Source organism: Sphingomonas sp. UBA978 (assembly GCF_002292295.1).
Classification (GTDB): domain Bacteria; phylum Pseudomonadota; class Alphaproteobacteria; order Sphingomonadales; family Sphingomonadaceae; genus Sphingomonas.
Genome location: NZ_DBBS01000007.1, coordinates 1 through 55,323 on the forward strand (window position 1 = coordinate 1; position 55,323 = coordinate 55,323).

The 55,323-nt window shown below is 69.1% G+C and carries 55 protein-coding genes and 1 pseudogene; 18 read left to right on the top strand and 38 right to left on the bottom strand.

The window, feature by feature from the left end; all coding sequences use genetic code 11:
- Positions 1-121 precede the first annotated feature (121 nt).
- Positions 122-1,408, bottom strand: coding sequence for a spinster family MFS transporter (locus B2515_RS03230; protein ID WP_293873628.1), 1,287 nt, complete (start codon positions 1,406-1,408; stop codon positions 122-124).
- A 54-nt stretch (positions 1,409-1,462) separates the two neighbouring features.
- Entirely contained in the window at positions 1,463-3,856 is a 2,394-nt protein-coding gene (locus tag B2515_RS03235; protein WP_293873631.1) for a TonB-dependent receptor, read from the bottom strand.
- Between the two features lie 119 nt (positions 3,857-3,975).
- Here B2515_RS03235 and B2515_RS03240 point away from each other — a divergent pair, with 119 nt between their 5' ends.
- Entirely contained in the window at positions 3,976-4,617 is a 642-nt protein-coding gene (locus B2515_RS03240; protein ID WP_293873634.1) for a TetR/AcrR family transcriptional regulator, read from the top strand.
- Positions 4,618-4,854: 237 nt separating this feature from the next.
- On the opposite strand, the gene B2515_RS03245 is transcribed toward B2515_RS03240, so the two are convergent.
- The 6 genes from B2515_RS03245 to B2515_RS03270 form a co-directional block, all read right to left on the bottom strand.
- Positions 4,855-5,202 carry a MerR family transcriptional regulator gene (locus B2515_RS03245; protein WP_293873637.1) on the bottom strand — a complete coding sequence of 116 codons (348 nt, stop codon included), beginning with the start codon at positions 5,200-5,202 and terminating at the stop codon, positions 4,855-4,857.
- Positions 5,203-5,207: 5 nt separating this feature from the next.
- A complete protein-coding gene (locus B2515_RS03250) occupies positions 5,208-5,507 on the bottom strand; it encodes an integration host factor subunit alpha (protein ID WP_293873795.1) in 300 nt (99 codons plus the stop codon).
- Between the two features lie 123 nt (positions 5,508-5,630).
- Positions 5,631-6,599, bottom strand: coding sequence for a beta-ketoacyl-ACP synthase III (locus tag B2515_RS03255; protein ID WP_293873640.1), 969 nt, complete (start codon positions 6,597-6,599; stop codon positions 5,631-5,633).
- A complete protein-coding gene (plsX, locus tag B2515_RS03260) occupies positions 6,596-7,627 on the bottom strand; it encodes a phosphate acyltransferase PlsX (protein ID WP_293873643.1) in 1,032 nt (343 codons plus the stop codon). The genes B2515_RS03255 and plsX overlap by 4 nt, the downstream gene beginning before the upstream one ends.
- Before the next feature lie 33 nt (positions 7,628-7,660).
- Positions 7,661-7,840 carry a 50S ribosomal protein L32 gene (gene rpmF / locus B2515_RS03265; RefSeq protein ID WP_254289098.1) on the bottom strand — a complete coding sequence of 60 codons (180 nt, stop codon included), beginning with the start codon at positions 7,838-7,840 and terminating at the stop codon, positions 7,661-7,663.
- 222 nt (positions 7,841-8,062) lie between these two features.
- Positions 8,063-8,722: an MBL fold metallo-hydrolase gene (locus B2515_RS03270; protein ID WP_293873651.1), complete on the bottom strand. Its 660-nt coding sequence runs from the start codon at positions 8,720-8,722 to the stop codon at positions 8,063-8,065.
- 56 nt (positions 8,723-8,778) lie between these two features.
- On the opposite strand from B2515_RS03270, the gene pabB reads away from it, so the two are divergent.
- The 4 genes from pabB (at position 8,779) to msrA (ending at position 12,922) form a co-directional block, all read left to right on the top strand.
- Complete coding sequence (gene pabB / locus B2515_RS03275) at positions 8,779-10,581, top strand: aminodeoxychorismate synthase component I (protein WP_293873654.1); 1,803 nt, start codon at positions 8,779-8,781, stop codon at positions 10,579-10,581.
- Between the two features lie 35 nt (positions 10,582-10,616).
- Positions 10,617-11,816, top strand: coding sequence for a pyridoxal phosphate-dependent aminotransferase (locus B2515_RS03280; RefSeq protein WP_293873657.1), 1,200 nt, complete (start codon positions 10,617-10,619; stop codon positions 11,814-11,816).
- Positions 11,817-12,084: 268 nt separating this feature from the next.
- A complete protein-coding gene (locus tag B2515_RS03285; protein WP_293873660.1) occupies positions 12,085-12,231 on the top strand; it encodes a hypothetical protein in 147 nt (48 codons plus the stop codon).
- A 37-nt stretch (positions 12,232-12,268) separates the two neighbouring features.
- Positions 12,269-12,922 (top strand): peptide-methionine (S)-S-oxide reductase MsrA, encoded by a 654-nt coding sequence (gene msrA, locus B2515_RS03290; RefSeq protein ID WP_293873663.1) that lies wholly within the window; start codon positions 12,269-12,271, stop codon positions 12,920-12,922.
- A 91-nt stretch (positions 12,923-13,013) separates the two neighbouring features.
- On the opposite strand, the gene pdeM is transcribed toward msrA, so the two are convergent.
- Entirely contained in the window at positions 13,014-13,676 is a 663-nt protein-coding gene (gene pdeM, locus B2515_RS03295; RefSeq protein WP_293873666.1) for a ligase-associated DNA damage response endonuclease PdeM, read from the bottom strand.
- Between the two features lie 138 nt (positions 13,677-13,814).
- Here pdeM and B2515_RS03300 point away from each other — a divergent pair, with 138 nt between their 5' ends.
- Positions 13,815-15,749 (top strand): potassium transporter Kup, encoded by a 1,935-nt coding sequence (locus tag B2515_RS03300; RefSeq protein ID WP_293873669.1) that lies wholly within the window; start codon positions 13,815-13,817, stop codon positions 15,747-15,749.
- A 540-nt stretch (positions 15,750-16,289) separates the two neighbouring features.
- On the opposite strand, the gene B2515_RS03305 is transcribed toward B2515_RS03300, so the two are convergent.
- A complete protein-coding gene (locus B2515_RS03305) occupies positions 16,290-18,698 on the bottom strand; it encodes a ligase-associated DNA damage response DEXH box helicase (protein WP_293873672.1) in 2,409 nt (802 codons plus the stop codon).
- A 131-nt stretch (positions 18,699-18,829) separates the two neighbouring features.
- Here B2515_RS03305 and B2515_RS03310 point away from each other — a divergent pair, with 131 nt between their 5' ends.
- Positions 18,830-19,828, top strand: coding sequence for a ligase-associated DNA damage response exonuclease (locus tag B2515_RS03310; protein ID WP_293873674.1), 999 nt, complete (start codon positions 18,830-18,832; stop codon positions 19,826-19,828).
- Between the two features lie 216 nt (positions 19,829-20,044).
- On the opposite strand, the gene B2515_RS03315 is transcribed toward B2515_RS03310, so the two are convergent.
- The 6 genes from B2515_RS03315 to B2515_RS03340 form a co-directional block, all read right to left on the bottom strand.
- A complete protein-coding gene (locus B2515_RS03315; protein WP_293873676.1) occupies positions 20,045-20,881 on the bottom strand; it encodes an endonuclease/exonuclease/phosphatase family protein in 837 nt (278 codons plus the stop codon).
- On the bottom strand, positions 20,878-22,356 hold the full coding sequence (rpoN, locus tag B2515_RS03320) for an RNA polymerase factor sigma-54 (RefSeq protein ID WP_293873678.1): 1,479 nt from the start codon (positions 22,354-22,356) through the stop codon (positions 20,878-20,880). The genes B2515_RS03315 and rpoN overlap by 4 nt, the downstream gene beginning before the upstream one ends.
- Before the next feature lie 162 nt (positions 22,357-22,518).
- Complete coding sequence (gene lptB / locus B2515_RS03325; RefSeq protein ID WP_293873681.1) at positions 22,519-23,298, bottom strand: LPS export ABC transporter ATP-binding protein; 780 nt, start codon at positions 23,296-23,298, stop codon at positions 22,519-22,521.
- A 189-nt stretch (positions 23,299-23,487) separates the two neighbouring features.
- Positions 23,488-24,033, bottom strand: coding sequence for an LptA/OstA family protein (locus B2515_RS03330; protein WP_293873683.1), 546 nt, complete (start codon positions 24,031-24,033; stop codon positions 23,488-23,490).
- A gap of 6 nt (positions 24,034-24,039) precedes the next feature.
- The gene (lptC, locus tag B2515_RS03335) at positions 24,040-24,681 is read right to left on the bottom strand and encodes an LPS export ABC transporter periplasmic protein LptC (protein ID WP_293873685.1); all 642 of its coding nucleotides are present in this window, start codon (positions 24,679-24,681) and stop codon (positions 24,040-24,042) included.
- A gap of 9 nt (positions 24,682-24,690) precedes the next feature.
- The gene (locus tag B2515_RS03340; RefSeq protein WP_293873688.1) at positions 24,691-25,311 is read right to left on the bottom strand and encodes a ribonuclease D; all 621 of its coding nucleotides are present in this window, start codon (positions 25,309-25,311) and stop codon (positions 24,691-24,693) included.
- A gap of 270 nt (positions 25,312-25,581) precedes the next feature.
- On the opposite strand from B2515_RS03340, the gene B2515_RS03345 reads away from it, so the two are divergent.
- Both B2515_RS03345 and B2515_RS03350 read left to right on the top strand, forming a co-directional pair.
- Positions 25,582-26,424 carry a cold-shock protein gene (locus tag B2515_RS03345; protein ID WP_293873690.1) on the top strand — a complete coding sequence of 281 codons (843 nt, stop codon included), beginning with the start codon at positions 25,582-25,584 and terminating at the stop codon, positions 26,422-26,424.
- A gap of 395 nt (positions 26,425-26,819) precedes the next feature.
- The gene (locus B2515_RS03350; protein WP_293873692.1) at positions 26,820-27,713 is read left to right on the top strand and encodes a glutaminyl-peptide cyclotransferase; all 894 of its coding nucleotides are present in this window, start codon (positions 26,820-26,822) and stop codon (positions 27,711-27,713) included.
- Between the two features lie 4 nt (positions 27,714-27,717).
- Here the strand turns inward: B2515_RS03350 and B2515_RS03355 are convergent, their stop codons facing one another.
- Positions 27,718-28,110: a hypothetical protein gene (locus B2515_RS03355; protein WP_293873694.1), complete on the bottom strand. Its 393-nt coding sequence runs from the start codon at positions 28,108-28,110 to the stop codon at positions 27,718-27,720.
- 114 nt (positions 28,111-28,224) lie between these two features.
- Positions 28,225-29,841, bottom strand: a complete 1,617-nt coding sequence (locus B2515_RS03360; RefSeq protein ID WP_293873696.1) for a cisplatin damage response ATP-dependent DNA ligase — start codon at positions 29,839-29,841, stop codon at positions 28,225-28,227.
- 50 nt (positions 29,842-29,891) lie between these two features.
- Here B2515_RS03360 and B2515_RS03365 point away from each other — a divergent pair, with 50 nt between their 5' ends.
- A complete protein-coding gene (locus tag B2515_RS03365; RefSeq protein WP_293873698.1) occupies positions 29,892-30,710 on the top strand; it encodes a metallophosphoesterase in 819 nt (272 codons plus the stop codon).
- Positions 30,711-30,728: 18 nt separating this feature from the next.
- Here B2515_RS03365 and B2515_RS03370 read toward each other — a convergent pair whose 3' ends face one another.
- The 4 genes from B2515_RS03370 to B2515_RS03385 form a co-directional block, all read right to left on the bottom strand.
- Positions 30,729-30,914, bottom strand: coding sequence for a DUF1328 family protein (locus B2515_RS03370; protein WP_293873700.1), 186 nt, complete (start codon positions 30,912-30,914; stop codon positions 30,729-30,731).
- 59 nt (positions 30,915-30,973) lie between these two features.
- A complete protein-coding gene (locus B2515_RS03375; RefSeq protein ID WP_293873702.1) occupies positions 30,974-31,465 on the bottom strand; it encodes a Dps family protein in 492 nt (163 codons plus the stop codon).
- Between the two features lie 110 nt (positions 31,466-31,575).
- Complete coding sequence (locus B2515_RS03380; RefSeq protein ID WP_293873704.1) at positions 31,576-32,142, bottom strand: TMEM165/GDT1 family protein; 567 nt, start codon at positions 32,140-32,142, stop codon at positions 31,576-31,578.
- Position 32,143: 1 nt separating this feature from the next.
- Positions 32,144-32,479: a hypothetical protein gene (locus tag B2515_RS03385; protein WP_293873706.1), complete on the bottom strand. Its 336-nt coding sequence runs from the start codon at positions 32,477-32,479 to the stop codon at positions 32,144-32,146.
- Between the two features lie 176 nt (positions 32,480-32,655).
- On the opposite strand from B2515_RS03385, the gene rpmG reads away from it, so the two are divergent.
- Positions 32,656-32,823: a 50S ribosomal protein L33 gene (gene rpmG, locus B2515_RS03390; RefSeq protein ID WP_254289072.1), complete on the top strand. Its 168-nt coding sequence runs from the start codon at positions 32,656-32,658 to the stop codon at positions 32,821-32,823.
- Between the two features lie 292 nt (positions 32,824-33,115).
- Here the strand turns inward: rpmG and B2515_RS03395 are convergent, their stop codons facing one another.
- Complete coding sequence (locus tag B2515_RS03395; RefSeq protein WP_293873708.1) at positions 33,116-33,478, bottom strand: response regulator; 363 nt, start codon at positions 33,476-33,478, stop codon at positions 33,116-33,118.
- 36 nt (positions 33,479-33,514) lie between these two features.
- Here B2515_RS03395 and B2515_RS03400 point away from each other — a divergent pair, with 36 nt between their 5' ends.
- The 4 genes from B2515_RS03400 (at position 33,515) to B2515_RS03415 (ending at position 36,151) form a co-directional block, all read left to right on the top strand.
- On the top strand, positions 33,515-33,790 hold the full coding sequence (locus B2515_RS03400; protein WP_293873710.1) for a DUF3572 domain-containing protein: 276 nt from the start codon (positions 33,515-33,517) through the stop codon (positions 33,788-33,790).
- On the top strand, positions 33,787-34,410 hold the full coding sequence (locus B2515_RS03405) for an HAD family hydrolase (RefSeq protein ID WP_293873712.1): 624 nt from the start codon (positions 33,787-33,789) through the stop codon (positions 34,408-34,410). Before B2515_RS03400 ends, B2515_RS03405 begins: the two co-directional genes overlap by 4 nt.
- Before the next feature lie 67 nt (positions 34,411-34,477).
- A complete protein-coding gene (locus B2515_RS03410; protein WP_293873713.1) occupies positions 34,478-34,942 on the top strand; it encodes a RidA family protein in 465 nt (154 codons plus the stop codon).
- Between the two features lie 66 nt (positions 34,943-35,008).
- Positions 35,009-36,151, top strand: coding sequence for a GNAT family N-acetyltransferase (locus B2515_RS03415; RefSeq protein WP_293873714.1), 1,143 nt, complete (start codon positions 35,009-35,011; stop codon positions 36,149-36,151).
- Here B2515_RS03415 and B2515_RS03420 read toward each other — a convergent pair.
- From B2515_RS03420 to B2515_RS03440, 4 genes and pseudogenes are all read right to left on the bottom strand, one after another.
- Positions 36,132-37,763, bottom strand: a complete 1,632-nt coding sequence (locus tag B2515_RS03420; RefSeq protein WP_293873715.1) for a hypothetical protein — start codon at positions 37,761-37,763, stop codon at positions 36,132-36,134. The genes B2515_RS03415 and B2515_RS03420 overlap by 20 nt on opposite strands.
- Before the next feature lie 9 nt (positions 37,764-37,772).
- Positions 37,773-39,491: a hypothetical protein gene (locus tag B2515_RS03425; protein ID WP_293873716.1), complete on the bottom strand. Its 1,719-nt coding sequence runs from the start codon at positions 39,489-39,491 to the stop codon at positions 37,773-37,775.
- A 176-nt stretch (positions 39,492-39,667) separates the two neighbouring features.
- Positions 39,668-39,817: pseudogene (locus tag B2515_RS03430) on the bottom strand (argininosuccinate synthase); the annotation flags it as partial.
- Positions 39,818-40,110: 293 nt separating this feature from the next.
- Positions 40,111-41,328 carry an argininosuccinate synthase gene (locus B2515_RS03440; RefSeq protein WP_293873717.1) on the bottom strand — a complete coding sequence of 406 codons (1,218 nt, stop codon included), beginning with the start codon at positions 41,326-41,328 and terminating at the stop codon, positions 40,111-40,113.
- A 134-nt stretch (positions 41,329-41,462) separates the two neighbouring features.
- Here B2515_RS03440 and B2515_RS03445 point away from each other — a divergent pair, with 134 nt between their 5' ends.
- Positions 41,463-41,873, top strand: a complete 411-nt coding sequence (locus B2515_RS03445) for an EF-hand domain-containing protein (RefSeq protein WP_293873719.1) — start codon at positions 41,463-41,465, stop codon at positions 41,871-41,873.
- 331 nt (positions 41,874-42,204) lie between these two features.
- Here B2515_RS03445 and B2515_RS03450 read toward each other — a convergent pair whose 3' ends face one another.
- The 9 genes from B2515_RS03450 to B2515_RS03490 all read right to left on the bottom strand — a co-directional run bounded on the left by B2515_RS03450 (position 42,205) and on the right by B2515_RS03490 (position 51,082).
- Positions 42,205-45,042, bottom strand: a complete 2,838-nt coding sequence (locus B2515_RS03450; RefSeq protein WP_293873720.1) for a M16 family metallopeptidase — start codon at positions 45,040-45,042, stop codon at positions 42,205-42,207.
- Between the two features lie 637 nt (positions 45,043-45,679).
- Positions 45,680-45,868, bottom strand: coding sequence for a hypothetical protein (locus tag B2515_RS03455; protein ID WP_293873721.1), 189 nt, complete (start codon positions 45,866-45,868; stop codon positions 45,680-45,682).
- A gap of 2 nt (positions 45,869-45,870) precedes the next feature.
- Positions 45,871-47,007: a tRNA guanosine(34) transglycosylase Tgt gene (gene tgt / locus B2515_RS03460; protein ID WP_293873722.1), complete on the bottom strand. Its 1,137-nt coding sequence runs from the start codon at positions 47,005-47,007 to the stop codon at positions 45,871-45,873.
- A gap of 61 nt (positions 47,008-47,068) precedes the next feature.
- A complete protein-coding gene (locus B2515_RS03465; protein WP_293873723.1) occupies positions 47,069-47,524 on the bottom strand; it encodes an EF-hand domain-containing protein in 456 nt (151 codons plus the stop codon).
- A gap of 2 nt (positions 47,525-47,526) precedes the next feature.
- On the bottom strand, positions 47,527-48,558 hold the full coding sequence (gene queA / locus B2515_RS03470; RefSeq protein ID WP_293873724.1) for a tRNA preQ1(34) S-adenosylmethionine ribosyltransferase-isomerase QueA: 1,032 nt from the start codon (positions 48,556-48,558) through the stop codon (positions 47,527-47,529).
- On the bottom strand, positions 48,555-49,280 hold the full coding sequence (locus tag B2515_RS03475) for a peptidylprolyl isomerase (protein WP_293873726.1): 726 nt from the start codon (positions 49,278-49,280) through the stop codon (positions 48,555-48,557). Before B2515_RS03475 ends, queA begins: the two co-directional genes overlap by 4 nt.
- Positions 49,281-49,418: 138 nt before the next feature.
- Positions 49,419-49,925 carry a pantetheine-phosphate adenylyltransferase gene (gene coaD / locus B2515_RS03480; RefSeq protein ID WP_293873727.1) on the bottom strand — a complete coding sequence of 169 codons (507 nt, stop codon included), beginning with the start codon at positions 49,923-49,925 and terminating at the stop codon, positions 49,419-49,421.
- Between the two features lie 10 nt (positions 49,926-49,935).
- Positions 49,936-50,838: a polyprenyl synthetase family protein gene (locus tag B2515_RS03485; RefSeq protein WP_293873729.1), complete on the bottom strand. Its 903-nt coding sequence runs from the start codon at positions 50,836-50,838 to the stop codon at positions 49,936-49,938.
- 4 nt (positions 50,839-50,842) lie between these two features.
- Entirely contained in the window at positions 50,843-51,082 is a 240-nt protein-coding gene (locus tag B2515_RS03490) for an exodeoxyribonuclease VII small subunit (protein WP_293873731.1), read from the bottom strand.
- Positions 51,083-51,158: 76 nt separating this feature from the next.
- Between B2515_RS03490 and B2515_RS03495 the strand changes: the two genes are divergently transcribed.
- On the top strand, positions 51,159-52,517 hold the full coding sequence (locus tag B2515_RS03495; protein WP_293873797.1) for an NAD-dependent succinate-semialdehyde dehydrogenase: 1,359 nt from the start codon (positions 51,159-51,161) through the stop codon (positions 52,515-52,517).
- A gap of 250 nt (positions 52,518-52,767) precedes the next feature.
- On the opposite strand, the gene B2515_RS03500 is transcribed toward B2515_RS03495, so the two are convergent.
- Positions 52,768-52,962 (bottom strand): hypothetical protein, encoded by a 195-nt coding sequence (locus tag B2515_RS03500; RefSeq protein ID WP_293873733.1) that lies wholly within the window; start codon positions 52,960-52,962, stop codon positions 52,768-52,770.
- A 64-nt stretch (positions 52,963-53,026) separates the two neighbouring features.
- Entirely contained in the window at positions 53,027-54,697 is a 1,671-nt protein-coding gene (locus B2515_RS03505) for a GGDEF domain-containing protein (RefSeq protein ID WP_293873734.1), read from the bottom strand.
- Between the two features lie 68 nt (positions 54,698-54,765).
- Here B2515_RS03505 and B2515_RS03510 point away from each other — a divergent pair, with 68 nt between their 5' ends.
- A complete protein-coding gene (locus B2515_RS03510; protein ID WP_293873735.1) occupies positions 54,766-55,176 on the top strand; it encodes an NUDIX domain-containing protein in 411 nt (136 codons plus the stop codon).
- Positions 55,177-55,323 lie beyond the last annotated feature (147 nt).

Sequence of the window (55,323 nt, forward strand, 5' to 3'; positions counted from 1 at the left end):
GGTGGTGCACTTCTTTCGTGAGTCAGGGGGATCCATAGACGCTGGCGTTTCGGCCCTGTCGGCAAGGCCGGCGTGCGGGGATTCCCGCCCTCCACGGAAAGGACGCGCGTCCCGTGTCGCGTCACCCCACCCAGTCCCGCCGCAACGGCCTGACCGCGAGCAGCATCAGCGCCGCGGCGACCAGATAGAAGCCGAGCGCATAGGTCGTCGCCCAGCGCAATGCGTCGACACCGTGCACCGCGGTCATCGCATCTGACAGCCGCCCCATGATGAGCGAGCCCAATCCCAGCCCGATCAGATTGTTGATGAACAGAAAGCTCGCCGATGCGGTGGCGCGCATCGGTGGCGGCACGAGATGCTGGACCGCGGTGGTCACCGGTCCCAGCCACAGGATGTTGAGGCCGTGCGGGATCAGGAACAGAAACCACGACAGCGTCGGCGAGCCGCTGGTCAGGCCCGCTGCGAACAGCGGCACGGTTATCAGCCAGGCGATCGCGGGCAGCTTCGCGTAGATGCCGCGATCCGTCGCCCCCAGCCGGTCGGCGAGCCAGCCGCCGCCGAACACGCCGATCGTCCCGCCGATCAGCAGCAGCGACCCGATATATTGCGACGCGGTCAGCAGCGAAAAGCCGAACGAGCGGATCAGCACCGACGGCACCCAGAAGGCGAGGCCATAGCCGCACAGCGAGCTGAACGACGCGGCGAACGCCATCAGCCAGAAGCTCGGCTTGGCGGCGAGGATGCGGAACACCGCGCCCACCGACACCCGATCGCGGCTGACCGCGGCGGGATCGAACATCCCGCGCGGCGGCTCCTTCACCACCATCCGGAAGAGTGGCGCGATCACCATGCCGGTGAGGCCGATCAGGATGAACGCCCAGCGCCAGTTGACCGCGCTTGCCAGCATGCCGCCGAGCAGCGCCCCCGCCGCCAGCCCGACCGGGATGCCGAGCGAATAGATCGACAGCGCCCGCGCCCGCTGCGCCGGCGGGAAATAGTCGCTTATCATCGCATAGCTCGGCGCGACCCCGCCCGCCTCGCCGACGCCGACGCCGAGCCGGAAGGCGAAGAACTGCCAGAAGCCGGTGGCGAGGCCGCACAGCGCGGTGAACGCGCTCCACACCGTCAGGCTGATCGTGATGACCCAGCTGCGGCTGGTCCGGTCCGCGACCAGCGCCAGCGGGATGGCGAGCGTCGAATAGAGCAGCGCGAAGGCGATGCCGCCCAGCGCCCCCAATTGCGTGTCGGACAGCCGCAGCTCCGCCTTGATCGGCGCCACCAGGATGCCGAGGATCTGCCGGTCGAGGAAGTTGAAGGTGTAGACCAGCAGCAGCATCGCCAGCACCAGCGCCCGGTAACGGGGGCTGGCAGCGGCGGCGGGCGGGGTAATCGGCGATGGCCTCGTCATGCGCGTCCCTTGCGGACAGGTCGGCCCCGGAACAAGCCCGGGGCGACGAGCGGATCAGAACTTCGCCGCGATGCTCGCGAACACCTGCCGCGGATTGCCGTAAAAGGCGGTGGCGATGCCTTCCTTGCCGAGCGTCGGCGTATAGCCGCCCGCCGCATTGCGGATCGGCACGCCGGCGATCGTGCTGGCGATATATTGATAGCCCGACGTCTTGTACCGCTTGTCGGTCAGGTTGCGGCCGTAGACGCCCACCGAATAGCGCCGGTCCGCGCCGAAGGCATAAGTGATGCCGGCATCGAGCAGGGCATAGCGCGGCTGGTCGAGGAACGGGCTCGCCGTCTCGAACTGGTGCGTCAGGCTGCGATAGGACAGGGTCGAGTTGGCGGTCAGCAGTCCGCTCGCCACCGGCAGGTTGCCGGTCAGCGTGCCCGACGCGGTCCAGTGCGGCGTGTTCTGGAAGACGCGGACGTCGGCGACGTCGGTGCCGGTCGGGCCGATGAAGCGGCGATAGCGCGCGTCGATATAGCCGAGCGTCCCGGCGAGCGCGACCGACGAGCCGGCGCCGGCGAAATCGCGGGCGAGGATCGCAGTGCTTTCCAGCTCGACGCCCTTGATCCGCGCCTTGGCGGCGTTGGTGGTGATCCCGCAGAAGCTCTGCACGCCGTTCTGCAGGCAACCGACCGACCCCGGCACCTGCACGTCCTTGTAATCGGCGTAGAAGCCGGCGAGCGCCCAGGTCAGCCGGCGATCGAATGCCGACCCCTTGTAGCCCGCTTCATAGCTGGTGACCGTCTCGGGATCGAACGACAGGTAATTGTAAATGTCCTGATACGTCCGCCCCGCCGCCGGGTTGCCGATCGGTGCGACGCTGCCCGACCCGCGCGGATCGAAGCCGCCGCCCTTGAACCCTTCGGAATAGGAGAGATAGAGCAGGTGATCCGCCGTCGGCTTGAAGCTGACCGAGGCGCGCGGGGTGAAGCGCTTGTAGTTCGCCTTGCCGCGGAAATCCGTCGCCGGGGCGCCGACCGGGATCGGGGTGCCGCCGAACTCCGGCGTCAGGCCGAGATAGCTCGCCTTGAACACGTAGGATTTGCGCTCGTCCCACGTATAGCGCCCGCCCAGCGACAGGCTGAACTGCCGTGTGAAGTCGAAGGTGAAATCGCCATAGACCGACGACGTCTCGGTCCGCACGTCGCCGGCGGTATAGGCGTTGAACCCCGGCAGCGTCGTCGACAGCAGGACGCCGAAGCCGGTCGAGGCCTTGGCGCCGAGATAATAATAACCGAGCAGGCCGTTGAGCCGGTCGGAGGCGTAGAGCAGCTGGAATTCCTGGCTGGTCTGTTCGTTGCGATAGATCGCCGGCACGTCGACGTCGACCGCGGGCAGGGCATCGAAGTCGATCGGGGTGAAGCTGTCGTCCTTGCGCCATGCGCTGATGCTGCGCAGCGTCAGGCTGTCGGTCAGCTGCGCGTTGGCGGTCAACGACAGGCCGCCGCCCTTGATGTCCTGCCGCGGGAAATTGAGGCCGGCGCGGGTGTCGAACACGTCGGCGAGCACCGGTGCGCCCGAGGCGAGGCCGGGGATCAGGCGATGGCCGTTGCGCGGGTTGCTCCTGTCGTGGGTATAGTCGCCGGTCAGCCGCACGAACAGCCGCGTGTCCGGGCTTTCGAACTCGATCGTGCCGCGCCCGGCCCAGATGTCCTTGTTGTAATTGTCGATGTTGAGGTTGGTGTTGCGACCGAAGCCGCCGCGGCTCAACCGCGCGCCGGCGACGCCGACCTTGAGCAGGTCGCCGATCGGCGCCGACAGCGCGACGATGCCGTCGGCCTGGTCGTAGGAGCCGTAATTGGCCTTGATCCGCACTTCGGGCGTATCGGGCAGGCGTTTGGTGACGTATTTCACCGCGCCGCCGATCGTGTTGCGTCCGTAAAGTGTGCCCTGCGGCCCACGCAGCACCTCGATCCGGTCGACGTCGTAGATGTCGAGCACCGCCGCCTGCGGCCGGTTGAGATAGACGTCGTCGAGATAGATGCCGATGCCCGCCTCGAACCCCGGCACCGGATCCTGCTGGCCGACGCCGCGGATGAAGGCGGCGAGCGTCGAGTTGCTGCCGCGCGCGGTCTTGAGCGTGGTGTTGGGGCTGACGTTCTGGAGGTCGGTCAGGTCGATCGCCCCCGACTTTTCGAGCCGGTCGGCGCTGAAGGCGGTCACCGCGATCGGCACGCTGAGCAAGGATTCGGTGCGGCGGCGTGCGGTGACGAGGATGTCGCCGGTGTCCGCCTGCGGCGCGTCGCTGGTGTCGGGTGTCGTCTCGGCCGCGGCGGAGCCGGTCTGGCCGGTAGCGTCAGCGGCGGTGTCGGCGGGCGCGGTCTGCGCACTGGCCGGGCCGGCAAGCAATGCCGCGGCGGCGGCGCCGAGCATCAGGAACCTGGACGTACGCGCCTTCATGATAATCCCCTCCTCCATGGCGCCGCGTCCGGTAGTCCCGGGTTGTACGCCTGTGACGAAGCCTATACTGAAACCTGAACCAGGATTCAACTTGGGATATGTCGGGGGAGGCGATGGTCGTGACTGGTGCTGGCGGGGAGCTATCCGGGGGCGGTAGCGGCGGAGGCGCGGACAAGACGCCGCGCACCGCGCGCGGACGGCGGACGCTGCGCGCGCTGCTGGATGCGGCGGCGCTGGAATTCGGCGAGCGCGGGTTCCACGAGGCGTCGATCAGCGCGATCACCCGGCGGGCGGGCGTGGCGCTGGGCAGTTTCTACACCTATTTCGATTCGAAGGACGCGGTGTTCCGTGCGCTGGTCACCGACCTGTCGGCGCAGGTCCGCGACCATGTCGCCCCCGCGGTGCGGGCGGCCGGGGACGGCATCGCCGCGGAGCGGGCGGGACTGGCGTCGTTCATCGGCTTCGTGCGCGAGCATAAGGAAATCTACCGGATCATCGACGAGGCGGAGTTCGTCGATGCCGACAGTTTCCGGCTGCATTATGCGACCACCGCCGAGCGGATCGAGCAGCGACTGAAGGCGGCGGCGACGCGTGGCGAGGTGCGCGACGACGTGTCCGACGTCCACGCCTGGGCAGTGATGGGGATGAACGTGTTCCTGGGGCTGCGCTTCGGCGTGTGGAGCGACGAGCGCGGGATCGAGGACGTCGCCGATCAGGCGGCGCGGTTGCTGCGCGAGGGGCTGGCGCCGGGGCGGGGCTGAAGGGGCGGTCGTCGCCTTCGACCGTGCGGGCTTTCTTCCGTTGCAGGGGCGGGAGAGACGTCAGTGTCAGCCGTGACGCAGGCGCCCATGGACGCGCATTGGGGGGGGAACGTGCGTGCGCGAAGCGGGGGGCAGGTGCGGTAGCGGCATCGCGCATGCGTGAGGGCGGCAAGCGCGCCTCCGCGCTCTTCTCGTCGTCCACACGGTGTAAACGGCGCTGGGTTGCGCCCGAGGAGATCAGGCTGCCTGTTCGTCCTGCCGCAACGCTAGCGCCAGCGCGTCGCGGATCGCCTGGAGTGCGGGCAGCGGCGAGGGGGTGGCGGCCGGCGGCCGGTCCCGCTCGGCGAGCAGTTGCTGGACGCCGCGGATCGTATAGCCGTCGCGGTTGAGCAAATCGTCGATGCGGCGGACGAGGGCGACGTCTTCGGGGCGGTAATAGCGGCGGTTGCCGGCCCGGGTCACCGGGCGCAATTGGGGAAAGCGCGTTTCCCAATAGCGCAATATATGCTGGGGGAGGCCGGTTTCGTCCGAAACCTCCCCGATCGTTCTGAACGCTCCGCTCGCCTTGGGCGTGCCGGAGGGCATGGAGGTCAGCTCGAGGTGACGATGCGTTCGCGCATCATCTGGCTGGCGCGGAAGGTCAGCACGCGCCGCGGTGCGATCGGCACTTCCACCCCCGTCTTCGGATTGCGGCCGATCCGTTCGCCCTTGTCGCGCAGGACGAAGGTGCCGAAGCCGGAAATCTTGACGTTTTCACCCCGCGACAGGGCCTCGCACATCTCGGTCAGGATCTGCTCGACGAGCTTCGCCGAGTCAGTTCGGGATAAGCCGATCTGACGATGCAGGGCTTCCGAAAGGTCGGCCCGCGTCAAAGTGCCCGCGGTAGTCATCAACACGCTTGCCCCACTCCATCCATAAGAATGTCCCTGACGCAGGTTACACCAGAGCAGACATGTCCGAAAGTGACTTTCTTTCGCCGATATGGAACAATATGCGCGCGGGCAGCAGGCGAGTCAAAAACGGACGACTGCGGCGCCCCAGGTGAAGCCGCCGCCCATCGCCTCGAGCACGACGATCTGGCCCGGCACGATGCGGCCGTCGCGGACCGCGGTGTCGAGCGCCAGCGGCACCGATGCGGCCGAGGTGTTGGCGTGCCGGTCGACGGTGACGACGACCTTGTCCGCGGGCAGGCCGAGCTTGCGGCTGGTCGCATCGAGGATGCGGGCATTGGCCTGATGCGGCACGACCCAGTCGACGTCGTCCGGGGTCAGCCCGGCGATGACCAGCGTTTCCTGCATCACCGCGGCGAGATTGACGACGGCGTGGCGGAACACCTCGCGCCCCTTCATCCGCAACTTGCCGACCGTACCGGTCGTCGAGGGGCCGCCATCGACGTAGAGCAGGTCGTTGTGGCGGCCGTCGGCGTGAAGTTTCGTCGCGAGGATGCCGCGCCCGGTGTCCGCGTCGCTCTCCTGCCCTTCGAGCACGATCGCGCCGGCGCCGTCGCCGAACAGCACAGCGGTGGTGCGATCCTCCCAGTCGAGGATGCGGCTGAACGTCTCGGCGCCGATCACCAGCGCGCGGCGGTGGATGCCGGTGCGCAGCATCGCATCGGCGACCTGCACCGCATAGAGAAAGCCCGAACAGACCGCGGCGACGTCGAAGGCGACGCAATCGTCGATGCCGAGCATCGCCTGAACCTTGGTCGCGGTCGCCGGGAAGGTCTGGTCGGGGGTGGCGGTGGCCAGCACGATCAGATCGATGTCCTGCGCGACGAGGCCCGAGGACAGCAGCGCACCGCGGCAGGCGTCGGCGGCGAGCGTCGCGGTCGTCTCGTGCGGCTGGGCGATGTGGCGGAAGCGGATGCCGGTGCGCTCGACGATCCATTCGTCGCTGGTGTCGAGCCGCTCGGCGAGATCGGCGTTCGAGACGCGGGTTTCCGGCAGTGCCGATCCGGTGCCGAGGACGACCGAGCGGATCATGCGGCTTTCTTCTCGAAATTGCCGAGGTCGTCGGCGATGCGGCGGGTGAGGTCGGCGCGCACCATCTTGGCGGCGTTGCCGATCGCGGTGGCGACGCCGCGTTCGTTGGCACTGCCGTGACTCTTCACGACGATGCCGTTCAGGCCGAGGAAGACCGCGCCATTGTGGTTGTTGGGGTCGAGGTGATCGCGCAGCAATTCGGTCGCGGGGCGCGAGATCAGGAAGCCGACCTTCGAACGGACGGAGGAGCTGAAGGCGCGCTTCAGGAGGTCGGCGACGAAGCGTGCGGTGCCCTCGGCGGTCTTCAGCGCGATATTGCCGGCAAAGCCGTCGCAGACGATCACGTCATGGTTGCCGCGGGCGAGCTGGTTGCCCTCGACGAAGCCGGTGAAGGTCAGCGGCAGATGCGTCTGCCCCTTGAGCACCGCGGCGGCATCGCGGATCTCGTCCGTCCCCTTCTGGTCCTCGCTGCCGATGTTGAGCAGCGCGACGCGAGGCGATTCGAGGTCCATGATCGTGCGGGCATAGGCCGCGCCCATCACCGCGAACTGGACGAGGTTGCGCGCATCGACCTCGGTATTCGCACCCAGATCGAGCATCACGACGTCATTGTCGCCGAGCGTCGGCAGCGGCGCGGCGAGCGCGGGGCGATCGATGCCGGGGAGCGTGCGCAACGCGAGCTTCGCCATCGCCATCAGCGCGCCGGTGTTGCCCGACGACACGGCGGCACCGGCACGGCCCTGCTTCACCAGATCGATGGCGATGCCCATCGAGGTGGTCTTGGACCGGCGGATCGCCTGGCTCGGCTTGTCGCTCGACCCGACCGTTTCCGGCGCGTGGACGATTTCGCTGTGCTGGCTGAGGTTCGGGTGAGTCTTCAGCTCCGCCGCGACCTTGGCCTCGTCGCCCACCAGGAAGAAACGCATGCCTTCATAGCGCCGACGGGCCGCAGCCACGCCGGCGAGCATGACCGCCAGCCCCTCGTCGCCGCCCATCGCATCGACGGCGATCCAGGAGTTGTCGGGCATGTTCAGCGCTTATCCGGATGGGAGGGGAGGGGGTTAGCCCTCGACCGAGACGATCTCGCGGCCGTTATAATGGCCGCAAGCGGTGCACAGGTTGTGCGGACGCTTGAGCTCGCCACAATTCGGGCACTCCTGGAACGACGCGACGGTCAGCGAGTCGTGACCGCGACGCATGCCGCGCTTGGAGGGGGAGGTCTTTCGCTTGGGGACGGCCATTTCGGCACCTTGTTCTTAAAACGACATAAGGAATTCCGAGACGTCCGACGGAGCGTACGCGCAACCGACGGACACGCCGGCCGCTGCACGCCACCGACAACCGGACGCATCGCGAAGCGCGGGCCTATAGCGAATTTCGCGAACCGTGCAAGCTTTGCGCGCCCGAACCGCGGCGCCGATCGACATTCCCGCGCGTCGGCGTCGCCGGATGGCGACGCGGCGCTAGGCGGCCAGCGCCGCGTCGCTTACGAACATGTTGTGGCGGCGTTCGTGGGCGAAGGTGCTGGGATTGCCGTGGCCGGGGATGAAGGCGGTGTCGTCGCCGAGCGGCCACAGCTTGGTGACGATCGTTTCGATCAATTGCTTGTGGTTGCCGCCGGGCATGTCGCTGCGTCCGACCGAACCCTGGAACAGCACGTCGCCGACCTGCGCGAACTTCGAGGGCGCGTGGTGGAAGATGACGTGGCCGAGCGTGTGGCCGGGGGTTTCGTAGACGTCGAGGCTGAGGTTGCCGACGGTGACGGTGTCGCCCTCGACCAGCCAGCGGTCGGGTTCGAAGACGACGCCGGTCATGCCGTAATTGCGGCCGTCGTCGTCGAGTCGGGCGAGCCAGAAGCGGTCCGCCTCATGCGGCCCCTCGATACCCACGCCCAGGTCGGTGGCGAGCGTCTTCGCCTCGCCGGCATGGTCGATATGGCCGTGGGTCAGCAGGATCTTCTCGACCGTGACGCCGGCCTGCGCCACCGCGGCCTTGATCCGGGGCAGGTCGCCGCCGGGATCGACGATCGCCGCCCGCATCGTCTCGGTACACCAGATCAGGGTGCAATTCTGCTGGAAGGGCGTCACCTGGACGATGGCAGCGCGCAAAGCTGGTTCGGTCATGGCCATGAAGATAGGCGGACGGGCGGAAGACGACAATCGCCGCTTGCACGTAGCGCATGGCCCCGTGCATTTGGCGGGCGATGCTGACCGCGCCCTACGTGCTGCTCGATGATGCCCGTACCGGTGGGGCGGGGGCGCGCCTGTATGCCGATCCGGTCGAGATCGTCGTCGCCGAGCGGCTGGACGACGTGGTGCCGGCGCTGGCGCGGTTGCGCGGCGCGGCGGGTCGCGGGCTGCATGCGGCGGGCTATCTGACCTATGAGGCGGGGGCGGCGCTGATGCCGCGCGGGCTGCCGGCGCGCGTGGCGGACGGGCCGTTGCTGTGGTTCGGGCTGTTCGAGCGCTATCGGGCGATGACCGCGGATGCGGTCGCGGCGCTGCTGCCCGATCCGGCGGGGGCGTGGGCGGCGCGGCCATGCCCGCGGATCGATCGCGACGTCTATGACGCCGGCCTGGCCGCGGTGCTGGAGATGATCCGGGCCGGCGATATCTATCAGGCGAACCTGACATTGCGCGCGGACGTCGCGGTGGCCGGCGATCCGGCGGCGCTCTATGCGCGGCTGCGGCAGGGATCGGCGGCGGGCCATGGCGCCTTGGTGGCGACGGGGGACCGGCATGTGCTGTCGCTGTCGCCCGAACTGTTCTTCGCGCTGGACGAAGGGCGGCTGACCTGCCGCCCGATGAAGGGGACGGCGACGCGCGGCGACACCGCGGAGGAGGATGCGGCGCGGGTGATCGCGCTGGGCGCGGACGCCAAACAGCGTGCCGAGAATCTGATGATCGTCGACCTGATGCGCAACGACCTGTCGCGGGTCGCCGTACCGGGCAGCGTCGCGGTGCCGGCGCTGTTCACGGTCGAGACCTATCCGACCGTCCATCAGATGACCTCCACCGTTACCGCGACGCTGGCCGAGGGGCGCGATGCGGTCGATGTGCTGACCGCGCTGTTCCCGTGCGGATCGATCACCGGCGCGCCCAAGCAGCGCAGCCTGGAGGTGATCGCCGGGGTCGAGAGCACCGGTCGCGGCGTCTATACCGGGGCGATCGGGCGGATCGATGCGGCGGGGGATGCGGCGTTCAACGTGGCGATCCGCACGCTTACGATAGAGGCGGGCGCGTCCGTCGCCGAACTCGGGCTGGGATCGGGGATCGTCGCGGACAGCCGCGCGGACGAGGAATGGGCTGAGGTGCTCGCGAAGGGGGCGTTCGTCACCGCGGGGCAGCGGCCGCTCGACCTGATCGAGACGATGGCGTTCGATCCCGAACAGGGGATGCCGCTGCTCGACCGGCATCTGGAGCGGATGCGGGCGAGCGCGCTGGCGCTGGGCTTTCGCTTCGACCGGCATCATGCGCGCAACGAATTGCAGGCGGCGACCTTTCGCCTGCGCGAGGCGGCGCGCATCCGGCTGCTGCTGGCGCAGAGCGGTGCGATCGCGATCGAAGTGGCGCCGGCGCCGGCGGCGTTCGACCGGCCGTTGCGGGTGGCAGCGGTGCCGTTGCCGGTCGACGCCCGCGACTATCGTCTGCGCCACAAGACCAGCGACCGCGGCTTCTACGATGCGGCACGGATCGCGGCGGGGACGGACGAGGTGGTGTTCGTGCGGCCCGACGGATTGCTGACCGAGGGGAGCTTCACCTCGCTGTTCGTGCCGGGGAGCGATGGCCGGCTGCTGACGCCGGCGCTGGCGTCCGGCCTGTTGCCGGGGGTGTTGCGCTCACAATTGATCGATGCGGGGCAAGCGGTGGAGGCTAATCTGTCGCCGCACGATCTTCCGGAGCAATTTTTCGTCGGAAATGCGCTGCGCGGGCTGATCCCGGCGGTTGTTGCGGTTGCGACATCGGGTGCGCTGTCGCTATAGGCCCGCGCGTTCCCTTCGCCATAAGGCCCGTCTCCATGAAGCCCTCCGCCGCCCTCGGCCGTATCAGCCCGTCCCCGACGCTCGCCATCACCAGCCGCGTGCTGGACCTGAAGCGCGCCGGCGTCGACGTGATCGGACTGGGCGCGGGCGAGCCGGACTTCGACACGCCCGACTTCGTCAAGGAGGCGGCGATCCAGGCGATCCGCGACGGCAAGACCAAATATACCAACGTCGACGGCACGATCGAGCTGAAGCAGGCGATCGTCGCCAAGTTCGCGCGCGACAACCAGCTGACCTACACCACCGATCAGGTGACGGTGAACGTCGGCGGCAAGCACACGCTGTTCAACGCGATCGTCGCGACGGTGGACGCGGGCGACGAGGTGGTGATCCCCGCACCCTATTGGGTGAGCTATCCCGACGTGGTGCAGTTCGCGGGCGGCACGCCGGTGTTCGCGGTCGCCGGGCCGGAGCAGGATTACAAGCTGTCGCCGGAGGCGCTGGAGGCGGCGATCACGCCCCGCACCAAATGGGTGATTCTCAATTCGCCGTCGAACCCGACCGGCGCGGGCTATACGGTCGACGAGCTGAAGGCGCTGGGCGCGGTGCTGGCGCGGCATCCGCACGTCTGGATCTTCGCCGACGATATGTACGAGCATATCGTCTACGACGGCTTCCGCTTCGCGACGATCGCCGAGGTCTGCCCGGAGCTGTACGAGCGGACGCTGACCGTGAACGGCTGTTCCAAGGCCTATGCGATGACCGGCTGGCGGATCGGTTTTGCCGCAGGCGCGCCGTGGCTCATCAAGGCGATGGCGAAGCTGCAGTCGCAGTCGACCAGCAACCCCTGTTCGATCGCGCAGGCGGCGGCGGTGGCGGCGCTCAACGGACCGCAGGATTTCCTGAAGGAGCGCGCCGCGGCGTTCCAGGGGCGGCGTGATCTGGTGGTCGGTATGCTCAATGCGATTCCCGGCATGCACTGCCCGACGCCCGAGGGCGCCTTCTATGTCTATCCGTCGTTCGCCGAGCTGATCGGCAAGAGCACGCCGTCGGGGCGGGTGATCGACACCGACGAGGCGTTCGTCGGCTATCTGCTCGACGATGCCAAGGTCGCGGCGGTGCAGGGCGCAGCGTTCGGCCTCTCGCCGGCGATGCGGATCAGCTATGCGACGTCGGACGCGCTGCTGCGCACGGCGTGCGAGCGTATCCAGCAGGCGTGTGCGGACCTGAAGTAAGGCCAACCCTTCGTCATCGCGAGCGACGCGCGGCGATCCAGGGCCACATATATTGCCCTGGATGGCCGCGTCGCTGCCCTCTTCGCGATGACGAAGGAGCGGGACTTGGCCGCATCGGCCGAACATTACGCCGGATGAACGACGTCGCCACGGCGCGTTAATGCAGCGTTTCTATAAACGGCATTGAGCCTGGAGGCGGGAGAGACGATCTCGCATCCGAACGGGGCGCAGCGACGTAGCTGTGCTCGAACCAACTTACAGGTGCGTCATGCGCAAGGTCATCAAGAGCGGCTTTTTCTGGCAATTCGTCGGCGGCTTCGCCATCGGCGCGGTCGGTGTCGTCACGCTCCAGCCGGCGAGCGCGCAGCATCTCCAGCCGATCCCGGCCGCCTCGCCGATCGTCGCGGCGCGCTGACCTTTCCATGCGGGCGGCGGCTCCCCATCTCGGGTCGATGCTGAAGATCCTCCTGCCCGTTGCCGGCGCCGCTGCCGCCGTGCTCGCCTCCACCGGTTTCGCCGAAGCCGAGCGCGCGGTGCCGATCCCGGCCGCGAAGACCGACGTGCCCGCCGCCGCGGGGACGCAGACCGCGGTGTTCGCGGGCGGCTGCTTCTGGGGCATGGAGGCGGTGTTCGAACATGTGAAGGGCGTGCGCTCGGTCACCGCGGGCTATGCCGGCGGCACGCGCGACACCGCCAGTTACGACGCCGTCTCGACCGAGCGCACCGGCCATGCGGAGGCGGTGAAAGTCGTCTTCGATCCGCGGCAGGTGAGCTATGCGACGCTGCTGCGGGTGTATTTCTCGATCGCGCACGATCCGACGCAGCTGAACCGGCAGGGGCCGGACAGCGGGCCGAGCTATCGCTCCGCGCTGTTCCCGCAGGATGCGCGGCAGGCGGCAGTGGCGCGTGCCTATATCGCACAACTGGGGGCGGCGAAGAGCTTTCCGCGGCCGATCGTGACGCGGATCGAGCAGGGCGGGTTCTTCCCGGCCGAGGCGTATCACCAGAATTTCTACGATCGGAACCCGACGCACCCGTATATCGTCCATTGGGACAAGCCCAAGGTCGCGGCGTTCAAGGCGGGGTTTCCGACGCTGTACCGCTAGGGTGGCGTTGCAGGCCCCGATCGTGCGGGGCTCTGGATTGCTTCGCTACGCTCGCCATGACGAAAGGGTGCGGCGCTTCACGCGTGTCACCTCAGGCGGCGATCGGGAAGCGGAGCAGGCGTTGCTCGACCGCGATCAGTGCCTCCGCGCCCTTGCCGACCGCTTTGGTCAGCGCGGGGTGATCGACGTCGAGCCCGCCGGTCAGCGCGCCGAAGGCGGGCAGGACGATCTTGGTCGCGGTCGCGACGAAGCAGCGGCGGGCGACCTTCTTGCCGCGGACCGCGACGCGCAGCTTCGGGTGGAAATGGCCCGAGAGTTCGGGACGCGTCTCGCGCGGGTCGGCCTCGTGGCGCAGGATCAGGCCGTCGACCTCCACCTCGCGCGCGACCTCGCCGCCGCAGCGGTCCTTGATGTCGGGATCGTGGTTGCCGGTGATCCACGTCCAGCGCAGCCCCCCGGTCAGCGCGCGCAGGCGAATCCGCGCCTCCTGCGGCAGGCGGTCGCAGCCGTCGCTGTCGTGGAAGCTGTCGCCGAGGCACCACAGCTCCTGCGCACCCGTTCTGGCGACCACAGCGGCGAGGTCTGCGAGCGTCGCCAGCGAATCATAGGGCGGCAGCATCTGCCCGCGCGCGGCGTACCAGCTCGCCTTTTCGAAATGCAGGTCGGCGACGAGCAGCGCGCGCCGCGCCGGCCACAGCAGGGCGCCCTCGGGAAGGGCCTGAAGCACGTGGCCGCCGAACGAAAAGGGAACCATGCCCGCGCCTTGCCTGCAAAGATCGGGCGGATCAAGCGGTTGTGCAGCGCGGTGCAAATCCGCTTGCCTGGCGCCGCAATAGGCGTAAAGCGCGCCGTCCTTCCGTCCGGATGGTCTTTTCAGGGGTAAGTGCGCGCCATGTCGCCCGCCGTCGAAGCACCCGTCTCGCCCACCCGTCCGCACCCCGCCCTGATCGGCCTTACCATCGGCGCGATCGGCGTGGTGTTCGGCGATATCGGCACCAGCCCGCTCTACGCCTTCCGCGACGCGCTGGGCCAGTCCGCGGCGGACGGCATCGACCCGTCGGAGATCCTCGGCGTGCTCAGCCTTGCGCTGTGGACGTTGACGTTGATCGTGACGTTCAAATACGTCTTCTTCCTGATGCGCGCCGACAATCACGGCGAGGGCGGCGTGCTGGCGCTGGCGGCGCTGGCGCGGCGCTCGATCGGCGTGCGCAGCCGGATCGCGCTGGTGCTCGGCGCAGCGGGCGCGGCCTTGTTCTATGGCGATGCGATCATCACGCCGTCGCTGTCGGTGCTGTCAGCGATGGAGGGGCTGCAGACGATCCCCTCCGCCGCCAAATTGTTCGACGAGGGGACGATCCGGGCGCTGACGATCGGCATCCTGATCGCGCTGTTCCTGATCCAGAAGCGCGGCACCGCGATGGTCGCCAAGCTGTTCGGGCCGGTGTGCATCCTCTGGTTCGTGACGATCGGCGGGCTGGGCCTGTGGCATATCGCCGACGAGCTCTCGATCTTCCGCGTGCTGATCCCGAGCTATGGCATCCGCTTCCTCGCGACGCACGGGACGACCGGGCTGTTCGTGCTCGGCGCGGTGTTTCTGACCGTCACCGGCGCGGAAGCGCTGACCGCGGACATGGGGCATTTCGGCAAGCGGCCGATCCGGATCGCGTGGCTGTTCCTCGTCTTTCCGGCGCTGATGCTCAACTATCTGGGGCAGGGGGCGTTCGCGCTGTCGCATCTGGAGGCGGCGGCGGCGGCGGGGCGGCCGTTCACCAACCAGAACTGGTTCTTCCTGATGGCGCCCGAGTCGGTCCGCGGGCCGCTGATCGTGCTCGCCGGGTTCGCCACCGTCATCGCCAGCCAGGCGGTCATCACCGGCGCGTTTTCGCTGACGCAGCAGGCGGTGCAATTGGGGCTGCTGCCGCGGATGAAGCTGCGCCAGACCTCGGCGGACTTCGCCGGGCAGATCTATCTGCCCGCGATCAACTGGCTACTGCTGGTCGGCGTGCTGGTGCTGATCGTGCAGTTCAAGACCTCGTCGGCGATGGCGGCGGCCTATGGCATCGCGGTGACCGGCACGATGGTGGTGACGACCTTGCTCGGCTATCTCGTCGCGCGGCACGTCTGGCATTGGGGACGGCCGCTGGCGCTGGCGGCGATCCTGCCGTTCCTGTGCCTCGATCTCGTCTTCTTCGGCGCCAACATCCTGCGCGTCGTCGAGGGCGGCTGGGTGCCGCTGGTCATCGCCGCGGCGATCGGCCTGCTGATCTACACCTGGGTGCGCGGCAAGGGCATCGTGCGCGCGTTCGAGGCGCGGCAGAGCATCCCGCTCGCCGACCTTGCCGTGGCGCTGGCGAAGCGTCCGCCCGAGCGGGTTCCTGGGACTGCGGTGTTCCTGACCGCCAATCCGCGATCGGCGCCGGGGGCGCTGCTCCACAACCTCAAGCACAACAAGGTGCTGCACGAGCGCAATCTGGTGGTGAGCATCCGCACCACCGACCGGCCCATGGTCGACGCCGAACACCGCCGCACGGTCGAGCGGCTCGACGACAATTTCGAGAGCGTGGTGCTCAACTACGGCTTCATGGAATCGCCCGACGTGCCGGCCGATCTGGGCGTCGGCGGCAAGACCGAGATGCGCAGCCTCGATGCGATGAAGACCAGCTTCTTCATCGGGCGCAATACGCTGAAGCCGGAGGCGGATGTGGGGATGCCGTTGTGGCAGGACCGCATCTTCATGTTCATGCAGCGCAATGCGAGCGATCCGACCGACTTCCTGAAGATCCCGCCGGGGAAGGTGCTGGAGCTGGGCGAGCAGGTGACTGTCTGATCGTTCACGCGAAGACGCGAAGACGTGAAGAGGTTTTGCGTGCGGAGGCGCAGAGAGCGCGGAGAAGAAGAGGGGCTTTGGTGGTCCTGCCGAGAGGTGGATCGGCGTTGCTGCAGTTCTGGTTCCGTCGTTGCGAGCGCAGCGAAGCCATTCAGAGTCGAACCAGGACGCCCTGGATGGCTTCGCTGCGCTCGCAATGACGGTTCTTCCATCGGTCGCATCTTCATGTTCATGCCGCGCAATGCGAGCGACCCGACCGACATCCTGAAGATCCCGCCGGGGAAGGTGCTGGAGCTGGGCGAGCAGGTGATGGTGTGATCGTTCGCGCGAAGACGCGAAGACGCGAAGAGGGTTTGCGCGCGGAGGCGCAGAGAGCGCGGAGAAGAAGAGGGGCTGCGCAGCGGCTGTCATCATTCACATCGAGCAGTGGATTGAAGCTGCCGCAGGCCCTTCTCTGCGTCCTCCGCGCCTCTGCGCGCAAAAGCCTTCTCTCTTCGTGTCTTTGCGGCTTCGCGTGAATCAACTTTCCTTGTCAGGCGGCTAGTCGAGGGTCATCGCTTCGGCGGCCAGCGCTTCCGCTTCGATCAGGAGGTGGTCGTCGGCGCTGCCGGTCGAGACCTTCTCGCGGCCGATGAGGGTCAGGACGGGGACGGCGAGCGGCGTCACCCGGTCGAGGTCGACGTGGAGCATCGTTTCGGCGGCGCGGTCGAGCAGGCCGGCGAGGCGGCCGACATCGGTCATGCGGGCGCGGGCGTCGTCCCATGCGGCCTGCAGCAGCAGGTGGGAGGGTTCGTATTTGCGCAGCACGTCGTAGATCAGGTCGGTCGAGAAGGTGACCTGTCGCCCGGTCTTGCGCTTGCCGGGGTGCTGGCGTTCGACGAGGCCGCCGATCACCGCGACCTCGCGGAAGGCGCGCTTGAGCAGGTGCGATTGCTGCACCCAGTCGACGAATTCATGTTCGAGGATGTCGGGGCTGAACAGCGCCGCGGGGTCGGTGATCTTGTCGATTCCGTAGACCGCGAGCGCATAATCGTTGGCGACGAAGCCCAGCGGTTTGAGCCCCTCCGCCTCCATGCGGCGGGTGATGAGCATGCCGAGCGACTGATGCGCGTTCCACCCTTCGAAGCTGTAGGCGACCATGTAATGGCGGCCTTCGCGCGGGAAGGTTTCGACCAGCAGCTGGCCGGGACGGGGGAGGGCGGAGCGCTTCGCCTGGAATTCGAGCCATTCGCGCACGTCGTCGGGGAAGCGCGCCCACTGTCCGGGCTCTGCAAGGAAGCCGCGAACGCGATCGGCGAGGTTGGTCGACAGCGGCATCCGCGATCCGCCGTAGGTCGGGATGCGCGCCGGTTTCGACGAGGCGCGGACGATGAGGTCCTCGGTGTCGATCTTCTGCACCTCGCAACTCAGGCCGGCGAAGAAGAAGGTGTCGCCGGGGGAGAGCTGGGCGGCGAAGCCTTCCTCGACCTTGCCCAGGGCGCGGCCGTTGCGGAATCGGACGTTGAGCATTGTCGATTCGACGATGATGCCGGCGTTGAGGCGGTGCTGCGTCACGAATTTGGGGTGGCTGACCCGCCACAGGCCGTCCGCCTCCTGCGTCAGCCGCTTGAACCGGTCATAGGCCTTGAGGCTGTAACCGCCGTCGCGGATGAAGCCGAGGACGCGGTCGAACGTCTCGGCGGTGAGCGCGGAATAGGGCAGGGCGGAGCGCACCTCGTCGAGCAGGGCGGCTTGATCGAAGGGCGCGGCGCAGGCCATCGCCATGACGTGCTGCGCGAGCACGTCGAGCGCGCCGGGGCGAAACAGGTCGGGATCGAGCTCGCCCGCCTCGACCGCGTCGAGCGCGGCGCGCGCCTCCAGATATTCGAAACGGTTGCCGGGGACCACGATCGCCTCCGACGCCTCGTCGAGTCGATGGTTGGCGCGGCCGATCCGCTGGAGCAGGCGCGAGGAACCCTTGGGCGCGCCCATCTGGATGACGCAATCGACGTCGCCCCAGTCGACGCCGAGGTCGAGGCTGGCGGTGGCGACGAGCGCGCGCAGCCGGCCGGAGGCCATCGCGCCTTCGACCTTGCGGCGCGCCTCCAGCGCGAGGCTGCCGTGGTGGACGCCGATCGGGAGCGACAGCGTGTTCACCTTCCACAGGTCCTGGAAGATCAGCTCGGCGAGGCTGCGGGTGTTGCAGAAGATGATCGAGGTCCTGTGCGTCTCGATCTCCGCCATCACCTGTTCGGCGGCGTAGCGCCCGGAATGGCCCGACCAGGGCACGCGGCCCTCGGGCAGCAGGATCGCGATGTTCGGATCGGCGCCCGCCTCGCCCTGCACCATCGCGACCTGATCGATGTCGCCGTCGGGGGCGAGCCAGGCGCGATAGCCGTCGCTGTCGGCAACCGTGGCGGAGAGCGCGACGCGGCGCAGGCCGGGGCTGATCCGCTGGAGCCGCGCCATGCACAGCGAGAGCAGGTCGCCGCGCTTGCCGGTGGCGAAGGCATGGACCTCGTCGACGACGATCGTCCGCAACCCTTCGAACATGGTGACGCTGTCGGGATAGCTGAGCAGCAGCGACAGCGATTCGGGCGTGGTCAGCAGGATCTGCGGCGGCCGGACGCGCTGGCGCGCCTTGCGATCCGATGGCGTGTCGCCGGTGCGCGTTTCGACGCGCAGCGTGAGGCCCATCTCGTCGATCGGGGTGACGAGGTTGCGCTGGATGTCGACCGCGAGCGCCTTCAGCGGCGAGACGTAGAGCGTGTGGAGGCCCTCGGTCGGGGCCTCGATCAATTCGGTCAGCGTCGGCAGGAAGCCGGCGAGCGTCTTGCCCGCGCCGGTGGTGGCGACGAGCAAGGCGTGCCGACCGGCGCGGCCTTCGCGGAGCATGTCGAGCTGGTGGCGGCGCGGTCGCCAGCCGCGGGCGGCGAACCAGTCGGCGAGGGGTGGGGGGAGATCGGTCATGCGTCGTCACCCTCACCCCGCGGCAATGCTGCCGCCTTGCCCCTCGCCCGATGGGAGAGGGGAAGAGCGCCGGCGGCGCGAAGGGGTGAGGGTGAACGGGAACCGACCAGCATCCCAACCATATAGGTAGCATGGCACGATTGGGCGACTGGCTGGAACCGCATCCGCACGGCATCTATGTGAAGCCCGCCGACGCGTGGATCGACCCGTCGGAGCCCGAGGCGCGCGCGCTGGTGACGCATGGCCATGCCGATCATGCCCGCGGCGGCCATGGCGCGGTATGGGCGACGCCCGAGACGCTGGCGATCATGGATGCGCGCTATGGCGAGCAGGCGGGCCATCCGGTCGGCTATGGCGAGGCGATGCGGATGGGCGACGTGACGGTCGGCTTCGTGCCGGCGGGCCATGTGCTGGGATCGGCACAGATCGTGCTCGACTATCGCGACGAGCGCGTGGTGGTGTCGGGCGACTATAAGCGGCGGCCGGACCCGACCTGCGCGCCGTTCGAGCCGGTGAAATGCGACGTGTTCGTGACCGAGGCGACCTTTGCCTTGCCGGTGTTCCGGCATCCGGACACGGGAGACGAGATCGACAAGCTGATCGCGCGGCTGCACGCCAATCCCGATCGCTGCGTGCTGGTCGGCGCCTATGCCCTGGGCAAGGCGCAGCGGGTGATCGCGGAACTGCGCGCACGGGGGCATGAGGCGCCGATCTATATCCATGGCGCGTTGCAGCGTCTGTGCGACCTCTATGCCGAACATGGCGTGCGGCTGGGCGAGCTGTTGCCGGTGGCGGAGGCGAAGAAGGCGGACATGGCGGGGCATGTCGTGATGTGCCCGCCCGGCGCGCTCAACGACCGCTGGTCGCGGCGACTGCCCGACCCGATCACCGCAATGGCGAGCGGGTGGATGCGGGTGCGGCAACGGGCGCGGCAGAAGAACGTCGAGCTGCCGCTGATCCTGTCCGATCATGCCGACTGGGACGAACTGACCGACACGCTGTCGGAGATCGCGCCCAGGGAGGTGTGGGTGACGCACGGGCGCGAGGAGGCGCTGGTCCACTGGTGCATGACCCGCCAGATCAAGGCGCGCGCGCTGGCGCTGGTGGGGTTCGAGGATGAGGACGATTGAGGGGGGAGCCCGGGGAGTGATGGATTCACGCGAAGGCGCGAAGACGCAAAGATGTGGTGCGCGCGGAGGCGCGGAGAACGCGGAGGACGGGCGGGTTTGCCGCTGCCGCCTCGGACGATAACTGATGGGAATGGGCAGGGCCGCTGCGTGGACGCAGTTTTTTTTAGCGCGTACGCGCGATCACCTTTTCTTCGCGCCTTTGCGTCTTCGCGAGGATCAATTCTCTTCGAAGCCGAGCTTGGCCACCACCGGGAAATGGTCGGAGGGATAGCGCGCGCCATCGTGGCTGGTGATCGTTTCCACGGTCAGCGGGCGGAAGCCGCGGGTGAGGATCCAGTCGATGCGGCGGTCGGGCGTGCCGGTGAAGTCGTGGAAGGTGAGGGCCGGGCCCTGCGGGGCGGCGACCGCCTGCCACACGTCCTGCAGCGATGCCGTCAGCGTGGCGTGGGTCGGGGTGTCGGGGGTGGTGTTGAAGTCGCCGGTCAGCACGACCGGGTCCGTGCCGGCAATGGCGGGCAGGCGCGCGACGATCAGGCGGGCGGCCTTTTCGCGGGCGGGTTCGTCCTCGGCGCGATAGGGGAAATGGGTGTCGAGCAGGACGAAGCGGCGGCCGTCGCGTGTCCGGAAGCGGCCCCATGTGACCATGCGCGGCAGCGGGTGGCCCCAGCTGATGCTGCCGGGCACGTCGGGCGTGTCGGACAGCCAGAAATCGCCCTGTGCGAGCAGCGTCAGCCGGTCGGGGCGGTAGAAGATGCCCATATGCTCGTCGCCATGGCCGCCACGCCGGTCGCGGCCGAACCAGCGATAGCGGGGCAGCGCGCGGACGATGTCGTCGCCCTGGCTCCGGAACAGCTCCTGCGTCCCGAACAGGTCGGGATCGGCGGCGGCGACGGTTTGCGCGAACAGCGCGCGGCGGTTGGGCCAGACGTTGGCGCCGTCGCCCGGATTGGGCAGGCGTACGTTGAAGGTCATGACGGTCAGCGTCGCGGGCTTCGCCGCGCCGGTCAGCGCCAGCGCGGCGAGGGCGGCGAGCGTGGTGCGGCGGGAAATCATGCGCCCTCCAGCGTGCGCGCGCGGCGGCGCTGGACCGAGCTGCCGATCCCCATCGCCTCGCGATATTTGGCGACGGTGCGGCGGGCGATGTCGAAGCCTTTGGCCTGCAACAGTTCGACCAGAGTGTCATCGGACAGGATCTTGGCGCCCTCGCCGGCGATCAGCGCGCGGATCGCGCTCTTGACCGCTTCGGCCGAGACCGCGTCGCCACCGTCGGCCGCCTGAATCGCGCTGGTGAAGAAATATTTCAGCTCGAAGACGCCGCGTGCGCAGCTGAGATATTTGTTGCTGGTGACGCGGCTGACGGTCGATTCGTGCATCTCGATCGCGTCGGCGACGCGGGCGAGCGTCATCGGCTTGAGATGGGCGACGCCCTTCAGGAAGAACGCCTCCTGCTGCTTCACGATCTCGGCGGCGACCTTGATGATCGTGCGCTGGCGCTGGTCCAGCGCCTTGATGAGCCAGTTGGCCGATGCGAGCGCATCGGACAGCCACGCCTTGCTCGCCTTGTCCTGCGGACCGTGGCTGAGCTCGTGATAATAGCGACGGTTGACCAGCACGCGGGGCAGGGTGGCGGCGTTGAGTTCGATGCCCCAGCCGGTCTTGGTCTTTGCGACGAACAGGTCGGGCGTCACCGCCAGCGCGGGTTCGCCGCCGTAGCGGCAGCCGGGCTTGGGATCGTAGCCGCGCAGCTCGCGGATCATGTCCGCCATATCCTCGTCGTCGACGCCGCACATCCGCTTCAGCCGCGTCAGCTCGCCGCGCGCGAGCAGGTCGAGATTGTCGATCAGCCGCGCCATGCAGGGATCGTAGCGGTCCGCCTCCTTCGCCTGCAACGCGATGCATTCGGCGAGGTCGCGCGCGCCGACGCCGGTCGGATCGAGCGTCTGGATGCGCGACAGGACCTGCTCCACCCGCGACAGCGACGTGCCGAGCCGGTTGGCGATGTCGAGCAGCGGCACGGTCAGATAGCCCGCCTCGTCGATCTGGTCGATCAGATGCTGGGCGATGAACCAGTCCGCGCCGTCGACCACCGCACCCGCCTGGGCGAGCAGATGGTCGGCGAGCGTGCCGTCGGCCTGTGCGAACGAATCGAAATCGAGATCCTCGCCGCCCGACCCGCTGCCGCTATTGCCGCCAGTCATCGACAAGGCGCCGTCGAAGCCGCCGCCGCCATCGGCGACGCTGTCCTGCTGGTGGCTTTCGGTCGCATAATCGACGTCGATCGGCTCGGCGGTGGCGGTGCCGCCGATCAGGTCGTCGCAGCCCGCCGGCTCTTCGCGCTCGACGCGTTCGGGGCGAATCACCTCGTCGGTCTGCGCCGCCTCGAGCAGCGGGTTCTTCTCGACCTCTTCGGCGATGAAGCCCTCGATCTCGAGGTTGGACAGCGCGAGCAGCTTGATCGCCTGCTGCAGCTGCGGCGTCATCACCAGCGATTGCGACTGGCGGATGTCGAGGCGCGGGGCGAGGCTCAAATGCCCCTCTCCCGACGGGAGAGGGAGGGAGCCACAGAAAGCGGCGGACGGGTGAGGGGCGATACGGACAGTGCGTCGCACCTGCCCTCACCCCGCGCCCCTCCGGGGCTTGCCCCTCTCCCGGTGGGAGAGGGGTGGAAGGCGAAGTCTTTCCGCATCACTCTACAGCGAGAAGCCCTCGCCGAGGTACAGGCGGCGGACGTTGGCGTCGGCGACCAGTTCCTCGGGGCTGCCCGCGAAGAGCACGCGGCCATCGTAGATGATGTAGGCGCGGTCGACGATGTCGAGCGTTTCGCGGACGTTGTGATCGGTGATGAGTACGCCGATGTCGCGGCGCTTGAGGTCCTTCACCAGATCGCGGATGTCGGCGATCGAGATCGGGTCGATGCCGGCGAAGGGTTCGTCGAGCAGCATGATCGACGGATCCGCGGCGAGCGCGCGGGCGATCTCGGCGCGGCGGCGCTCGCCGCCCGACAGCGCCATCGCCGGCGAGGCGCGCAGGCGGGTAAGGCCGAATTCGTCGAGCAGCTTGTCGAGCTTTGCGGGCCGTGCCGCCGCATCGGGTTCGGACAGTTCGAGCACCGAGGCGATGTTCTTCTCGATCGACAGGCCGCGGAAGATGCTGGTTTCCTGCGGCAGGTAGCCCAGACCGAGGATCGCGCGGCGATACATCGGCAGTTTGGTGATATCCTCGCCGTCGAGCATGATCCGGCCGGAATCGGGCTTCACCAGTCCCATCACCGAGTAGAAGCAGGTCGTCTTGCCGGCGCCGTTGGGGCCGAGCAGGCCGACGACCTCGCCGCGGTCGACCGACACCGAGACGTCGGTGAGGACGACGCGCTTGTCGTAGGATTTGGCGATCGAGATCGCCTGCAACCCGCGGCTGACCGGCGCTTCGTGAATCGCCTCGGCGGTCTGCAGGTCGGAAACGGCGGCGTCCATGGGCGTGATGCCTCGCAGCAATGGGTTACCGAAGCCCTGCCTTGGCAGGGTTCGTGCATGTCGGTGCGTCATGGCGCGCGGGAGGGCGCGAGGGAAGCCCTGTTTCGGTGGATCGTGGCTCCCGTCCGCCACAAAGGGACGTCATCCCCGCTCAGGCGGCGATGACGAGGCGATGGATTCGGGAAAGGGTCAGTCGCGCTTCGGAACGGAGAAGGTGCCGGTGACGCGGCCGCCCGGTGCCGCCGTGGTGGCGCCGCCGGTCGCGCCGCTCGACCCGCGTACCGACGATCCGTCGATCACGGCGCGGCCGGTATCGAGGTTGATCGTCAGCCGGCCGCCGTTGACGGTGTTGCCGCCCTGCGTCAGCGTCACCGCACCGAGCATGGTGATGACGCGGCGGTTGAGATCGTAGATCGCGAACTGGCTCTTGGCGGTCTGGTCCGGCCGGCGGACGGTGACGCCGCCGCTGGCGTCGAGTCGCGACACCTGCGGATTGCCGCCGACGACCTGCCCGGTATAGCTGACGGTCATCCGCGCGGCGTTGAGCGTCATCTCCGCCTGCTTCACCGACACGCTGCCCGACAGCACCGCGCGATTCGCCTTGTCCTGCAATTCGATGTTGTCGGCGCCGAAGTCGATCGGCGCGTTCGAATTGTGCGCGGTCTGCGCCGCCAGCGGCGTGCCGACGGGCAACAGGGCGGTGAACAGCAGGGCGAGGAAAAGGGGCAAGCGCATGATGCGCTATTTCGTCCCTCGCGGCACGAACCGCAAGCGGGCATTGCCGCTGAGCCGCACGGTCCGCCCCTCGAGGTCGGCGCTGAGCGTGTTCGCGCTGAAATTGCCCTGCGGCACGGTGCCGGTGACCTTGCCCTGGCTGTTCATCGTCTTGGACTTGAGATCGATCGTCGCATCGCTGGTGTCGAGGCGATAGCCGTTGGCGGCGCGGAAGGCGATCGGGCCGTCGACCTTCATCTGTTCGGTGTTGAGGTCGTAGCGCCCCTGATTGGCGCGCAGCGTCGCCGGGCCGTCCTGCAGCGCGAGATCGGCGGCCATGCCGTTGATCTGCACGACCGGCACACTGCTGCTCTGCTGCACCGCCGATCCGGCATTGAGCGCGAACGCCTGCCCCTTGTCGTCCTGACCGCGATAGGTGGCGGCCTGCAGCTTCATCCGCTCCTTCGCCACCTCGACCTTGTTCTTGTCGAGGACGAAGGACACCTCGTTGCCCGCAGTCAGCGGCGCCATCACGAGGAAGGCGGCGAGCACGCCGATGCCGACCGGCAGGCCGGTGTTGAGCAGCGCGACGAACCGGTCGTGCCGGCCGCCGGGCGCGGCCCAGCGCTGGCGTGCCGAGCGCACGCGGTCCGCGACGGCGGAGCTCACCGGCGCGACTCAGGCATGGGCGAAGATGTCGATCTCTGGCCAGCCGGCGAGGTCGAGCGCGGCGCGGGTCGGCAGGAAGTCGAAGCACGCCTGCGCGATCGCGGTGCGGCCCTCGCGCGCCAGCCGCCGGTCGAGCTCCGCCTGCAGGCGATGGAGGAAGCGGACGTCGCTGGCGGCATAATCCTTCTGCGCGTCCGACAGTTCGGGCGCGCCCCAGTCCGACGATTGCTGTTGCTTGCTGAGTTCCTGCCCGAGCAGTTCGCGGACCAGCTCCTTCAGCCCGTGCCGGTCGGTGTAGGTGCGGATCAGGCGCGAGGCGATCTTGGTGTCATAGGCCGGTGCGGCGACGATGCCGAGATAATGCTGGAGCGCGGCGATGTCGAAGCGGCCGTAATGGTACAGCTTGACCCGCGCGGGGTCGCTCAGCAGCGCCTTGAGGTTGGGCGCGGCATAGTCGCTGCCGGCGCCGAAGCGGACCAGATGTTCGTCGGGGCCGCCATCGGACAGCTGGACGACGCAGAGCCGGTCGCGCGGGGTGATGAGGCCCATCGTCTCGGTATCGACGGCGATCGAGGCGCCGGGAGCGAAGACGTCGGCGGGGAGGTCTTCCTCGTGGAAGTGTACGGTCATGTGGCCGCCCTACGCGCCAACGCCGCCGCGCTCAATGGTTAAGCGTTCCGACGATCGCGGCGATTCGATGGCATACGGGCCACATGGCGGCAAGTATCGGTATGAGATGGGCAATAGCCGCGACGAATTTGTTCGCGACGACTTGTTTTCTGCGCTATGACGAGTCCCAAGGCGCAATAGGTTTGGCGCCCGAGGGCTCGCGTTCGTCGTCCGGCGCACGAGTATCTCGTACGGATAGGTTGCGGGCGAACCGGGAAGACGAACAGGGTTATGGGTTACGACAAAGGTGGCCGCGGCAATCGTGGCGGACGTGGTCGCGACAAGCGCGATGATTTCGGCGGCGGCAGCAGCGACTTCGGCGGTGGCAGCAGCTTCGGCGGCGGCGGTTTCGGTGGCGGCGGTTTCGGCGGCGGTGACCGTGGCGGCTTCGGCGGTGGCAGCAGCTTCGGCGGCGGCGATCGCGGCGGCTTCGGTGGCGGCGGCGGCGGCGGCTTCCGTGGTGGCGGCGGCGGCGGTTTCGGCGGCGGCGGTGGTGGCGGCTTCAGCGGCGGTGGCCGCGGCATGCCCCCGCAGGTCGTCGGCGAGGGCACCGGCGTGGTCAAGTTCTTCAACGCGCAGAAGGGCTTCGGCTTCGTCGTTCGCGATGACGGCGGCGAAGACGTGTTCGTTCACATCTCGGCGGTCGAACAGGCCGGCATGAGCGCACTGGCCGAGGGCCAGCCGCTCGGCTTCACGCTCGTCGATCGCGGCGGCCGCATCTCGGCGACCGAGCTGAAGATCGACGGCGAGCCGATGGCCGTCACCGAGCGCGCCCCCCGCGAGCCGCGCGAAGGTGGCTTCGGCGACCGTGGTCCCCGTCCCGCCGCTGGCGGCGCCGGTGGTCCGCAGCGTCAGCTGACCGGCGAGAAGGCGACCGGCACGGTCAAGTTCTTCAACGCGATGAAGGGCTTCGGCTTCATTCAGCGCGACGACGGACAGCCCGATGCGTTCGTGCACATCTCGGCCGTCGAGCGCGCCGGCATGTCGACCCTGAACGAGGGCGACAAGCTGCAGTTCGAACTCGAGGTCGATCGTCGCGGCAAGTACGCCGCGGTGAACCTGTCGGCCGCGTAAGCTTCCCGATTCGTCAGTAAGAGGCCCGGCCCGCAGATGCGGTGCCGGGCCTTTTGCGTTTTTGGGGCCGGGTGCGTGGACTCGGTCGGGCGGTGCTGGGGCCGATCGACATTCAGTTCTGACGGCCTGCAACTGGCGCTTTCGCGCGCTTCCGGTGCTCAATTACCGGACGGACGCTGCGCCCAAGTCACGCAAAACCCCGTTTTCGGCACGCCATTATCTGAATGTCGATTGGCGCTAGGTGGCTTTCCTCCCTCGTCATTGCGAGCGTCGCGAAGCAATCCAGGGCGTCCTGGTCCGGCTCTGGATTGCTTCGCTGCGCTCGCAATGACGAGGGGGGGCTTCCAAAACGGTCAAGCTTCGCCGCCGAATCGGCAGGCTGAGGCGGACAAATCGTGCCGGTCGCGCTATCGGACGAACGGATGGAGGATCGCGTGAAGACATTGCTGACGCTGGCCGTGGTCGGCGCGCTCGGTGCCGGCGGATGGCAGGTCGCGCATCCGGCGCATGCGACCGTGGCGCAGACCGCGCCGCAGGCGGCGCCGCCCGCCGTGCCTGCCACGACCGCGGCCGGCGTCCCCGTCTATGCCGCCGACGTGGTCGCGCGCTTTCCGCACGATAGCGGCGCATTCACCGAGGGGCTGCTGTTCTGCGGCGGCGCGCTGTACGAGAGCACGGGCAAGGAAGGCGCGTCCGACGTCCGGCGGGTCAACCTGGCGGACGGCAAGGTCGTCGCGCGGGGCTGGATCGCGACCGAACTTTTCGGCGAGGGCATCGCCTGCTGGCAGAATGCGCTGCTCAGCGTGACGTGGAAGACCGGGCTGGGCTTCCGCTGGTCGCTGCCGGCGTTGAAGCAGAGCGGCAAGCCGTTCCGCTACGCCGGCGAAGGCTGGGGCATGACCAGCGATGCTACGGGGATCATCCTGTCCGACGGCACGGCGACGCTGCGGCGGATCGACCCGGTGCGCTTCGCCGAACGCGGCCGGATCGCGGTGACGCTGAACGGCCGGCCGTTGCAGAAGCTCAACGAGCTGGAGGTGTATCGCGGGCGCATCCTCGCCAACGTCTGGATGACGGGGTTCGTCGCGCGGATCGACCCGGCGAGCGGTAAGGTCGACGGTCTGATCGACCTGCGGCCGCTGGTGGCGGAGATCGCCAGTGCCGATCCCGACGCGGTGGCCAACGGCATCGCCTATGACGCGGCGACCGACCGCCTGTTCGTGACGGGAAAATACTGGCCGACGGTGTACGAGATCCGGATCGGCGAGGAAGTCGGCCGCGCCGGCTGAACGATCAGGGCAGCGCCGGCACGGCGCAGGCCACGGGCGATTCCGCCAGCCACCGGCGGGCGTCGTCAAGCGTCAGGAACACGCGCAGCCGGGGGTGAACGAGCGTCCGTTCGGCCTGCACTTTGTTGAGGTGGCTGCCGACGACCACCGCCGCCCTGCCGCTGGTCAGCTGCATCCCGCCCCGCATGATCCCGGTAAGCAGGTCGGCGACCGCATGGCCCTGCACGGGAAATTCGAGCGATTCGACGACGACGTCGAAATCGGGCCGGACGGCGCGGGCCTCCTGCGCCCGGACGCCGACGTTCGCGGCAAAGGCGGTGACGTCCTCCGGCGTCCAGAAGCCCTTTACGATGAGCATCAGGTTGTTGGCGGGCGCATCATATTCGACATGGTACATGCGGTTCTCGGTCGCGACGGGGTGGCACGGGCGGCGCGACGATGCGAGCGATCAAGCCCCGCGTCCAGCAGTGATCGCGTGACGCTCCGACGCTACGGCAACCGGGCCATCGGTTCAGGTCACCAGCCGCTTGAGCGTGTCGACCCGGTCCGCCTCGGATGCGGGTTTGTCGGTCCTGATCCGGGCGATGCGCGGGAAGCGCATGGCGATGCCGGACTTGTGTCGGGTCGAGCTGTGGATCGAATCGAACGCGATCTCGAGCACCATCGTCTTTTCCACCTCGCGCACCGGGCCGAAGCGGTTGAGCGTGTGGCGGCGGACGAAGCCGTCGAGCATGCGCAATTCCTCGTCGGTGATACCCGAATAGGCCTTGCCGACCGGCAGCAACTCGCCCTCCTCGGTCCAGCAGCCGAAGGTATAGTCGCTGTAATAGGATGAGCGGCGGCCGCTGCCGCGCTGCGCGTACATCATGACGCAATCGGCGGTCAGCGGATCGCGCTTCCATTTGTACCACAGGCCGGCCCGGCGGCCGCCGACATAGGGCGAATCGCGGCGCTTGAGCATCACGCCCTCGATCGCGGCGTCGCGCGCGCCGGCGCGGATTGCTTCGAGTTCGGTGAAGCTCGCTGCCGCGATCACCTGGCTGAGGTCGAACCGGTCGGGGTCGAGGCGGGGGACGAACGCCTCCAGCCTGGCGCGGCGTTCGGTCCAGGGCAGCGCGCGCACATCCTCGGCGCCGTCGAGCAGGATGTCGTAGAGGCGGACGAAGGCGGGATAGTCGGCGAGCATCTTCGCCGACACGGTCTTGCGGCCGAGCCGCTGCTGGAGCGCGTTGAAGCTGGCGGCGCCGCCACCGCCGAAATGCTCTGCGTCGCGCGACCCGCCCTGTACCGCGCCCTTGACCAGCAATTCGCCGTCGACGGTGCCGGGGGTGGTGAAGGCGGCGGCGACATCGGGGAAGCTGCCGGTGACGTCGTCGCCGGTGCGGCTGTAGAGCCGCGTCTGGCCGGCGACATGGACGATCTGGACGCGGATGCCGTCCCATTTCCATTCGGCGGCATAATCGGCGAGGTCGACGCGCGCATCCTCCAGCCCGTGCGCGAGCATGAACGGGCGGAAGACGGGGACGTCGGCGGGCGTCGGCTGCTCGCCGGTGCCCTGCGCCCAGGCGAACAGCGACGCATAGGGCGGCGACAGGCCGTGCCACACCTCCTCGACCGCATCCACATCGAGGCCGAACGCCTGCGCCAGCGCGGTCTTGGCGAGGCGCGCCGAGACGCCGATGCGCAGGCCCCCGGTCGCCATCTTCAGGAGCGCGAACCGCTCCTCGGCATCGAGTCGGTCGAGCATCGCGGCGAGCACCGCGGGCGCGTCGGCGCGCGACAGGTGGCGCAGCGCATCGACCGCGGCGCTGATCGACAGCGGTGCGGCGACAGGCGTGGGGACGGGCGCGGCGGTCGGCGGGGGCCAGAGCAGCGCCACCGTTTCCGCGGTGTCGCCGACATAGTCGCGGCTCATCCGGAACAGCACGGGATCGACCCGCGCCTCGATCAGCGCGCGAATCTGCGCCGGCTTGACGCCGGGCAGGTCTAGATCGCCGGTCAGCGCCGCCATCGCCCAGCCGCGATCGGGATCGGGCGTCGCGTGCAGGTAATCGACGATCAGCTTCAGCTTCGCGTTGCGACCGCGGGTGTAGATGAGCGAATCGAGAAGCGCGGCGAAGGCGTGCATGAAGGGGGGAACGCATGGCGCGTTCGATCCGCTCCCGTTACGGATGCCTCATGCGCACGATCGGGTGGATGGCGACGGGGCTGGCCCTGATCGCCCTGGCGGTGGCGGGATGGTGGTATCGCAACGCGCTGGCCGATCCGGTCGAGCGGCGCGCGACGATCGTGTTGCCCGACTGGCCGCGTGGCGCGCAGCCGGTCATGATCGCGGCGCTCAGCGATATCCATATCGGCAATGCGACCATGGATGCGGCGCGGCTGACGCGTATCGTCGCGCAGATCAATGCCGCCGGACCCGATCTGGTGATGATCGCGGGCGATTATGTCGCAGGCCATGACGACGGGGTGGCGCGGGCCGGTGCGCGGGATCTGGTGGCGCCGTTATCGCGTCTCCGGGCACCGCTCGGCGTCGTGGCGGTGCTCGGCAATCACGACCAGTCGGTGCCGCAGGCGATCCGGGAGGGGCTGGAACGGGCAGGGGTCACCGTGCTGGACAATGCGGCCGTACAGCGTGGGCCGCTGGCGATCGGTGGCGCCGGCGATGCGTTCAGCCATCACCACGATCTGCCCGCGACGGTACGGGCGATGATGCCGCTACCGGGTGCGAAGGTGATTCTGACGCATTCACCCGACCTGTCGCTGGACGTGCCGCCGGGGATCGGCGTGCTGTTTGCGGGGCACACGCATTGCGGACAGGGCGTGCTGCCGATCATCGGGGCGCCCCGCGTGTTCTGGCAACCGGGACTGATGTGCGGGCTGGTCCGCCGCGGCGACCTGACGTCGGTGATCGGCGCCGGGCTGGGGACGAGTGGTGTGCCGTTCCGCGTCAACGCACCACCCGACTTCTGGCTGGTGACGCTGAAGGGGCACTGAGACCGCCCCCTCGTTGCGTCAATCGACCGCGTTCTTGACCGCCTTGCCGGCGACCAGGCTGATGACGAGGAACAGCAGGAACAGCGCGATCGCGATGAAGAACAGGATCTTGGCGATGCCGACGAAGGCGCCGCCGATGCCGCCGAAACCGAGCAGTCCCAGCACGAGGCCGATGACGAGGAAGGTGAGGGCGAGCTTCAGCATGGCGAGGGGTCCTTCGTTCGAGTCCACCTTGAACCGAACGAAGGCCGCATCGGGTTCCCTCAGCTTTTCCGGCTGGCCTCGAACAGGAACCAGGCGCGCTCCTCGGCCTGGTCGGTCCATTCGTCGACGATGCCGCTGGTGGCATTGTCCTTCGCCTCGTCCGCCGCATCCTTCACGACGCGGAAGGATTCGACGAGCTTCAGATTGTCCTCGCGCAGTTCCGCCAGCATCGACGCGGCATCGACGAAATCCTTGTCGTTGTCGGCGATCGTCTGGCGGCGGCTGATGTCGCCGATCGAGCGGAGCGTGGTGTTGCCGGTCTTGCGAACGCGCTCGGCGATGGCGTCGGTGACGCCGAGGATCTGCGTGGCCTGATCGTCGAGCATCAGGTGATAGTCGCGGAAATGCGGGCCGGACACGTGCCAGTGGAAGTTCTTGGTCTTGAGATACAGCGCATAGCAATCGGCGAGCGAGGCGTTGAGCGCGTCGGCGACGGTGCGCGTGTTGCTGAGGTCGGTCGGCGTGTTCAGCGCCGGGTTGATGTCTGCCATGGAAAACTCCTGGAAAGGGATCGTTGCGGCAACGAACCGATAGCCGAAATGCTCCACCGCGCACCCGGCATTTTGCCCGACAGTCTGATCGAGCGGCTGGATCAGGCGCCTTAGATCAGCCGGAGCGCGCCGAGGCCGAGCCAGAGCGCGGCGGCGGCGAACAGGATCGCGATGCCGCGGCGCAGCGCGACGAGCGGCAGCGCGGTCCAGCCCGCCTCTCCCAGGATCGCGGCGGTAGCGATCGCCGCCAGCGAACCGAGCGTCGCACCGATCGCGGCGAGCCATGGCAGTTCCGCCCGCGCGGCGAGCGCCAGCACGACGAACTGCACGCCGTCGCCGAAGGCGAGAATGAACAGCCCGACAAAGCTGGTCGCGGCGGCGCCGATCCGCCAGCGCGACAGCCGGTCGGGCGCCTTGACCGGGAACAGCGCGCCGCCGCCCTGGAACAGCAGCGCGAGTGCGAGGAACAGCTGTTTCGCCTCCGGCGTCAGCCGCGGGGCGAGCAGCGCGCCCGCGGCGGCGGCGAGCAGCCCCGCGCCGAGCAGGGCGAGCGCGGCCATCGCGATGACGAGGCCGGGCGCACGATAGCGGTCGCTCAGGATCGCAGCGAGCCAGGCGGGCCGGTCGCCCATCTGCGCCAGAGCGGCGGCGACCAGCGCCGCCATCAATGCATCCATGTCAGCCCGCCAGCCGCACCGAACAGGCGGCGGCGAAGGTGTCGCAGGCGCGTACGTCCTGCCGCTCGCACGCCACGGCATCGCCGAGCACCGACAGCCAGCCGTGGACGAGCGCGCCATGTTCGCCACGCGACAGCGCCGAATCGACGAAATGCGCGACGGTGACCGCGGGGTTGAGCCCGTTGCGGTGCGCGATCAGGCGGATCTGGTCGATGTCGGGCTTCAGGTCGCGGGCGGCGCTATAAGGTGCCTTGACGTCGATGGCGGCGATTCGCGCGGCGAGGTCCGCCCGCACCGATTCCATCATCGTCATTTCGCGATCGACCACCCGCCCCATCGTGCCGCTCCATCGTTTTCAGGCGCGAACCTGCGCCCGCAATTGTAAGAGGGGGGTTAAGAGGCGGTTTGCGGGGGTTGCGCGGTTGACTTGGCGGCGGGTTTCCGCCATGCGCCGCGGCTGATCGAGCGGCGGCGTTGGTGCTGCCGCTCTCCTTGTTTTCAGGATTAGGGCTCATGGCCAAGCCGACTACCGTCAAGATCAAGCTCGTCAGCACTGCCGACACCGGCTTCTTCTACGTCACCAAGAAGAACCCGCGCACCAAGACCGAGAAGCTGAGCTTCAGCAAGTACGATCCGGTCGTGCGCAAGCATGTCGAGTTCAAGGAAACCAAGATCAAGTAAGCCTCTGGCGGCGGCATGACCGCCGTCGCTGCTTGCGCGATCGCCGGAAAGCCGTCTGCGCACCATGCGCCGGCGGCTTTCGGCACGTGGTATCATGGTCATTCCCGTTGCCGTGTTCGGGCCCGGCTTCGGACACATTGCGTTCATCTTCGGACGTCATAGCGGCGGCTGGCGACCGGACATTCCGGCCGCCCTGTATCGCGTCACTACGGGCCAAGGGCGGTATTCTCGTTCGGAGGATGCCGCCCTTGGTTTGTCCGGCCCGCACGGCCGGAATCGCGCCTGCCGCGAATCACAGCAGTGCGTTTACCGCATCCATGAACCGGGCGAGGCTGATCGGCTTCGACACATAGGATCGCGCGCCCGCCGCGCGGATCCGCTCCTCGTCGTCGCGCCCGGCGTAGGCGGTGACCGCCATCACCGGGATGGTGCGCAGCTGTTCGTCCGCCATCAGCTCCAGGATCAGCTCGTAGCCGGTGACGTGCGGCATCTGGATATCCATGATGATGAGGTCGGGCGCGAATTCGCGCGCGAGCGCAACCGCCTCGCGCCCGTCGCGCACCGGCTCGGCAACGAAGCCGTGCGCGCGCAGCAGATCGCAGAACAGCTTCAGATTGAGTTCGTTGTCCTCGACAACGAGCACCCGTTTCGCCACGTGCGTCACCAACCTTTCCAAACCGGAACGATAGCAATGCGCACGCGCGATACAAACCTTCCCGATGCGGACGTGCTCGGATTGCAGGCGCTGGTCTGGACGATCGGCGAACCCGACCGCGCCAGCCGGCTGATCGCGGTCACCGGGCTCGACCCCGACGACCTGCGCGCCCGCGCCGCCGAACCGGCGGTGCTCGCCGCGGTCATCGGCTATCTCGAATCGTACGAGCCCGATCTCGTCGCCTGCGCGTCTGCGCTGAACGTTTCCCCGGAGGCGCTGGTCGCCGCCCATGCTGCCCTGGAGGCCCGATGAAGCCGCTGCTGATTTCCGATTGCGATGAAGTGCTGGTCCATATGGTCCGGCATTTCGGTGTCTGGCTGGGCGAGGCGCACGATATCGACTTCACCCCCGATGGCGCCGATTTCGCCAATAGCATGCGCCACCGGACGACCGGGGCGGTGCCGAGCCGCGAGGAGATGTGGGCGATGCTGGGCGGGTTCTTCCCCGCGCAGATGCACCGGCAGACGCTGGTGCCGCACGCTGCCGAGGCGCTGGCGCGGCTCGCCGAGCGGGCGGACATCGTCATCCTCACCAACATCACCGACGCTTGCAAGACGGCGCGGATCGAGCAGCTGGCGGCGTTCGGCATCGAACACCGCGTCGAATGCAACCAGGGCGGCAAGGGCGATCCGGTTGCGCGGCTGGTCGCGGAGCACGGCGATCCGGTGACCGTGTTCGTCGACGATCTGGCGGTCCATCACGAATCGGTGTCGCGCCACGCCCCCGGGGTCCACCGGCTGCACATGGTGTCCGAGCCGACGCTGGCACCCAATGTCGCGCCGGCGGCGCATGCGCATGCGCGGATCGACGACTGGCGCGAGGCGGCGGACTGGATCGCGGCGCGCTTCGACGCGGGCCGGCCGGCGGACTGAGCGGCGGCTTTGCGTGCCCGCGCCGATCCGGTAGAGCGCCGGGCATCTCCATAGCCAAGGACAGGCCATGACCACGCATCTCGATCGCCGCCTCGAAGAGCTCGGCCTCACGCTTCCCGAAGCCGCCGCGCCCGTCGCCGCCTATGTGCCGGTGGTCGAGGCCGGGGGCATGCTGCACCTGTCGGGGCAGCTGCCGTTCCGCGACGGCCAGCTCGTCACCGGCCGGCTGGGCGACGGCGTGTCCTTGGAGGACGGGCAGGAGGCCGCCAAATTGTGCGGGCTGATGATCGTCGCACAGGTGAAGAAGCACCTCGGCGGCGACCTGTCGCGGGTGAAGCGGATCGTCAAGCTGGGCGTGTTCGTCAATTCGCACGGCAACTTTACCGACCAGCCCAAGGTCGCCAACGGCGCGTCGGAGCTGATGGTCGCGCTGTTCGGCGATGCCGGCAAGCATGCACGCAGCGCGGTCGGGGTGCCGGTGCTGCCGCTCGGTGCGGCGGTCGAGGTCGACGCGATCATCGAACTGGCGTGACCGATCGGCGGAGGGGGCGCATCCGCCCCCTCCGCAAGCGGCATCGTAGCGCCTATATCGGCGGTGATGACCTCTCCGACCGTTGCCGCCCGCCTCGTCGATGGCGTCCGCGCCGTGCCCGCCGACCAGTGGGACGCCTGCGCGGGCACCGCCAATCCGTTCGTCAGCCATGCCTTCCTCTCCGCGCTCGAGGAGTCGGGCAGCACCGGCGGGCGCTCGGGGTGGCAGCCGATCCCGATCGTCGTCGACGATGCGGACGGCGTGCCGATCGGCATCGCCCCGGCCTATGCCAAGAGCCACAGCCAGGGCGAATATGTCTTCGACCATGCCTGGGCGGATGCCTGGGAGCGGGCGGGCGGCGCCTATTATCCCAAGCTGCAGATCGCCGCGCCGTTCAGCCCGGTGCCCGGCCCGCGATTGCTGTTGCGCGCTGCCGACGCCGCGCCGGCGCTGATCGCGGCGCTGGAGGCGGTGACCGACCGCCACGGCCTGTCGTCCGCACATGCGACCTTCGTCGCGCCCGATCAGGTCGCGCTGTTCGAACAGGCTGGCTGGCTGGTGCGCGAGGGGACGCAATTCCACTGGGCGAACGAGGGCTATGCCGGCTTCGACGATTTCCTGGGGGCGCTCGCCAGCCGCAAGCGCAAGGCGATCCGCAAGGAGCGCGAGGCGGCGGTCGCGGGGTTGACGATCCGCCACCTGACCGGGGCGGAGATCCGGCCCGAACATTGGGACGCGTTCTGGACCTTCTATCAGGACACCGGCAGCCGCAAATGGGGCCAGCCCTATCTCACGCGCGCCTTCTTCCCGCTGCTGGGCGAGCGGATGGGGGATCGCGTGCTGCTGATCCTGGCCGAGCGCGACGGCCATCCGATCGCCGGCGCGCTCAACCTGATCGGCGCGGAGACGCTGTACGGTCGCTATTGGGGCTGCACCGAGGAGGTGCCGTTCCTCCATTTCGAACTCTGTTATTATCAGGCGATCGACGCCGCGATCGCGCGCGGGCTGAAGACGGTGGAGGCCGGCGCGCAGGGTGAGCACAAGCTGGCGCGCGGTTATGTGCCGGTGCCGACCTGGTCGGCGCATTACATCCCCGATGCGGGCTTCCGGCGTGCGGTCGGCGATTTCCTCGTCCGCGAACGTGCCGCGGTCGAGCACGAGCACGCCTGCCTCAGCGAACTCGCGCCGTTCAGGAAGGGGGGGGCATGACCGGCCGCCGGCGCGGCGGCAGCAGATCGGGATCGAGCACCACCGCGGCGGGCGTGCGGTCGTCGATCCGGTAGAGGACATCGCGGCCGCTGCGCCAGATCGGCGTCAGGCCGGTGAGGAACTCCGGGCCGACCGGTGCGGGATTGATGAGCCAGACATAGTCGAACGCCTGCCGCGGCAGGAAGGCGAGCGACACCTTGAGCGGTCGCCACCATTCGCCGCGGCAGCGCCGGTCGGTGACCAGTTGCGACGGATCGTGCGCGAAGCGGCCGGCGGGCACGTAGCGCACCGTCAGCAGCTGCCCGCCCGCCATCGACCATTGGTCGTTGGCATAGGCAAGGCGGCGATCGAGCGCGATGCCCGCGGCATGCTCCAGCCGGGTCGAGGCCCAGTCGTCGCGGCACGACCGGCCGACCATCGTCAGCAACCGCGCGCCCTGTGGCACATGGTCGAGCGCCGCGAGCGTCCGGTCGTAATTCTTCGCGTAGAGCCAGTAGCTCACCGTCGTGCCCGCCAGCCGCACCCCGAAGAAGGCGAGGCCGAGCGCCGCCAGCGTCGCCGCGCCGCGGAACGATAGGCCGCGCCGCGGCCGCAGCGCGATCAGCGCGATGGCGAGCGCGAACGGCGCCAGCCGCATGTCGGCATAGGCCGATCCGAAGACGATGCGCGGCAACAGCACGAAGATCGCGCTGAGGAACAGCGCCGACAGCAGCAGGTTGCGCGAATATTCGATCCGCTCGTCGCGCACGCCCTTCAGCAGGATGACGAACAACACCGTCACCGAGGCGAGGTCGAACGCCATCCAGCGATCGCGCAGGACCATGATGACCCAGCCGACCTTGGCGCGCCAGTTGAACCAGTCCATCGTCTTGCCGGTGACATGGTCGCCCGAGCGCCACAGCACCATCATCGCGAACGGCAACGCCAGCGGCAGGCAGCCGATCCCGGCCCGCACCCAGCTCTCCAGCCAGTGGCCGCCCCATCCCGTCTTGTCCGGCTGGTCCTTGCGCAGGTCGTGCTGGCGGATCATCTCGGCCGAGAAGGCGAGGATGCCGAGCACGCCCCAGCCGAAGGTGTGGCAGACCCACAAGGCGCAGGACAGCGGCACGAACAGGATCGCACGCAGCCGCACCGCGCCGAGGCGGCCCATGCGCAGCCAGAGGGCGAACAAGTTTAGCGCGAGCGCCATCGACAGGGCGAAATTGACGAAGCCGAACTGGAAAGGATAGCCATAGGCGAGCGGCAGCGCGAACAGGGCGGTCGCGGGGATGCGGCCGTGCACCTCGCGCGCGATCCACAGCAGCCCCGACACGGTCAGCGCGGGGATCGCCATGACGATCAGCTTTACCGCCAGTTCCAGCCCGAAGACCGGCGCGAGCGGTTCGATCAACAGGTCGATGCCGAGGTTGCCGATCATCGACCAGCGGAAATCATACCATTCCGCCAGCCACGGATAGGCCGGGCCGTCGATCTGGACGCGGTAGCGCCCGATATGGCCGGGCAGGTCGACCAGCGGCGGGATCGCCGGATACAGCAACGGGATCACCGTGGCGATCACCACCGCCACGACGAACCACCGCGTTTGCCACCAGTGCAGCTTATGCCCCTGCATCCGACCGCCTTACGGGGTGGGGACCGCCCCCGACAAGCGTTGTCGCGCAAAGATCGTCGTTCCGTCCGTCGCAACGCTCCGCCGCGCGAAGCCGGGCAAGCCGCGACCGCGGGCCAGCGTTGCCGCGGCGCTCCGCGGATCGGCGGCTCCGGGCAGGCCGGCGCAGGCCATGACATAGTCGACGTCGACCGCCGCGGCGATCCGCGCTGCCTGCGCCGGCGGGGCGGCGTAGAAGCGATAGGCGGCGAGATTGCCGGCGGCGTTGCGGTGATAGGGCGCGGCGAGCACGCGGTGGCGGGTCGCGGCAAGCGCCCAGGCACCGGCGTCGACCGGCGCCATCACCGTGCCGGGCGGCAGCGCCGCGAGCGCCGTCATCGCCGCGGGCGAGCCGCAGTCGCCGCGTGCTCCACCGACGGGGGCGACCGGCGTGCCGGGGCCGGTGAGTGCCCGTGCCGCCAGCGGATAGGCCATGCCCGCCGAACCGATCCAGGCGAGTGCGAGCCAGCCGCCGCCCCGCCTGCGCGCCGCAGCAATGAGCGCCGCCAGCCCCGGCACGGCGAGGATCGCCGCGGCGCCGGCGCCGCGCAATTGCCATGCGGCGATCGCCAGCGCGACCGCGAGCAGCAGCGCGAGCATGGTCCAGTCCGCGGACCGCCGCCGGTACGCCTGCCACAATGTCGCGGCCAGTCCGACGGCGGCGAGGCCGAGATAGCCGAGGCTCGTCGCCGGCGGTGCGGCGAGGACCGATTGCGCCTCCTCGACCTGCGACAGCCAGAGCGCGACGAGGCGCGGATCGACCGCGCCATAAGGCGACAGGCATTGCGGCGACCGCAGCAGCACCAGTCCCGTGGCCGGCACGACGACCGCCGCCATCGCGACGAGGCGACCGCGCCGGTCGCCTGCCCGCCGGCCGGCGAGCGCGACGACGGGCAGCGCCAAGGCCAGTACCAGCGCCGCGGCGAACGCCGCTGCGGTAAAGCCGTCGCAGGCCGGAAAGGCAAAGCCGTCGCCCGCGAACAGCAGGCGCCCCGCCGCCAGCGTCGCTGCGATGCCGAGGCCGAAGGCGGCGAGCGGACGGCCCGTGCCGGTGCAGGCCCAGCGCCACAGCACGACCGCGCCGAGCGTGGCGAGGATCGGCAGCGTCTCGAGCCCGACGATCAGGCTGGCGCCGATGCAGGCGCCCGCGATCGCGGCGGTGCGCCCGCGGCCATCCAGCATCGCGAGGATCGCGGCGAGCAACAGCACGATCTGCATATTGTGATGATCGATCCGGCCGGGCAGGAACAGGCTGGTCGCCGGATAGGCGAGCGCGGCGACGACGATCGCCGTCATCGCCGTGCCGGCACCGCCGACCCGTCGCGCGATCCGCGCGACCAGCCACAGCGCGACGGCGAACAGCAGCCCCGGCCAGACGATCACCGCGGCCAGCTCGGCGTGCGGCGCGCCGGTCCATGGCGTCAGCGCGGCGACGATCGCGGCGGGACCGAGGTCGGCCAGCCGGCTCCAGTGCATCGGCAGGCCGGGCGCGGGCCCCAGGCGATGCTGGGCGAGGTCGCTCCAGCGCTGCCCGCCGACCCAGTCGCGGATCTGCTGGAGGCGGACGACGTCGTCGGTGTCGGGTAGCCGCAGCATCGCCAGATGCGCCCGGTCGGCCCAGCTCCACGCCAGCGTCATCAGCACGGCGAGCGCGCAGGCGAGAAGCGCATCGTGACGAAGGCGGACGGGCATCCGCCATGGTCTAGACGGGGGTGCTTAATGCCGCGTTAGGTGGGGTCGGAAGGCCGTCGCTGGTCATCCCGGCCGACGCCGCGACCCATGGTGTCGCCGCATGTCGGAATATCCGGCGGCGTCAGCGGGTCGATGGGTCCCGACGTTCGTCGGGATGACAAACGCGGGGACGGGCGCAGGCGCAGGCGCAGCGCGTCGAGCGTGATGACGCCGGCGGCGTTGCGCCGGTCGCAGGCGCCCTGATCGGCCGCGAACGGCACGACCTGTTCGGGATGGAGCGAGCCGGGCGACTTGCGGCCGACGATAGAGATGCCGCCCTTGCCGAGCGTCGGCGGGTCCATGGGTCCCGACGTTCGTCGGGATGACGAACGCGGGGACGGGCGCAGGCGCAGGCGCAGCGCGTCCAGCGTGATGACGCCGGCGGCGTTGCGCCGGTCGCAGGCGCCCTGATCGTCCGCGAACGGCACGACCTGTTCGGGATAGAGCGAGTCTGGCGACTTGCGGCCGACGACAGGGATGCTGCCCTTGCCGAGCGTCGGCGGGCCCATGGGTCCCGAATTCGTCGGGATGACGAACGCGGGGACGGGCGTGGGCGCCCGTCCCCTTCGGGATCAGAACATCAGGTGTCGCGGCGGCCGAGCAGGCGCAGGCGCAGCGCGTTGAGCTTGATGAAGCCGGCGGCGTCGCGCTGGTCGTAGGCGCCCTGATCGTCCTCGAACGTCACCACTTTTTCCGAATAGAGCGAATTGGGCGACTTGCGGCCGACGATATAGACGCCACCCTTGTACAGCTTGAGCCGGACGGTGCCGCTGACCTTCGCCTGGCTGTGGTCGATCGCGGCCTGCAGCATCTCGCGCTCGGGCGAGAACCAGAAGCCGTTGTAGATCAGCTCGGCATAGCGCGGCGCGAGTTCGTCCTTGAGGTGCGCGGCGCCGCGGTCGAGCGTGATCTGTTCGATGCCGCGGTGCGCGAGATGATAGATGGTGCCGCCCGGCGTTTCGTACATGCCGCGGCTCTTCATGCCGACGAAGCGATTCTCGACGAGGTCGAGGCGGCCGATGCCGTGGCGGCGCCCCAGTTCGTTGAGTTTGGTCAGCAGCGTCGCCGGGCTGGTCGCCTCGCCGTTCAGCGCGACGCCGTCGCCACGCTCGAAATCGATGGTGATATATTCGGGCGTGTCCGGCGCGTCCTCCGGATTGACGGTGCGCGAATAGACATAGTCCGGCACCTCGTCCCACGGGTTTTCGAGCACCTTGCCCTCGGACGAGGTGTGCAGCAGGTTCGCGTCGGTCGAGAAGGGCGATTCGCCGCGCTTGTCCTTGGCGACCGGGATCTGATGCTGTTCGGCGAATTCGATCAGCCGGGTGCGGCTGGTCAGGTCCCATTCGCGCCACGGCGCGATCACCTTGATGTCGGGCGCGAGCGCGTAATAGCCGAGTTCGAAGCGGACCTGATCGTTGCCCTTGCCGGTCGCGCCGTGGCTGACCGCGTCGGCATTGACTTGCCTCGCGATCTCGATCTGGCGCTTGGCGATCAGCGGGCGCGCGATCGAGGTGCCGAGCAGGTACAGCCCCTCGTACAGCGCGTTCGAGCGCATCATCGGGAAGACGTAATCGCGCACGAATTCCTCGCGCAGGTCGTCGATGAAGATATGCTCGGGTTTGACGCCGGCCATCTGCGCCTTGTGGCGGGCGGGCTCCAGCTCTTCGCCCTGGCCGAGATCGGCGGTGAAGGTGACGACCTCGCACTGGTAGGTCTGCTGCAGCCATTTCAGGATCACGCTCGTATCCAGCCCACCCGAATAGGCGAGAACGACACGGTTGATCTGATCGGTCACGGCAGCATCCTTGGATCGTGAGGAGATGGCCGCGCCCCTAGGCGCCTGCGTGCCCCGGCGCAACGTCTGCGTTCACCGGGGGTTTAGCGCCGGCCGGCTAGACCGGTCCGAAATCCCTTGTTCCCGGAGACGTCATGTTCCGTCCGCTGTTTGCCGCTTTGCCCCTGCTGCCCGTCCTGATGCTCACTGCCACGCCATCGCTGGCCGCCGAGAAGATCGATCCCAAGATCCGGGCGGAGTTCGACAAGACCGATGCCAACAAGGACGGCGTGCTGACCCGTGCCGAGATCGACGCGCGCGTCGCGCGGATGGACGTCGGCAAGGCCAAGATGCCGCCGGGCAAGGCCAAGGCGATCAGCGGCGCCTGGTTCAACACCGCCGACGCCAACCACGACGGCAAGGTGACGCCGGTCGAGATGCAGGGCCTCTTCCGCGCGCTCGCCTCGCGCTACGACACCAACCATGACGGCGTCGTCAGCCTCGACGAACGCGCCGCCGCACGCGCCGCGGTCGTCGGCCCGGCGGCGGGACCGACGGGGCGCTGACGCGCCCGCATTCCGGGAGAACATCGGGGCGCAGTTGCGGGGGGATCGTGACGGCGGGCATCGTTCCGTTGCCGTCCGTTCCGTAACTGGGCCCCGGCCTTCGCCGGGGAACGGGCTTGCTTGGTTGTTTCAGCGTCGCGCTGTCGGGGTCGAGCTGACCCTCGGTCAGCGTTTCCGTCCCCGGGAGCGCGGCCTTTAACAGCACGAACCATTCCGTTCCCCGGCGAAGGCCGGGGCCCAGTTGCGGAACAGGGATGACGGCGGGCATCGCTCCGTTACCAAGCCTTTCCTAACTGGGCCCCGGCCTTCGCCGGGGAACAGGTTTGCCCGGTTATTTCAACGTCGCGCTGTCGAGATCGAGCTGGGCTTCGGTCAGCGTTTCCGTGCCCGGGCGGGCGGCTTTCAGCGGGGCGATGAACTGCTTTGCGTCGCCGACCACCGCGACGCTCGCCGCCTGCGGATCGAGCAATGCCGCCGCCGCCGATTGCACCGACGCCGGGGTGACGGCCTCGACCTTCGCGGTGTAGCGCTGCAGTTCGTCGAGCGGCACGCCGTCGAGGACATATTCGCCGAGGATGCCGGCGACGCCGCCGGTCGTTTCCACCGTCCGCCCGAAATTGCCGACCAGCACCGCCTTGCGCGTGGCGAGTTCCGCCTCCGGCACCGGCGCGGTGCCGAGCCGCGCCATCTCGGCGGTCATCAGCGTCACCACTTCCGCCGCGGTCTGGTTCTTGGTCTGCGTCCGCGCGGCGATGCTGCCGGTCTCGCGCGCCGCATCGACGCCGCTCGACGCGCCATAGGCGAGGCCGCGCTTGATGCGGATCTCCTGGTTGAGCCGTGACGAAAAGCCGCCGCCGAGCACGGTGTTGGCGACCGAGAACGGATAGTAACGCGCATCCGACCGCGCGATCGCCGGCCGTTCGACGACCACGCCCGCCTGACCTGCGCCGGGCATGTCGACGACGATCGTGCGCGGGGCGGGCAGGGCGGTGGCGGTCGTGGCCGGCGCGGGCGCGGCGCCGGCGGCGCGCCAGCCGCCAAGCTGCGCCTCGGCGAGCGTCTTCGCCCGCGCCGGCGTGACGTCGCCGACGAGGATCAGCGCAGCCCGGTCGGGGCGCCACGTGCGGGCATAGGCGGCGGTGACGTCGGCGCGGGTGATCGCCTTGAGCGAGGCGGGCGTGCCGCTGCCCGGCGCGCCGAACGCGGCGCCGCCGAACGCTGCGCGATCGGCGACCATCGCGGCGAGCTGCGCCGGATTCTTCAGCGCGACGGTAACCGAATCGACCTGTTGCGCGCGGGCGCGGTCCAGCTCGTCCGCGGCGAAGGCGGGGTGCGTCGCGACGTCGGCGAGGATCGTCATCGCCGGCGCGAGCTGGTCCGACTTCACCGTCACCTCGACCGAGCCGCCGCCATAGGCCGCGCCGCTGCCGATCGATCCGCCGAGGCTTTCGATCGCGCGCGCGATCTGCGTGGCGGTGCGCGTGGCGGTCCCCTTGGTCATCAGCGTCGCGGCGAGGCTGCTGACGCCCGAGCGGTTCGCGGGGTCGAGCGCCTGCCCGCCGGTCGACACCAGATAGGCGGTGGCGATCGGCAGGTCGTGGCGCTCGACGGTGATGACGCGCAGGCCGTTGGCGAGGCGCGTCTCCACCGGCTGCGGCAGGTTCGTCTTGATCGGTGCGGCCGGCGCGGGGGGCTGGATGCGCTGACCCTCGGGCGCGGGCGTGACGATCGCGATGGTCGCGGGCGCGCGCAGCGGCGCGGTCTGCACGGAGGGCGCGACCGCGATCGTGTCGCCGGTCTTGCCGGCCGGTCTGGCGGTGTCGGGCAGATAGCGGATCGTCGCCGACTGGTTCTCGCCCAGATACCGGCGGGCGACGCGCTGCACGTCGGCGGCGGTGACCTGAGCGATCGCCGCCAGCTGGCGGTCGGCGGCGCGGGGATCGCCGTCGATGATGACCGAGCTGGCGAGGATGCGCGCCTTGCCCTCGGCCGTCTCGCGGCTCTTGATCGCGGCGGTGAGGATCTCGTTCTTCGCCTCCGCCAGCTCGGCGGCGGTCACCAGCGTGTCGCGGAAACGGGCGATCTCGCGCTTCAGCGCCGCCTCGCCCTGGTCGACGGTCTTGCCGCCGGCGAGGATCGCATAGGCGATCAGGTTGCCCGTCCCCTGCTTGCTGTCGAGGAACGACGAGGCATCCTGCGCGAGCTGGTCGCGATAGACGAGGCTCTCGTACAGCCGGCTGCTCTCGCCGGTCGACAGGATCGTCTGCAGCACGTTGAGCGCGGGAATGTCCGCCGCGCGGTCGGCGGGGACGTGCCAGCTCATCAGCACCGCGGGCAGCGGCGTGTTGGGTTCGTAGACGGTGTAGCCGACCGCTTTGGTGCGCGGCGGCTCCTGGACGGTGACGCGCGGAATCGCGGTGGCGGGGCGGGCGATGCTGGCAAAATAGCGGTCGATCCAGGCATCGAGCTGTCCGGCGTCGAAATTGCCCGACACGACGAGGATCGCATTGTCCGGCCGGTAATAGGTCGCGTGGAAGCCGCGGACGTCGTCGATCGAGGCCGCCTCGAGATTCTCGATGCTGCCGATCGTCGAGCGCGCATAGGGGTGCGTGGTATAGGCGGCGGCGGACAGATAGGTGGAGAACAGCTTGCCATAGGGCTGGGCGAGCGTGCTCTGGCGCAATTCCTCCTTCACCACGTCGCGCTCGGAGGCGAAGCTCTTGGGCTCGACGACGAGGCTCGCCATCCGGTCCGCCTCGGCGAACAGCAGCCGTTGCAGGTGGTTGGCGGGGACGACCTCGAAATAATTGGTGTAATCATCGTTGGTCGAGGCGTTGTTATAGCCGCCGACGTCCTCGGTCAGGCGATCCATCTGTTCGCTGACGAGGTTTCGCGTCGCCTTGAACATGAGATGTTCGAACATGTGCGCGAAGCCCGAGCGGCCCTGCGGATCGTCCTTCGACCCGACGTCGTACCAGACCTGCACCGCGACGTTCGGCGTCGTCGTGTCGCGCAGCGCATAGACGCGCAGGCCGTTCGCCAGCGTGCGTTCGGTATAGGCGATCGGCCTGACCGCGGCGGCGCTGGGGGCGGGCGCGGTGGTCTGCGCGACGGCGGACAGGGGCAGCAGCGCGGCCCCGAGCAACAGGGCGGCACGAACGAGGCGCATGGATCGAAGGCTCCGGCTCAGCGGTGAGGATGCCCGCGGTTGAACCGGAGTGGCGCGGTGGTGTCAATGCGGGGACGTGGGGGGCTGGGTTCGGAAGGGTAGAGCGGGGTTCACGCGAAGGCGCGACGCCGCGAAGAGAAGGGGCGCGCGCGCGGAGACGCGGAGGTGTGGCGTTCGCCGCCGCAGGCTCGATCCATTCTCGGACCCTGCGCGGGGACCACGGTAGCGGCGAGATGGCGGCTGCGCCGCACGCTTGACCTTTTCCGCGTCTCCGCGTGAACCCTATCGTCTTTTCGCGGCCTCGCGCCTCGCAGCAGCGCAGCCCCGGGCAATAGGGCGGCAGGAACGAGGTGCATGGATCGAAGGTGCTGGCCCGGCGATGAGGATGCCCGCGGTTGAACCGGAGTGGCGCGGTGGTGTGGCAGCGGGGGCTGCGTCCGGAAGAGAAGAAGGGGGGTCGCGCGGAGGCGCGGAGACGCGGAGGTGTTGCGTCCGGCGCGGCAGGTGCGATCCCTGTCCGGGCCTTTCGCGGGGACCACGGTAGCGACGAGATGGTGGCTGCGCCGCACGCCTGACCTCCTCCGCGTCTCCGCGTGAACCGGCCTTCTTCGCGCCTTCGCGCCGAACCCCGCGTCCGTCAGTCCTTCTTCTTGCCCGAATTGGCGAACAGCACCGCCGCCGCCACCGCGGCCGATCCGATGCCGACGCCGATGATGCGCATCGGCCAGTGGTTCCGGTTCACCTTGTTGCGCGATCTCGCGGCGGCGTCCTGCTGCGCCTTGGCGGCGGCGGCGGCTTCGAGGATTTCGTTGGGCTGGTCTGACATGCTTACTCTCCCTTGCCCCGATGATAGCGTGCGCGGAACGCATCGGCGAACGGGGTCAATTCTCCCGCTGCAATGGCCCCGCGCAGGTCCGCCATCAAGGCTTCGTAGAACCGGATATTGTGTTCGGTCATCAGCATCGCGCCGAGGATCTCGCCGGCGCGGACGAGGTGGTGGATATAGGCGCGGCTCCACGTCGCGCACACCGGACAGTCGCAGGCGGGGTCGAGCGGCCCCTGATCTTCGCCGAATTTCGCGTTGCGCAGGTTGATCGGGCCGGTTCGCGTGAACGCCTGTCCGGTCCGCCCCGACCGCGTCGGCATGACGCAGTCGAACATGTCGATGCCGCGCTCGACCGCGCCGACGATGTCGTCGGGCTTGCCGACGCCCATCAGATAGCGCGGCTTGTCCGCGGGCAGCTGCGCGGGCGCAAAGTCGAGGCAGCCGAACATCGCCGCCTGCCCCTCGCCGACCGCGAGGCCGCCGACCGCATAGCCGTCGAAGCCGATGTCGATCAGCGCATCCGCCGACGCCTTGCGGAACCCTTCGTCGAGCGCACCCTGCTGAATCCCGAAGATCGCATTGTTGGCGCCATGTTCGCCGCCGGCGTCGAAGGCGTCGCGGCTGCGCTTCGCCCAGCGCATCGACCGCTCCATCGCCGCCGCCTGCACCTCGCGGGTCGAGGTGGTCGGCACCAGCTCGTCGAACGCCATCACGATGTTGGAGCCGAGCAGCCGCTGGATCTCGATCGAGCGTTCCGGGCTGAGCAGGTGGCGGGTGCCGTCGAGGTGCGACTTGAACGACACGCCCTCTTCCGAGCGCTTGGTGAGGTCGGCGAGGCTCATCACCTGATAGCCGCCCGAATCGGTCAGGATCGGCCGGTCCCAGCCCATGAAGGCGTGCAGCCCGCCCAGCCGCGCGACGCGCTCCGCACCGGGGCGCAGCATGAGGTGATAGGTGTTGCCGAGGATGATGTCCGCGCCGCTCGCCGCGACGTCGGCGGGCTTCATCGCCTTGACCGTGGCGGCGGTGCCGACCGGCATGAAGGCGGGGGTGCGAATGAGCCCACGCTGCATCTGGATGGTGCCGGTGCGGGCGCGGCCGTCGGTGGCGGCGATGGTGAAGGCGAAACGGGGGGGCATGATTCCGAGCGCTTTGGCGAAGCCGGCGCGCGGTGTCGAGCGTCGGGTGACGCTACCGGCGTCAGCGCTTGCCGCGCGGCCCCATCTGCCGCCCGGCCATCGCGCGGATGGTCAGCAGCTCCTTGCGGCTGAGGCTGCCGTCCCGGTCGACGTCGAGCCGCGCGAAGATGCGCGCGAACGCCGCCTGCAGTTCGGGCAGCGTGATGCGGTTGTCGCCGTCGGCGTCGACCTCGAACGGGCTCGGCAGCGCATTGCGGTCGCCCAGCCAGCGCTCCGCCCAGTCGGCGAACGCGATATAGCCGATCGACCCGCCGTTGCCGGCGTCGATCGCGGCGAAGCTGCGGCGCAGGCCCGCCTCCATCTCGGCGCGGCTGGTCCGTCCGTCGCCATCCGCATCGAAGCCGGCGATCGCCATGCCGACCGGCTCGACGACGAAGGTTGCGGGCGGCTGGCCCGGCCCGGCCGGCAGGACGGGCGCGGCCGGCACGGCGGCTTGCAGGAGGAGGGCGAGCAACATGCTCACGACGATGGCAGCAACAGCGAGGCATCGCCATAGCTGTAGAAGCGATAGCCCTCGGCGATCGCATGCGCATAGGCGGCCTGCATCCGCTCGCGCCCCATCAGCGCCGATACCAGCATGAACAGCGTCGATTTGGGCAGATGGAAGTTGGTCAGCAGTCCGTCGATGCCGTGGAAGGCGTAGCCCGGGGTGATGAAGATCGCGGTGTCGCCCGCGAACGGGCGGATGACGCGGTCGGCGCCGGTGGCGCTTTCGATCAGGCGGAGCGAGGTGGTGCCGACCGCGATCACGCGGCCGCCGTTGGCGCGCACCGCGTTGAGGCGGTCGGCGGTGGCGGCGTCGATGCGGCCCCATTCGGCGTGCATGCGATGATCGGCGGTGTCCTCCGCCTTGACCGGCAGGAAGGTGCCGGCGCCGACGTGCAGCGTCAGCGTCTCGTGCGCGATGCCCTGCGCCGCCAGCGCGGCGATCAGCGTGGGGGTGAAATGCAGCGCCGCGGTGGGCGCGGCGACCGCGCCGGGCTCGGCGGCGAACATCGTCTGGTAATCCGCCGCATCCTGCGCATCGGTCGGGCGCCTCGCGGCGATATAGGGCGGCAGCGGCATGCGCCCGGCACGTTCGAGCAGCAATTCGACCGGCTCGTCGCCGGCGAAGTCGAGCGCGAAGCTGCCGTCCTCCGCCCGGTCGGAGGCGGTGGCGGCGACGTCCCGGCCGAAATCGATCCGGTCGCCGTCGCGCAGCCGCTTGGCGTTGCGGATGAAGGCGCGCCAGCGGCGCGGCCCCTCGCGCTTGTGCAGCGTCGCCCCGATCGTCGCGTCGCCCCGGCGCCCCTCGAGCTGCGCGGGGATGACGCGGGTGTCATTGAAGACGAGGCAGTCGCCGGCGCGCAGCTGGCCGGGCAGGTCGCGCACGATCGCGTCGCGCGTCGTCGCCCCGTCGAGGACGAGGAGGCGCGCGGCGTCGCGCGGCACCGCCGGCCGCAGTGCGATACGCTCCGGCGGCAGGACGAAATCGAAGAGGTCGACCTTCACTTGGGCTGGGCGGGCGCCTTGGCGGCCGAGGCGCGCTTGGGCACGGCCTTGCCCGCCGGACGGTTGCTGCCCGGCAGCGTCACCGGCGCACCCAGCGTCACCGGCGCGGGCGCGACGGCGGGCGTGTAGGGCGGGGGATTGTCGGCGGCGATATAGGCGCGGATCACCTTGGTCGGGTCGACCGGCGGCTCGCCGCGCTGGATCGCGTCGACATATTGCATGCCGTCGATCACCCGGCCGAACACCGTATATTTCTTGTCGAGGCTGAGCCGCGGCTGGAAGACGATGAAGAACTGGCTGTTGGCGCTGTTCTCGTCGTCGGCGCGTGCCGCCGACACTGCGCCGCGGACGTGCGGCAGATAATTGAACTCGGCATTGACGTTGGGCATCGTCGAACCACCGGTGCCGTCGCCCTTGGGGTCGCCGCCCTGCGCCATGAAGCCGTCGATGACGCGGTGGAAGGGCAGGCCGTTATAGAAACCCTGACGGGTCAGCGTCTTGATCCGCTCGACCATCTTGGGCGCGACGTCGGGACGCAGCCAGATCGTCACCCGGCCACCGTCCGACAGGTCGAGCAGCCAGAGATTTTCCTTGTCGGTGGTCAGCGGCGGCGTCGCGCGGTTCGCATAGCCGCCCTCGGTCTGGGCCGATGCGGACGCGGCCAGCGCAGGGACGGTGAACAGACACAGCAGGAGCGCGAACAAACGGGCGAACGGACGCATGGAATTCCCAACCTAGGTGATGCCGGGCGGCTTAGAGCAAATCGCGGGTTGCGCCAAACTGAACATCGTGGCGGCAATGCGGCGGGTGCGAGGTAACGGGGGTATCCGGCACGGCCCGCACGCAGCGCGTCTCCGCGCTCAGCTCCCCTTGCGACCGATCACCGCGACCCGGGCGACGACTTCCTCGCACACCGCCGGCGTCACGAACTTGCCGATCGGGCCGCCGAACAGCGCGATCTCCTTGACCAGCCGGCTGGCGATCGGCTGCAGCGCGACGTCGGCCATCAGGAACACCGTCTCGACCCGCGGATTGATCTGCTGGTTCATCCCCGCCATCTGATATTCGTATTCGAAGTCGGCGACCGCGCGCAGGCCGCGGATGATGACCTTCGCGCCCTCGCGCTCGGCGAAATCCATCAGCAGCGAATCGAACGCCACGACCTCGATCCGGCCCGGCACGTCCGCCACCTCGCGACGGACGATCGCCATCCGCTCCTCGATCGTGAACATCGGCGACTTGGACGGATTGGTCGTCACCCCGATCACCAGCCGGTCGACCAGCTTGGCGCCGCGGCGGATGATGTCCATGTGCCCCAGCGTCACGGGGTCGAAGGTGCCGGGATAGACGCCGATCCGCTCGCTCATGTCGTTCCCCTCAATGGTCCCGTTCGACCACGTAGCGCGCGACGGCGCGCAACACGTCCGCCTCCGGGCCGTAGGCGTGGAGATGCTGCACCGCCTGGTCGACGAGCATGCGGCATTGTTCGCGGGCGCGATCGATGCCGAGCAGCGACAGGAACGTCTCCTTGCCCGCGCCCTCGTCCTTGCGCAGCTTCTTGCCCGCGACCGCCTCGTCGCCTTCGGCATCGAGCAGGTCGTCGGCGATCTGGAAGGCGAGGCCGAGGTCGTGCGCATAGCCGCGCAGGCCGGTGCGCCCCTCCGGCGGGATGCGGCCGAGGATCGCGCCCATCTCGACCGACACCGAGATCAGCGCGCCGGTCTTCATCTGCTGCAACCGGGTGACGGTGGCGAGGTCGAACGTCATGCGCTCGGCGACGAGGTCCATCATCTGCCCGCCCGCCATGCCGCCGGGGCCGGAGGCGCGGGCGAGCTCCATCACCAGCTCGGCGCGGACGAAGGGATCGGGATGCGTGTCGGGATCGGCGAGCACCTCGAACGCCAGCGCGTGCAGGCAGTCGCCCGCCAGGATCGCGGTCGCCTCGTCATAGGCCTTGTGCACCGTCGGCTTGCCGCGGCGCAGGTCGTCGTCGTCCATCGCCGGCAGGTCGTCGTGGATCAGCGAATAGACGTGGATCGCCTCGACCGCGGTCGCGACCTCGCCCGAACAGTCGCGCGCCACGCCGAACAGGTCGGCGGTGGCACACAGCAGCAGCGGGCGCAGCCGCTTGCCGCCACCGATCGCGGCATGGCGCATCGCCCGGTACAGGTCGGCGCGGGGATCGTCGGGCACGCGTAGCAGGCGGTCGAACCGCGCATCGATGTCCGCCGACACCGCCGCCATCGCATCGCCCAGCCCGGCGTATGGCCCTGCCTGCATCGGATCAGGCCGCGGCAAAGGGGCGGGTGCCGGCGGCCTTGCCCTCGGCATCGAGGCGGATCGCCTCGATCCGCGCCTGCGCGGCGTCGAGCCGCTCGGCGCACCGCTGGCGCAGGCGGTCGCCGCGCTCGTACAGCTGGATCGATTCGTCCAGCGTCGCCTCGCCGCTTTCCAGCCGGCCGACGATGCGTTCCAGTTCCTTGAGGGCGTCCTCGAACGACAGGCTCTCGATGGGATTATCCATGGCGCGTGCTATGCGGCAGGGGCGGGGCGGGTGCAAGAACCGGGATCGCCCCCGTTTCCTCATGCGTTGGGCCGATATGTTCACCAGCATCAATCCCGCGACCGGTGCCGCCGGCGCCGGCATCCCCGAACTCACCGCCGCCGAACTGGAGGGGAAGGTCGCGCGCGCCGCCGCCGCCTATACCGGCTGGCGCACGACCTCTCTTGCCGAACGCACCGCGCTGCTCGAACGGATCGCCGAACAGTTCGAGGCGAACGCCCGCGCACTGGCGGAGGTCGCAACGCGCGAGATGGGCAAGACGCTCGCCTCCGCGATCGCCGAAGTGCAGAAATGCGCCGCCGCCTTCCGTCACTATGCGCAGGAAGGTCCGGCGATGCTGGCCCCGGCGACGTTTCAGACGGCGTCGGGCACCGCCACCGCGCGCTGGCATCCGCTGGGGCGGGTGCTGGCGGTGATGCCGTGGAACTTCCCTTTCTGGCAGGTCGTGCGCTTCGCCGCGCCGACGATCCTCGCCGGCAATGTCGGGCTGCTCAAGCACGCCTCGCTGACGCAGGGGTGCGGGGACGCGATCGAGCGGATGATCGTCGCCGCCGGCGCGCCGGCGGGCCTGTTCCAGAACCTCGCGATCAGGAGCGACAAGGTCGATGCGCTGATCGCCGACCCGCGTATCGTCGCGGTGACGCTGACCGGCAGCGAGGGCGCGGGGATCAAGGTCGCCGAAGCCGCCGGCCGCAACCTCAAACCGGTGGTGCTGGAGCTCGGCGGGTCGGACCCGTTCATCGTCATGCCCTCCGCCGACCTCGGCGCGGCGGTGAAACAGGCGGTGACGGCGCGCGTGCAGAACACCGGCCAGTCGTGCATCTGCGCCAAGCGGATGATCGTCCATGCCGATATCTACGACGTCTTCCTCGATCGGTTCTCTGCGGCGATGCGCGCAGTCAGGGCGGGCGACCCGATGGACGCCGCCACCGACATGGGCCCGCTGTCGAGCGAGGAACAGCGCCGCACCACGCTCGACCAGCTCGACGCGATCCAGCGCGCCGGCGGGCGGCTGCTGTTCGGCGGCGAGGCGCTGCCGGGCAAGGGCGCCTATATGTCGGCGGGCGTGCTGGTCGACGTGCCGATCGACCATCCCGCCGCGCAGGAGGAATTGTTCGGGCCGGTCGCGATGGTGTTCCGCGCTGCCGACATCGACGCGGCGATCGCGCTGGCCAACGACGTGCCGTTCGGGCTGGGATCGTCGGTGTGGACCAACGACGCCGACGAGCGCGCGCGGTTCGAGCGCGATATCGAGGCGGGGATGATCGCGGTGAACGCGATGCTCGCATCGAGCCCCGAAGCGCCCTTTGGCGGCATCAAGCGTTCGGGCCATGGCCGCGAACTCGGGCCGTACGGTCTGCACGCGTTCATGAACCTCAAGACGGTGTTCGGCTGACGGGGGCGATCGCCGGCGGCGTATGCGCGCGCGGCGTGAGAAGGGAGTGTTCGCGCGGAGGCGCGGAGGACGCGGAGGGGGGCACGCTCGCCGGATCGGCAATCCTCCCATAAAGCGTGGCGATGACACGGCGGCGCTGCCACACGCACTACACCTCCGCGTCCTCCGCGCCTCCGCGCGAATCCCCATTTCCTGTTCGACCCGAGGAAGAATGCCGGCCCGAAGACCAATATCCGTCGCGCTCGACCGGTCAGGTCCGGCGTGCGGTCCAGGTGTAGAGCACCGAGATTCCGACCAGCCCGAGGTCGATCGCCGCCTGTACGCGGTGCGGCCGCGGGTCGCCGATGTCGTGGGTCAGCAGGCTGATGTTCGGCGTGGGATGGCGCGCGGCGACGATGGCCAGTGCGGCCAGCGCGGCGATTGCCAGTTTCCGACGCTCCGTCATCGCCTTGTCCCCTCCCGAGGCCCCGCCGATAGCAGATCGCCGGCGGCGCCGCCAGCCGGCCGCGTCAGGCGGCCATCGCGACGCCGTTGCGAACGCGGTCGCGCCCCGCCGCCTTCGCCTCGAACAGCGCGCGATCGGCGCAGCGGTACATCGCCTTCCAGTCGACCTCGCGCGTCATCGGGCCGATGCAGGTGCCGATGCTGGCGGTAACGGTCAGGTCGAACGGCATCCGCTCGTGGCGCAGCCGGTCGAGCACCGCATGGGCGTCGAGCGGCCGGTCGGCGGGGACGAGGATCGCGAATTCCTCGCCGCCGACGCGGGCGACCAGCGCCTCGGGCGGCGCACCGGCGCGCAGCGCACGGGCGATGACGCGCAGCACCTCGTCGCCGCCGTCATGGCCGATGGTTTCGTTGATCGTCTTGAAATGGTCGATGTCGATCAGGATCAGCTGGTGGTCCTCGACCCGCCCGATCGCATCGTCGAGGAAGGCGCGTCGGTTGAGCAGGCCGGTCAGCGGATCGGTCGCGGCGAGCAGGCGCGCGGCGATCTCCTGTTCGCGCGCCGCGTCGCGCTCGAGGCTGAGCAGCCGGATGCGATAGGCGACGCCGAGCGACGAGAAGGCCGCCTCCAGCGCCATGGCGAGCAGCGTCGAATTGTCGATCCACAATTGCCAGCCGATGAGGTTGAGCGCGGCCAGCACGCGGATTCCCGCCAGCAGCACCGGCGCGCCCCAGGCGAGCGCGAACACCCACAGATAGTTGCTGCGCCGCCGCCACGCGCGGACCAGCACCGGGACCAGGCAGCCGAGCACCAGCATATAGCCGATCGTGCTCAGCGGATCGGTGATGTCGGCATAGCGCGGCGAGAGCACCGCATAGCTGCCGGTGGCGAGCAGCAGGAACAGCGTGACGATGGTGGTGTACGGCCGCAGCCAGCCGTCGAACACACGCCGCTCGAGGAAGGCGCGCGCGAACACCATCGCCGCCGCCGCCGACCAGCCGAGCAGCGCATAGCCCAGCCGCTGCCGGTCGTTGTTGTCGATATCGGTGATCTGTCCGATCAGCCCGGACGAGCAGCCCGCATAGGCGAGCAGGCACAGCACCATCAGGCAATAGGCCGGCTGGAACGCCCGCCGCAGCGCCCCCCACAGCGCCAGATTGTAGATCAGCAGCGACAGGCACATGCCCGCGAACGCCGCATAGAGCGCCGCCATCTCGAGCTCGGTCCGGGCGGCGGTGCGCGCATCGACGATCGTCGGGCTGACGAGGATGCCGCGCCGGTTGAGCGAACCCTCGATATGCCACAGCAGCCGTTCCGGGCGGGCATGATGCGGCGGCAGGACGAGCTGGACGATCGCGCCGAGCATCAGGTGCCGGCCGGTGGTCGCGCTGGTGAAGCCGACATGGCGGATCGCCCCGTCGGCGTAGCGGACGTAGAGCGTCACCCGGTTCTGCCACAGGCTCGCCTGGCGCACCCGCGCATCCGGCGGCGTCGTGTCGGCAAGCGGCTGCGACAGCGCCCAATAGTCGCCGGCGCCGTGATCGGTCTGCGGGCGCGTGCAGTCGAATCGGTCGGCCTGCGCGAACATCGCCGCCGCGTCCTGCCCGGGCAGCGCGGGGCGGATGCAGACGCGCAGCGGCGCGCCCGTCGCGGCATACGCCGGTGCGACCGCGACGCTCGCCAACATTAGCAGCAGGAGGGCGACGACGCGCCGGATCGAAAGCCCTATCGGCATGGCGTCGCCATAGCGGCGGTTGGCAACGATTTGGTAAACGACCCGGAAGCTATCGGGAGGAGGGACGCATGACGGTTCACCATGGCGAGCCGCGGGCCGGCAGCGGCGCGGCGATCGTGGTGGAGGGGCGCGTGCTGCTGCTGCGGCGGCTGACCCCGCCGGAGGCGGGCTGCTGGGGCCTGCCCGGCGGCAAGATCGACCTGTTCGAGACGGCCGAGGCGGCGATGCGCCGCGAGGTCGCGGAGGAACTGGGCATCACGGTCGGCGCGGCCGAGCTATTGTGCTTCGTCGACCAGATCGACCGTGCCGGCGGCACGCACTGGGTCGCGCCGGTCTATCGCGTCCACGACTTCACCGGCACGCCCCACAATCGCGAACCCGCCAAGCACGATGGCCCCGCCTGGTTCGCGCTCGACGCCCTCCCCGACGCCCTGACCACGCCGACTCGAATCGCATTGGCGGCGCTGCGAGGCGTGTAGCCGCGGTGCCGGCTCGCTCTTCCCTCTCTCACCGGGAGAGGGAAGCGGCGACAGGGTGAGGGCAGGGCGGACCGGCGGGCGATGGCATAGGCCCACCGCGCCGAGCCCGAAACGAAACCGGGCCGAACCGTCGCCGGTCCGGCCCGT

Bases quoted from the DNA above. Each gene is read 5' to 3' on its own strand.
- B2515_RS03300 (WP_293873669.1), top strand. From the start codon at position 13,815: ATGTCGCCCGCCGTCGAAGCACCCGTCTCGCCCACCCGTCCGCACCCC.
- tgt (WP_293873722.1), bottom strand. From the start codon at position 47,007: ATGCCCCCCCGTTTCGCCTTCACCATCGCCGCCACCGACGGCCGCGCC.
- B2515_RS03315 (WP_293873676.1), bottom strand. From the start codon at position 20,881: ATGATTTCCCGCCGCACCACGCTCGCCGCCCTCGCCGCGCTGGCGCTG.
- B2515_RS03445 (WP_293873719.1), top strand. From the start codon at position 41,463: ATGTTCCGTCCGCTGTTTGCCGCTTTGCCCCTGCTGCCCGTCCTGATG.
- B2515_RS03490 (WP_293873731.1), bottom strand. From the start codon at position 51,082: ATGGATAATCCCATCGAGAGCCTGTCGTTCGAGGACGCCCTCAAGGAA.
- B2515_RS03355 (WP_293873694.1), bottom strand. From the start codon at position 28,110: ATGTACCATGTCGAATATGATGCGCCCGCCAACAACCTGATGCTCATC.
- coaD (WP_293873727.1), bottom strand. From the start codon at position 49,925: ATGAGCGAGCGGATCGGCGTCTATCCCGGCACCTTCGACCCCGTGACG.
- B2515_RS03235 (WP_293873631.1), bottom strand. From the start codon at position 3,856: ATGAAGGCGCGTACGTCCAGGTTCCTGATGCTCGGCGCCGCCGCCGCG.
- B2515_RS03405 (WP_293873712.1), top strand. From the start codon at position 33,787: ATGAAGCCGCTGCTGATTTCCGATTGCGATGAAGTGCTGGTCCATATG.
- B2515_RS03475 (WP_293873726.1), bottom strand. From the start codon at position 49,280: ATGCGTCCGTTCGCCCGTTTGTTCGCGCTCCTGCTGTGTCTGTTCACC.
- B2515_RS03270 (WP_293873651.1), bottom strand. From the start codon at position 8,722: ATGACCGAACCAGCTTTGCGCGCTGCCATCGTCCAGGTGACGCCCTTC.
- B2515_RS03375 (WP_293873702.1), bottom strand. From the start codon at position 31,465: ATGGCAGACATCAACCCGGCGCTGAACACGCCGACCGACCTCAGCAAC.
- B2515_RS03485 (WP_293873729.1), bottom strand. From the start codon at position 50,838: ATGCAGGCAGGGCCATACGCCGGGCTGGGCGATGCGATGGCGGCGGTG.
- B2515_RS03340 (WP_293873688.1), bottom strand. From the start codon at position 25,311: ATGACCGTACACTTCCACGAGGAAGACCTCCCCGCCGACGTCTTCGCT.
- B2515_RS03455 (WP_293873721.1), bottom strand. From the start codon at position 45,868: ATGTCAGACCAGCCCAACGAAATCCTCGAAGCCGCCGCCGCCGCCAAG.
- B2515_RS03255 (WP_293873640.1), bottom strand. From the start codon at position 6,599: ATGATCCGCTCGGTCGTCCTCGGCACCGGATCGGCACTGCCGGAAACC.
- B2515_RS03420 (WP_293873715.1), bottom strand. From the start codon at position 37,763: ATGCAGGGGCATAAGCTGCACTGGTGGCAAACGCGGTGGTTCGTCGTG.
- B2515_RS03245 (WP_293873637.1), bottom strand. From the start codon at position 5,202: ATGCCCTCCGGCACGCCCAAGGCGAGCGGAGCGTTCAGAACGATCGGG.
- B2515_RS03230 (WP_293873628.1), bottom strand. From the start codon at position 1,408: ATGACGAGGCCATCGCCGATTACCCCGCCCGCCGCCGCTGCCAGCCCC.
- B2515_RS03360 (WP_293873696.1), bottom strand. From the start codon at position 29,841: ATGCACGCCTTCGCCGCGCTTCTCGATTCGCTCATCTACACCCGCGGT.
- B2515_RS03280 (WP_293873657.1), top strand. From the start codon at position 10,617: ATGAAGCCCTCCGCCGCCCTCGGCCGTATCAGCCCGTCCCCGACGCTC.
- B2515_RS03500 (WP_293873733.1), bottom strand. From the start codon at position 52,962: ATGACGGAGCGTCGGAAACTGGCAATCGCCGCGCTGGCCGCACTGGCC.
- B2515_RS03285 (WP_293873660.1), top strand. From the start codon at position 12,085: ATGCGCAAGGTCATCAAGAGCGGCTTTTTCTGGCAATTCGTCGGCGGC.
- B2515_RS03495 (WP_293873797.1), top strand. From the start codon at position 51,159: ATGTTCACCAGCATCAATCCCGCGACCGGTGCCGCCGGCGCCGGCATC.
- B2515_RS03450 (WP_293873720.1), bottom strand. From the start codon at position 45,042: ATGCGCCTCGTTCGTGCCGCCCTGTTGCTCGGGGCCGCGCTGCTGCCC.
- pabB (WP_293873654.1), top strand. From the start codon at position 8,779: ATGGCCCCGTGCATTTGGCGGGCGATGCTGACCGCGCCCTACGTGCTG.
- B2515_RS03400 (WP_293873710.1), top strand. From the start codon at position 33,515: ATGCGCACGCGCGATACAAACCTTCCCGATGCGGACGTGCTCGGATTG.
- B2515_RS03505 (WP_293873734.1), bottom strand. From the start codon at position 54,697: ATGCCGATAGGGCTTTCGATCCGGCGCGTCGTCGCCCTCCTGCTGCTA.
- B2515_RS03250 (WP_293873795.1), bottom strand. From the start codon at position 5,507: ATGACTACCGCGGGCACTTTGACGCGGGCCGACCTTTCGGAAGCCCTG.
- plsX (WP_293873643.1), bottom strand. From the start codon at position 7,627: ATGCCCGACAACTCCTGGATCGCCGTCGATGCGATGGGCGGCGACGAG.
- B2515_RS03370 (WP_293873700.1), bottom strand. From the start codon at position 30,914: ATGCTGAAGCTCGCCCTCACCTTCCTCGTCATCGGCCTCGTGCTGGGA.
- msrA (WP_293873663.1), top strand. From the start codon at position 12,269: ATGCTGAAGATCCTCCTGCCCGTTGCCGGCGCCGCTGCCGCCGTGCTC.
- B2515_RS03510 (WP_293873735.1), top strand. From the start codon at position 54,766: ATGACGGTTCACCATGGCGAGCCGCGGGCCGGCAGCGGCGCGGCGATC.
- B2515_RS03305 (WP_293873672.1), bottom strand. From the start codon at position 18,698: ATGACCGATCTCCCCCCACCCCTCGCCGACTGGTTCGCCGCCCGCGGC.
- B2515_RS03330 (WP_293873683.1), bottom strand. From the start codon at position 24,033: ATGCGCTTGCCCCTTTTCCTCGCCCTGCTGTTCACCGCCCTGTTGCCC.
- B2515_RS03415 (WP_293873714.1), top strand. From the start codon at position 35,009: ATGACCTCTCCGACCGTTGCCGCCCGCCTCGTCGATGGCGTCCGCGCC.
- B2515_RS03380 (WP_293873704.1), bottom strand. From the start codon at position 32,142: ATGGATGCATTGATGGCGGCGCTGGTCGCCGCCGCTCTGGCGCAGATG.
- B2515_RS03365 (WP_293873698.1), top strand. From the start codon at position 29,892: ATGCGCACGATCGGGTGGATGGCGACGGGGCTGGCCCTGATCGCCCTG.
- B2515_RS03465 (WP_293873723.1), bottom strand. From the start codon at position 47,524: ATGTTGCTCGCCCTCCTCCTGCAAGCCGCCGTGCCGGCCGCGCCCGTC.
- pdeM (WP_293873666.1), bottom strand. From the start codon at position 13,676: ATGGTTCCCTTTTCGTTCGGCGGCCACGTGCTTCAGGCCCTTCCCGAG.
- B2515_RS03385 (WP_293873706.1), bottom strand. From the start codon at position 32,479: ATGGGGCGGGTGGTCGATCGCGAAATGACGATGATGGAATCGGTGCGG.
- rpmF (WP_254289098.1), bottom strand. From the start codon at position 7,840: ATGGCCGTCCCCAAGCGAAAGACCTCCCCCTCCAAGCGCGGCATGCGT.
- lptB (WP_293873681.1), bottom strand. From the start codon at position 23,298: ATGGACGCCGCCGTTTCCGACCTGCAGACCGCCGAGGCGATTCACGAA.
- B2515_RS03310 (WP_293873674.1), top strand. From the start codon at position 18,830: ATGGCACGATTGGGCGACTGGCTGGAACCGCATCCGCACGGCATCTAT.
- rpmG (WP_254289072.1), top strand. From the start codon at position 32,656: ATGGCCAAGCCGACTACCGTCAAGATCAAGCTCGTCAGCACTGCCGAC.
- B2515_RS03410 (WP_293873713.1), top strand. From the start codon at position 34,478: ATGACCACGCATCTCGATCGCCGCCTCGAAGAGCTCGGCCTCACGCTT.
- B2515_RS03345 (WP_293873690.1), top strand. From the start codon at position 25,582: ATGGGTTACGACAAAGGTGGCCGCGGCAATCGTGGCGGACGTGGTCGC.
- B2515_RS03425 (WP_293873716.1), bottom strand. From the start codon at position 39,491: ATGCCCGTCCGCCTTCGTCACGATGCGCTTCTCGCCTGCGCGCTCGCC.